Consider the following 57,671-nt stretch of genomic DNA (forward strand, 5'->3'; position numbering starts at 1 on the left):
CCAATCGTAAACAAGGCACTTGGACCAGATGAAGGAGTGTCGTTGTGAATACCAAATTGCATCCCCTTTGTATGGGTCAAATTGAGCGGCACCATATTACTAGCCCTCTCATCGCCTAGAATTTTTCTATACACATCGCCATACATCCAGATATGGTTAGGCATAAATTGAGGGAGAATTTTCTTAGTTTTGTATTCATCCAATTGATCATCGCGGATAAAAAATGAGTGTGAAATTACTGTTCTGCGATCTTCAGTAATCCCCGTCTCTTGAATTGCTTTAGAAATCCCGGCAAGAGCCATATCAATCCCAGCATCGCCATTGGAATAGCCGTAATACTGGATATTCTTTTCGAAGGCTAGCTTTGCATAACGATCAACTAAAGCTTGGGTGGCAACAGCCATACCACGCCAATCTTTTGGGAATCCCGTAGTGTCGTTATAAGGCTTAGTAAAGTACGCCAAACGCAATTGAGGTGCTCCATCAGTAGACACCAAGATTCCAGCAACTTTGAAGCCACCATCACCCCTCGTGTAAACGCCGAATGGGTATTTTTGGTTTGTTGCTAGTAACTGATCAACCACATCGTAAGTTGGTAGCGCAATCAGATCCAGGCTAATCACATTACGATCAACTGCTTGACGCATATTGCGAATATCCTCAAGCGTAGTTTCATAGCTCTGTGCAGTGGTAAATCCATTTGAAGCGTAAATCTTTTCAGCCTTGCGATAGGTTTCCATCATCAAGTCTTGGGAATACTTACCAAATACCTTCGCAGTTGCACTTATATTAGGACTACCAATCAATTCACCAGTCAGTTTTCCTGTTTTTGGATCAACAGGAATCATCCCTTGCACAACTTTCGTGGATTTAGTAATACCTAATTTTTTCAAGCCAGCGGAATTCACAATTCCCGTCAGAGTAGAGATGTTATTAACAAAAACAGGTTGATTCGGAAATGCTGCGTCTAATTGCGCAATAGTCAAAGGGCCATCAGTTAAAAAAGCATCCGCATACTCCGCCCCAATGATCCAACCATTAAATGGGCGAGCCTCAGCCTTCAATCGGCCTATTAACTCTTGGGTTGTATGAGGAGGCTTCTTTGAAAAATAACCCAGATTTACACCCAGAGTATTTTGGGCAATTAAAGTGAAGTGGCCCCAAGCATCGATAAAACCAGGAATTAAGGTTTGACCTTTTAAATCCTGAATATCTGGATTTGCACCAGCTTCATTTAAGGCATCTTTCATGCTACCTGTGAAGGTAATCTTCTTACCCTTCACCACTATCGCCTCAACATACTGTGGCTTATCACCCTCCATAGTCAGGATGTCACCATTGAAATACACGCTTGCACTACCAGCAAATACTTGAGCAGTCATAAGTAGCAAGAAAGCGGATAAAGATATATTGAGGATTTTCATGATTGAATCACTTATTAATGGATAGGGAGTTCAGCGAGGCAAGATTGCGAAAGGCAAAGCTAACTAAAAAATGGATAACTCATTATTACAAAAAAGATAACCCTAACCCAACAAAAAACCACCCGAAGGTGGTTTAGTGGAGAGGTTTATTTTAAGAACTCTGCTGTCAGGTCATTTTGAGGGTATGGTAATTTATCAACTAGCCAAGTCTTCGTCTTCCCAGACTTAAATACTTCATTCAGATTAATCTCAATAAAGTTCGTACGATTTGCATAGTTTGCAATTTTCATACGATTATTCTTTAAGTCTTTGATATTGACCCACTGAGTGTAATCAGAAGTAACCTGCTTGCCATCCATTGACCGAGCAACACCAATAGGAATATCGACGTTATTTAAGACATGATCTGCAGCTTGCATCGCATCAGTGCTGTTACTTGGCTGATACATAAACTGCTTTAAATACGTTGCCCTCACAAAGCGAGATGGTGGAGTGTAATCTGCTGGTAAACCTAATAAGCCGCCGCCCTGTCCTAGTTCAGTTACATTGGTGCTGCCCACAGTTGCAGATGCTGTTCCAGTTGAGGTGAGCGATAGATAGTTACGCACATTGTTCAGGTGCCAGTCATAGGTTGGTGCATTGGTAAGCACTCCAGCAACATTATTGTGGATCATCATTTGACCCTTCACAAATTCAACAACAATACTGTCACCGCCACGGTCCGTTAACACCAAGTGCAGCCATGGTGGAGTTGGCAAGCCTTTGACTTCACTTGGGTCAAACCACACTTTGTATTTAGGAAGTTCATTCCGCAGCTCTTTAACAGAACCGAACATTCCTAAAATAAAGCCTCCTAGATTCAAGATAGAAACATAATTCTTATCTTGCGGAGTAACGGTTTGATATTCAGTAAAGCCAGGTAAAAAATTTCCGCTAATGGCAAGACCTGCTTCATTTTGACCCTCAAGATATGCAGGAGGGCCTGCCAAAACTCCAGGGGCAATTGCGACAAATGCATATTTACTAGATAAGTTTGTTGCAGGCAACTTTAATGATGATGGTGCACTTAGATTGATGGTGGTGCCTTTTGGATTCGCCGTGAGCTGCCACTTCATATCAAAAGCCCACTCCATCGTCCTGCCCGCTACTACAGAGCCATCTTTTGCAACGATATTGACAGCAGTACATGCATGACTCGCGAATGGGGCAAATGCCAAAGTAGCGGAAACTGAAGCAGCTACTATTTTTTTAATCATTGTTTTTCTCACAAGAACTCCTTAGGGCGTGTCAAATTTAATACTGAAAGCATAGCATTGATGAGGGGTCAATAACTCTACCTCCAGTGAAGCTTAAATATGAGGCGCAATCAGTAAAGGGTAGATTGCCCTTACCAAAAGTACCCTCATTTAATCAATAAGGACTTCCAAGCCTTCAGACCCTAAGCAGACATCCAAAAGCGCTTCATCTCCGGAAGATCTTGCATGCCTCGCTCATACCCATACTTGATGGCAGGCTCCATAATTTCTGGGTCCACAACGCTCATGGTTTTCCTACCTGGCAACATACCAACAACCACCAACTTTGTCTTTGTGCCTCCTGCCTCCAGATCTTTTACTTCTTGCAAAATCGTATTAGGCAAGTGATTTAAACGTAGACCTTCTTTTTCTTGTTGAATCGTATCTGCTAAAGCTACAACGAGGGCTCTTCTTGACCCAGCCACAATATCGCAATGCGTTTCTGTCGGGCCAATACTTCCATCCATACAAACACGATCTTTTACCCAGGTTGGTCCAGTGACTCCAGGTGCTGAGGCGCTGGCAGCACATGCATCAATCACAGATACACCCGAATCTGGAGCAACAACTAAACGCTCAGCGGTGTAGCAGTCAATAGTAGTGATATACATTTTTTTCGGGATGGTTTTCATATCCCCTAGGAATACCTTAATGTTTGTTTGAAACTTATCAGATGAAATGGATCTTGCAGCCATCGCAGCATGACCAATTGCCTGGATGGTATCGGGATTGCCATCTTTTGCATTAAGACCCATCTTCATTACCCGCTCCTGGCTGGGTGAGAATTTTTTGGTTGGCACTAACTTAGCCATGATCTTTGGATAGTCAGCTAATAAATTAAATTCTGCAGAAAATAGATCTAGACGGCTACCTAATAAAGCACTGCCCAATACTGCACCTGCCGAGGTGCCCACAACGATATCAGCCAAGCGAAGATCAATGCCATTTGCTAGCATGGCATGAAAATAGCCAACCAGAAATGAGCTCATATATTCAGAGCCACCACCCAAAACGATTGCCCTATCCTTGCCTTTTCCTGGAGGATTTTTATACGGTATGGGATGCGCTAGACCATCATTCCAACTAGAGGTCGTTTTTTGAATTTCTTTAGCCTCCAATGCCCTCACCTCGGCTATCGTTTTCTTAGAAAGATTTGGAGATTGTGAAAACGCTTGTGTGCTTGCTACAGTAGCAACACCTGCGGCAGAGGATTTTAAGAAATTGCGTCTAGAAGGTCGATTCATAGTAGCCTAGTCAATAGTTATCCAAACGACTATCTTTATATCAAAACTTTCTGATACCTAGCAATCCTAAGCTTTGGAGAACATCCACATCTTGATTCGATACTTTGCAGCATAAATAAAAAAAACGACTTAGGAACTTCTCCCTAAGTCGTTAATTTCAATGATTGGACCGTCAGGACTTGAACCTGGAACCAAAGGATTTATAAGAGTAGAAGTCCATGATAGATCCATAAAAAAATTGGGCCTGCGGGTGGTCTGTGTCGGTGTTTAAGCAAATGTGTAGGCATTTCTGAAATCTAGCCGGTATTCCTTAGCCCAGCGGCAATGCCATTAATCGCAATATGAATTCCCCTTTGCACGCGCTCATCATGCTTGCCAGCGCGGTAGCGTCGCACTAACTCAACCTGCAAATGGTGAAGTGGGTCAATATAAGGGAATCGATTCCTAATTGATCTTGCTAGGGCTGGATTCTTAGCTAAACGCACCTTTTCACCAGTAACCAAGTTCAAAGCATTAACCGTTTTATTCCATTCAATCTCAATTGCGCCAAAGATTCTTTTGCGCAACTTTACATCTAGGACAAGCTCGCTATAGCGAGATGCTAGCGCCAGATCGCTCTTGGCCAAAGCCATATCCATATTCGATAACAAGGTTCTAAAGAAAGGCCACTCCCTGTACATCTTTTGCAGAAGACTCAAGGCAGCATTTCTATCAGCAGCTTTGGGTTGATTTAAGAACTCTTGAACAGCGGAACCAAAGCCGTACCAACCCGGCAGCGTTAAGCGACATTGACCCCAGCTAAAACCCCATGGAATAGCTCTGAGGTCTTCTATCCTTTGAGTAGCTTTACGACTGGCAGGACGGGAACCAATGTTGAGCTTAGCAATCTCTCGTATCGGCGTTGCATTAAAGAGGTACTCAGAAAAACCTGGAGTCTCATAGACCAAGCCACGATAAGCATTCATGCTAGCTTGCGATAATTGAGCTGCAGCATCTAAGAAGGCTTTACTTGCCTGTTTAGTCGGCTTCAATAAAGTAGCTTCTAAGGTGGCAGCTACCAAGGTTTCTAAATTGCGTCTACCGATCTCAGGATTGGCGTACTTCGATCCAATCACTTCACCTTGCTCTGTTAAACGAATTTGGCCGCGGACTGTCCCTGGAGGCTGTGCCAGAATGGCTTCATAACTTGGACCACCACCACGACCTACTGTGCCACCTCTACCGTGGAATAGGCGCAATTTGACTCCATGCTTTTGTTCCAGCGGCTCAAACACTTTCACCAGGGCAAGTTCAGCGCAATACAACTCCCAGTTGCTACTCACAATCCCGCCATCCTTATTGGAATCGGAATATCCCAGCATGATGTCTTGCTCGGCACCAGACAGCTTTACCAAATCCAGAATGCCTGGCAAGGCATAAAACTCTTGCATGATGGGAGCGGCATTCCGCAGGTCTTCAATTGTCTCAAATAGTGGAACTACGATCAGATCAGCCCAGGATTTTTTGCCCACAGTCTCATGCATCAAGCCCACTTCTTTTTGAAGTAATAAGACTTCTAGTAAATCACTGACAGTTTCAGTATGGCTAATGATGTAATGGCGAATGGTATCAGCACCAAAGAGCTGACGCATTTTCTTGGCCATCTCAAAAATGGCAATCTCAGAAACCGTAAAATCAGAATACCCATGACCCAGCACACGCAGTGGCCTTGGGTCTTTTAATAGGGATAGTAGAAGTTCGCGCTTTTGCACTTCAGAAAGACTGGAATAGTTATTTTCAATGGACGACACCTGTAGGAGCTCAGCCAGCACTGCTTCATGCATATCTGAGCTTTGACGTAAATCTACAGTCGCCAAATGAAAGCCGAACACCTCAACAGTGCGAATCAAGCCACGTAGGCGACGATCGGACAGGGCTTTGGCCCCTTGAGAGACTAGTGAAGCTTCAATAGTTTTAAGGTCCGAAAGAAATTCTTGTGCATTAGCGTAAGGATTTTGAGGTGCCACAGCATGACGGGCTGCATCAGTACCAGTTAATACTTTTAAGGTAGCAGCTAGCCTAGAGTACATGCCTGTAAGAGCCCTGCGATAGGGCTCATCCTGGCGATGCTCATTGGTGTCTGGAGATGCAGCAGCGAGCTCTTGCATCTTTTTAGGAAACTTCAAGAGCAATGCAGAGACTGATAGCTCCCTACCCAAATGATGCGCTTCAGTTAAGTAATGTCGCAACACCATTTCAGCCTGTCTTGAAACTGCGTACTCAAGTGTCTTGGCACTCACATTGGGGTTACCATCTCGGTCGCCACCAATCCATTGACCCATCTTCAAAAAGCTGGCGACTGCATTACCTGCTAGAGAGTCTTCTAATTGAGCATAGATCTTTGGAATCTCTCTTAAAAAGGTTGTCTCGTAATACGTGAGCGCATTTTCAATTTCATCAGCAACAGTCAGTTTAGTAAAGCGCAATAAGCGGGTATGCCAAAGCTGTAGCACCCGAGCATGGATTTGCTCCTCATTAGCCTTGAGCTCTTTATTGAGCAAAGCGTCTTTTTGTGGATTATTCGCCTTAGATGATTCTTTGATCTGATCCCGCGCAGTTAACAAATTAGCAATGTCGCGCTCCGCCTCCAAAATACTCGTTCTCTGCACTTCGGTTGGGTGAGCCGTTAACACTGGGGAGATTAAGCTTTGCTCTAATGTTTTAGAAATCATCTTACTAGTCACGCCAGCAGCATGAAGCTTTTTCATGGCTACTGGAATGCTGCCATCTTGATAACTACCCATGCGCTCATAAGCTACGCGGCGGCGAATATGGTGACGATCTTCGGCCAAATTGGCCAAATGACTGAAGTAAGTAAAGGCTCTGAGGACCTTCATTGCGCTGTCACTGCTCAATCCTTTGAGCAACTTCGTTAATTCTTGATTTGCCTTTTGATTGGCATCTCGATGAAAGGAAACGGATAGCTTTCTGATTTGTTCCACTAAGCCATAAACGGCATCGCCATCTTGCTCACGAACAACATCACCAAGAATCTTGCCTAGCAGGCGAATATCCTCGGTTAAAGGTATTTCAGAATTTCCCTTGATTGCCATTTAGTTTTTTTGGAATAATGATCTAGCGTACCACCGGGATCGGGCTTTAACTAGCCGATATCAATAATTACAGGGGGCACGATGACTTTATAAGGATGTAAGGGCAGAACGCATCGATGCAATAACCTCTTGATAGTTAGGCTTTGAATAAATTGCAGAGCCTGCCACAAAAGTATCCGCTCCAGCTAGCGCAATCTGTGCAATATTACTTACGTTTACACCACCATCTACCTCAAGCCGAATTTTTTTGCCGCCATTGGCTTCATGAGCATTCAAAATCTTTCTAACTGATCTCAACTTATCTAGGGTTGATGGAATAAATGATTGGCCCCCAAAGCCAGGATTAACAGACATTAACAAAATCAAATCAACTTTATCAAGAATGTAATCCAAGCAACTTAAAGGAGTTGCGGGATTTAAGGTGATACCAGCCTGACAACCACTATCCCTGATGAGACCTAAGGTGCGATCAATATGGGCGCTAGCCTCAGGATGAAAGCTAATTAAATTTGCACCCGCTTTAGCAAAGTCTGGAATGATGCGATCAACGGGCTGAACCATGAGATGAACATCTATACATGCTGGCTGGCCATCTTTGACAGCATAAGATCGTATCGCTTCGCATACCAAAGGTCCAATGGTCAAGTTTGGTACGTAATGATTATCCATTACATCAAAATGAATCCAGTCCGCACCAGCAGCCAACACGCTACTGACCTCTTCTTCCAGTCGCGCAAAGTCTGCCGATAAAATTGATGGGGCAATGATGTATTGATTATTCATATAATTTCCGAGATATTCACTAATCCACTAAACAGCCATCAGAGCCTGTGTGGCACGAAGCATTTGACAGCTATAACCCCATTCATTGTCATACCAAGAAAGCACTTTTACCAACTTGCCATCCTTAGAGACACGAGTTTGAGTGCTATCAAAAATACTGGGCAAAGGATTATGGTTAAAGTCTACAGAAACCAGCGGTAAAGTGTTGTAAGCCAATACCCCCTTTAGAGCTCCCTCGCTGGCTTTTTTTAGGATTTCATTTACCTCATCTACGCTAGTTTTGCGGGATGGCACAAAAGTTAAATCAACCACTGAGACATTAATAACGGGGACTCGCATTGCGAAGCCATCGAACTTGCCCTGTAACTCTGGTAGTACCAAACCTACAGCTTTGGCAGCACCCGTTTTGGTGGGAATCATACTCATCGTTGCAGATCGTGCTCGGCGCATATCCTTGTGATATACATCGGTTAATACTTGGTCATTGGTATAAGCATGGATGGTAGTCATGAGGCCAGATTCAATGCCAATGCTATCTAACAGGGGCTTAACAATTGGAGCTAGGCAATTAGTTGTGCAACTAGCATTAGAGACAACTATATCGGTAGGCTTTAATGATTGATGGTTGACGCCGTAAACAATTGTGGCATCTACATCATTTTCTCCCGGGGCGGAAATCAATACTTTTTTTGCGCCTTGCTGGATATGCACCATAGCCTTTTCTTTTGAAGTGAAGACGCCAGAACACTCAAGAACCACATCCACATCGTAATCCCCCCATGCTGTTTCTTGGGGGTTACGGGTTGAAAACATTTTTATTCGATCACCATTGATGACCATATTGTCGCCATCAACTGTAACTGTTCCAGGAAAACGACTATGTGCAGAATCGTACTGCGTAAGATGGGCATTCATCTCAATTCCACCTAATCCATTAATAGCCACAACCTTAATATCATCGAATTTTTCTTCGTAGATGGCACGCAACATCATGCGTCCAATACGGCCATAACCATTAATTGCGACTTTGATAGTCATAAAACTCCTTGAATGATAAAAAGGTTTTTAATTGAATTGGGAATTTCTAAAAAATTGGATGTAATTCAGAAAATTCATTTGCGATAAGTTTTGCACCAGAAAACTGAGCATCGAAAAAAAATTGGCTCCTCATGGCTAAAACCTCCAATCCAGCCTGTCTCGCAGACAAAAGTCCATTGTCAGAATCTTCAATAGCCAAGCAAATATTGGGTTCTACGCCCATCTTTTCTATTGCAAGGAGGTAGGCTTCTGGATCTGGCTTTTTCTTGACGACATCCTCACCACAGATCACCACTAAGGGGATTTGTTGAATTTCATTTTTTAATACAGAACGCCATAAGCTATTCCAATTTGAATAACTTGTAGTGGTAACAACACCCCATGACTTACCGTGTTCTGAAATCTGATTGATAAAGTTGATTAAGCCCGGTCGGGCCACGACTTTACCAGCCTGCATCAGTTCACCATAGATTTGATTTTTGGTCAAATGCACACTTTTAAGGAGTTCATCACTAGGAAATTGATCATTGCCAGGATTGATCCCTTGAACTGATCGATAGCTTTTCAAACGCTCAAAACCGCCTGTAATTTTCAATAGCTCTCGATAAACCTGGGCATCCCATCGCCACGGAATTGCATGCTTCTCAAATGCAGCATTAAAAGCTGGCAAATGTCCTAAACCCTCAGTTTCAGCGATAGTTCCATCCACATCAAACAAGAACAGATCATAAGGTCTTAAGTCAAATTTCATCTATCGACACCAGCATTTAAATGGCTAACTTATTTCACAACCGCAGCAAGCTCGCCTTTGGCGTATTGAATAGCCATATTGTCCAATGAGATCGTTTTGATTTTGGAAGCCTGGCCTGCACTACCAAATGCAATAAATCGATCACGGCAAATTCCTTTAGCTGCCGCAGTAGCTACTTTAAAGAAGGCTCTTGGATCAAATTCTTCTGGTTTTTCTGCCATTAATTTACGCATTGCGCCTGTCATTGCTAGGCGAATATCAGTATCAATATTGACTTTGCGAACACCATTTTTGATGCCTTGAACAATTTCTTCCACGGGCACACCATAGGTCTCTTTAATAGCGCCGCCATATTGACGAATAGTTGCTAACCATTCTTGTGGAACACTTGATGAGCCATGCATCACAAGATGCGTATTCGGAATCCGTTGATGAATGGCCTTGATGCGATCAATTGCCAATATATCGCCTGTAGGTGGGCGACTAAATTTATAGGCGCCGTGACTAGTGCCAATAGCAATTGCCAAAGCGTCCACTTGGGTTTCTTTAACAAATTGAGCAGCCTCATCGGGATCTGTCAGTAATTGAGAATGATCTAAAACACCCTCTGCACCAACCCCATCCTCTTCGCCAGCGGTACCAGTCTCTAAGGATCCCAAACATCCAAGCTCTCCTTCAACTGACACGCCAACTGCATGGGCCATTTCAACAACACGACGTGTTACCCCTACGTTGTAATCATAAGTCGCTGGAGTTTTAGCATCAGCCACTAAAGAGCCATCCATCATTACACTAGAAAAACCACTACGAATAGACATTTGGCATACATCAGGGGAGGAGCCGTGATCCTGGTGCAGACATACTGGAATATGAGGATATTGCTCAGCAGCAGCCTGAACCATTAAACGCAAGAATGCTTCACCAGCATACTTCCTAGCGCCTGCTGAAGCCTGCAAAATCACAGGGCTGTCGAGCTCATCAGCAGCCTGCATGATTGCATGAATCTGCTCCATATTATTAACATTAAATGCAGCGATTCCATATTGATGCTCCGCTGCATGATCTAGCAATTGTCTTAAAGAAATTAACGCCATAATTACACCTCTATTAATTTATTGTGTTGCTCTTTTAACCAAGATATCTACCGCCGGCAAAGTCTTTCCCTCTAGAAACTCTAGAAAAGCACCTCCACCTGTTGATATGTAATCGATTTGATTAGCAATTTGATACTTACTAATCGCTGCTAAGGTATCGCCACCACCACCAACTGTAAAAGCTGGTGAATGAGCAATTGCAGCAGCTAGCATTTTGGTTCCTCCTCCAAACTGCTCAATCTCAAATACACCTACAGGACCATTCCAAACAATCGTTCCTGCGTTTGAAATAATCATCGCTAACTTTGCTGCAGTTCGAGGTCCAATATCTAAAATCATGTCGTCAGATTGAACCTCCTCTGCCATCACCTTATTAGCTCGTGCATGTGAAGAGAATTCATTAGCAACAATCACATCCGTAGGAATAGGTACTTCGGCACCACGCCTAGCCATGATCTCCATAATCTCGCGAGCTTCATCTAGTAAATCAGGCTCTGCTAGTGATTTGCCAATCGGCAAGCCCTTGGCCAACATAAAGGTGTTAGCAATTCCACCGCCGACAATAAGTTGATCAACTTTTTCTGCAAGGGACTTGAGAATGGTGAGTTTAGTAGAGACTTTTGATCCCGCCACAATTGCCACTAAAGGGCGTTTTGGACTTTGAAAGGCATGAGTTAAGGCATCGAGTTCAGCCGCCATTAAGGGGCCAGCACAAGCAATTGGTGCATATTGCGCAAGCCCATAGGTAGTTGCCTCAGCGCGATGTGCAGTACCAAATGCATCATTCACATAAACATCACACAAGGCTGCCATCTTTTTAGCTAAGCCATCATCATTCTTTTTTTCGCCGATATTGATTCGACAGTTTTCTAGTAACACCACTTCACCTGGGTTCACTTTGACACTATTTTCGACCCAGTTACTAATTAGCGAAACTTTACGCCCCAACAAATCAGCGATTCTTAATGCAATTGGGCCCAAGGTTTCTTCTGCATTCAACTCACCCTCGACAGGCCTACCTAAATGAGATGTGACCATCACAGCAGCGCCTTGGGATAGCGCGTATTCAATCGCAGGAATGGATGCCTTGATACGAGTGTCATCCATGATGACGCCGACATCATTTTGGGGCACATTGAGATCAGCCCGGATAAATACACGCTTACCCTTTAAATCAACATCCGACATCCTAAGAAATTTCATTGGATTCCTCGGAAGTAATTAGGAACATCAGATATATCAGGGACCAACCGATCTGGGTCAGCCATTGAAATCGGACGGCCATGGTTATAACCGTATGGGACTGCCCAGCAAACTACGCCTGCAGCTTTAGCTGTAGCGACGTCAATCTCTGAATCACCGACAAAAAGACTATTACCCGGGGAAGATCGAAGAGTATGAATACAATGTTCGATGACGCCGGGGTGGGGTTTTTTAAAGGGTAGCGTATCGCCACTGATCACCATATCGAAATATTGATTGAGTTCGTATTTTTGCAAAATACGCTCTGTAAATTTCGTTTCTTTATTGGTTATGATTGCCTGCTTGATCCCTATAGATTTGACCTTCTGAAGAGTCTCTATTACTTTGGGGAAAAACTGACTAGAAGTTCCAGCGGTATCTCCGTAATGAATCATAAATCGATGCATTACCTCAGACCAAGGAACTGATTTATTGGCAATATGAATCGCATTAGCAGCCCAAGCTTGCTCCATAAGCCAGCCTGTTCCATGCCCAATCCAGCGTCGCACATCTGCCTCATCAACATGTCTGCAAGAAAAATCTTCTAGAGTTAGATTGACCGCTTGAGTAATTTCAGTGGCGGTATCTAACAGCGTACCATCAAGGTCATACATCACTAAAGACATGTGGACTCCTATTTCTTATACGCTAGCGACTAATCGATCAACAGTAATGCCTAGTAGCTCATATACCGCTGGTGCAGGAGCCGACTCGCCAAAACGATTAATCCCAATGACTTCACCCTCTAGGCCTACATACTTACGCCAAAAATCAGGATGACCAGCTTCTATTGCAATTCGCTTAATTCCTTTTGGCAAAACATGCTCCTTCCAGGCAGCGTCTTGCTCGTCAAACAAAGCGGTGCATGGCATAGATACCACTCGCACATGACGGCCCATTGCCTGTAAGCTTTCTTGGGCCTGCATTGCCAGACTTACTTCGGAACCAGTAGCAATAAAAACGGCTTCTGGCGCACCCGCACAATCAGAGAGTACATACCCCCCCTTCAAGATATCTTGGGCTTGAGCACGAGTGCTCGAGTACTGAGGAAGGTTTTGGCGCGATAAAAATAATGCTGCAGGACCGTTCTTGCGCTCCACCGCTTCAATCCAAGCAACTGCAGTCTCAAAACCGTCACATGGACGCCATAAATGGAGGCCCGGAATTAAACGCAGGCTGGAAGCATGTTCAATAGGTTGATGCGTTGGTCCATCTTCCCCCAATCCAATCGAATCATGGGTTAATACATAAATGACCCGTTGCTTCATGAGCGCACTCATGCGCATGCCATTTCTGGCATAGTCAGAAAAAACAGCAAAGGTACCACCATAAGGAATTAAACCGCGGTGTAATGCGATGCCATTCATAATGGCGCTCATGCCAAACTCTCGGACGCCATAAGAGAGGTAATTAATATCTTCGTCTTGATGGTTATGCCAAGCCTTACTGGTTTTTCCAGCAGTTAAATTTGACCCAGTCAAATCCGCTGACCCACCCAAAAGTTCTGGAACGCCAGCAACTAGAATATCCAATGCCTGCTGTGATGATTTTCGACTAGCAGTTGGAGCGGTAATTGATTTAGCCAATTCCAAAAGAGCAGCTTTAGTCTGAGGCCAATCAAGTGGTAGCTCCTCTTGCATTGTCCTAGTAAATTCAGCGGCCAGCTCTGGAAATGCACTTGCATAGGCACTCAATTTCTGACTCCAAGCTGCTTGCGATTCTTGTCCATCCTTAACTGCACTCCATGCAGAACGAATATCTTCCGGAATCTCAAAAGCAGCGTGAGGCCAAGCAAGCTTCTCCCTAGTTGCTGCAGTCTCTTTTTCACCCAAAGGCGCACCGTGCACATCATGTGTGCCGGCCATATTAGGTGAACCCCAACCAATTGTTGTCTTGCAAATAATCAGAGTCGGCTGCTTTGATTGTTGCTGCGCTTGAATGATAGCCTTCTGAATTTGTTCAGAATCATGTCCATCGATTGGGCCAATCACATTCCAGCCATAAGACTTAAAGCGCATAACTGTATCGTCTTTGAACCAGCCCTCTACATGCCCGTCGATTGAAATACCATTGTCGTCATAGAAGCAGATGAGCTTATTAAGGCCCCATACACCTGCCAGGGAACATGCCTCATGGCTAATTCCCTCCATTAAGCAACCATCACCCATAAAAGCATATGTTCGGTGATCGATAATTTCATGCTGAGGTTTATTAAACCGTTTGGCTAGGATCTTTTCCGCTAATGCCATACCAATTGCGTTAGCTATACCTTGCCCTAAAGGACCAGTAGTAGTCTCTACGCCAGGTGTCATATCAACTTCTGGATGGCCTGCAGTAATGCTATGCAATTGGCGAAAATTCTTAATATCCTCAATGCTGACTGCATAGCCAGTTAAATGGAGCAAGGAATACAACAGCATTGATCCGTGACCATTAGAGAGAATGAAGCGATCACGGTTAGGCCAACGAGGATCTGCGGGATTGTGTTTTAAATGCTTTCGCCACAACACTTCAGCAATATCAGCCATACCCATCGGCGCACCAGGATGGCCTGATTTAGACTTTTCTACCGCGTCAATTGATAAAAAGCGGATCGCATTAGCTAAGGTTTTATCTTGGATGGTGGAGGCCATATTTGCTTTCTATATTGTGAAGTTATGCTCTACGCTTTAAATCCATTAAACGCAAAATCATTGGCGTAAATATCAATTGCATTGCTAAACCCATCTTTCCACCAGGAATAACTAAAGTATTAGGCCGCGTCATCATTGAGCCGCCAAGCATAGAAATTAAATATGGGAAATCAATACCCTTGGGATTAGCAAAACGAATGACCACCATGCTTTCATCGGCACTCGGAATATCTTTAGCAATAAAAGGGTTGGATGTATCAACAGTAGGAACGCGTTGAAAATTGACATGCGTTTTAGAAAATTGCGGGCAGATATGCTTCATGTAATCTGGCATACGGCGCAAGATGGTATCTACAACTGCATCTTGTGAATATCCTCGCATATTCTGATCGCGATGGAGTTTTTGAATCCATTCCAAATTGATAATTGGCACAACGCCCACCAATAGGTCTACATGTTTTGCAACATTGACACCATCTCCTACATAGGCGCCATGCAGGCCTTCATAAAAAAGTAGATCTGAGCCAGCATCCATCTCTCTCCAGGGTGTAAAAGTGCCTGGCTCTTGCTTGAACTCAGCTCCTTCAGCAGCATCGTGAATATATTTGCGATATTTACCTAGTCCAGTTTCACCAAAAGTCTTAAAGATTTCTTCAAGCTCTGCTAATAAATTAGCCTCAGGGCCAAAATGACTAAAGTGATTATTGCCGCTAGCAATTTCATGCTTCATTTGCTCACGCATTGACATGCGATCGTAGCGGTGCATTGAATCACCCTCCAAGACCTGCGCTTTAATGCCATCACGCCTGAAAATATGTTGAAAGCTTTTCATCACAGTCGTAGTTCCAGCACCCGATGACCCTGTTACAGCAACAATTGGAAATTTAATGGACATATAAAACCCCTGGCGAATAAATTAACGGTATAAAGAGCGATCACTAAATAGTGGCGACGAGTATTTGTCATCAGAACCGCTATCGTATTCACGGTGATACTTCTCAATACGCTCAACTTCATTACGAGATCCCACAACAACAGGGATACGCTGGTGAATGTTTTCGGGTTGCACATCCATAATTCGCACCCTTCCCGTAGAACCCAGTCCACCAGCCTGCTCAATGACAAAACTCATGGGGTTAGCTTCATACATCAAGCGCAAGCGGCCAGGACGAGATAAATCTTTAGTATCTTTGGGGTACATAAAAACACCACCTCGCATTAATATGCGATGCACGTCGGCGACCATGCTCGCAATCCAGCGCATATTAAAGTCTCGACCGCGAATATCTGTTTTCCCAGCCTTACATTCAGCTACGTAGCGATGAATAGGCGGCTCCCAGAAACGCTCGTTACTGGTATTGATTGCAAACTCGCTAGTCTCTTCTGGAATTTGAATATTGGCGTGCGTCAACACAAAATTTCCGACTTCACGATCTAGCGTAAATCCATGAGTACCTTTACCAACGGTAATCACCAGCATAGTTGATGGACCATAAATTGCATAACCTGCTGCCAATTGCTTTGTGCCTGGCTGAAGGTAATCAGCCATCTCGGGCTCTCTTCCCTTTGGTGCCTCAAGAATTGAAAAGATGGATCCCACTGATACATTCACATCAATATTGGATGAACCATCCAATGGATCGAAGACAGCTAAAAATGGACCGCGTTTTTCTGGATCGCTGACCGTAATTGGCTCATCATTCTCTTCGGATGCCAATCCAGCAATCAAACCTCCATATTGGAATGTATTAATAAAAGCCTGATCAGACAAAACGTCCAATTTTTTCTGGGTCTCACCTTGAATATTTTCAGTTTCCAGGCTGCCCAAAATATCAGCCAACCCACCTTTGGCCGTCATTGAGGAAATCGCTTTGACAGCTGCCGCGACGTCTACCAATAAAGCTGCTAAATCGCTTTTTCCTTCAGCCTGTAACTGTTGGATTAAGAATTTTGATAATGTAGTCCGGCCTAAATGCATGCCAATTCCCCTTGCAATAACGTGGTCATGAATTCAATGTAGTGATAGAAAACCATAAAATCCAATCACTAATATTTACTTATTCATCAGGTTTGGCTGATAATTGGCAAATGCGACCATACACCCTAAAACAAATCAATACATTCATTGAAGTTGCCAAGGAAAAGTCTATTTCCAAGGCGGCTGATAACCTTTATGTCACCCAGCCAGCTATTTCCATGCAAATTAAGCAGTTGGAAGATGTTTTTGGCCTCCCATTACTAGAGCCAGTAGGCAGAAATATTCAGCTAACCAGCGCTGGCAAGGCCTTTTTAGAGCAAGCCTTGACGGTTGCATCTGAACTAAAAGATCTGGAAGCACTCATGGCTGGGCATCGAAACCTAGGAGGTGGCGTCATTTACCTTGGAATTGTGAGCACTACAAAATACTTCGTACCCATGCTTTTGGTCGAATTTCGTAAACTTTTTCCAGGCATCGAAGTCATCTTGAAGATCGATAACCGGGAAAATATCCTCGGCATGCTGGCCAGAAATGAAGTGGACCTAGTCATTATGGGCAGAGTCCCCCAAGAAATGGATTGCGAGGCAGTTCCATTTGTAACCAATCCAATGGCCATCGTCTCCAGCCCTAGCCATCCTTTTTCACGGCGCAAGCAATTGGCGTTTAAAGATCTTGAGGGACAAGAGTTCGTGGTTAGAGAGCTAGGTTCAGGCACTCGCCAGGCCATGGAAAGACTGTTTCGGGAAAATCAGACTGAATTGACAATTGCCATGGAAATGCCCAGTAATGAAACTATTAAACAGGCAGTCATGGCAGGTATGGGGATGAGTTTTCTATCCCTGCGAACAGTAAGACATGAAATGAGCACTGGTCATATAGCCCTTTTAGATATCGTCGGTCTTCCTCATGTGGGTCATTGGTACATCACGCACAGGGTACAAAAAAAGCTTTCCCCTGCTGCCAAAGCTTTTAAAGAATTTGTTATTGAGCAAGGAGGTCCAAGAATTAATGTCTGGGCTTAATATAAGTTTTTTCTTATGCTTTATTAAAAATAAATGAATATTTCTTATATTATTTCCTTCGTATAGTTTGATCAAGGGGCTTACCTGCCCATATCAAACCAAATGAATGGAGATAAGAAATGGATCAATCGAATCGCTATGCTGACCTAAGCCTCAAAGAAGAGGACTTAATCAAAAACGGGAAGCATATCCTCGTTGCCTACAAAATGAAGCCGAAATCTGGCCATGGCTACCTAGAAGCTGCAGCGCACTTCGCGGCAGAATCCTCCACCGGAACCAACGTTGAAGTCAGCACAACTGACGACTTCACTAGAGGCGTAGATGCTTTGGTGTATCACATCGATGAAGCCACTGAAGATATGCGCATTGCATACCCAATTGATCTCTTCGATCGCAATATTACCGATGGCCGCATGATGCTAGTGTCATTTCTGACTCTAGCCATTGGTAACAACCAAGGCATGGGTGATATTGAGCACGCAAAGATCCATGACTTTTATGTACCTGAGCGCGTAATTCAATTATTTGACGGTCCCGCAAAAGATATCTCTGACTTATGGCGCATCTTAGGTCGACCAATTAAAGATGGCGGCTATATTGCCGGCACAATTATTAAACCTAAGCTTGGCTTGCGCCCCGAACCATTTGCTCAAGCTGCCTATCAATTTTGGCTTGGTGGCGATTTCATTAAGAATGATGAGCCACAAGGTAATCAAGTTTTCTGCCCTTTGAAAAAGGTAATGCCGCTAGTTGCAGATGCAATGAAGCGCGCTCAAGATGAGACTGGCGAAGCCAAATTATTTTCTGCAAACATCACCGCCGATGATCATTACGAAATGTGCGCTCGCGCAGATTACATTCTTGAGACTTTTGGGCCTGATGCCGATAAGGTTGCTTTCTTAGTAGATGGCTATGTTGGCGGTCCAGGCATGATTACTACAGCACGACGTCAATACCCAAACCAATATCTTCACTACCATCGTGCAGGTCACGGAGCCGTTACTTCGCCTTCTGCAAAAAGGGGTTATACCGCTTTTGTATTGGCGAAGATGTCACGCCTACAAGGTGCATCAGGTATCCACGTAGGTACGATGGGCTTTGGCAAGATGGAAGGTGAGAATGATGACAAGATCATTGCTTACATGATTGAACGTGATGAGGCTCAAGGGCCTGTTTATTTCCAAAAATGGTATGGCATGAAGCCGACCACCCCTATTATTTCTGGGGGCATGAATGCATTACGCCTCCCCGCTTTCTTCAAGAACTTAGGTCACGGTAACGTCATTAATACAGCCGGTGGTGGTGCTTATGGGCATATTGATTCGCCAGCTGCAGGCGCTATTTCATTGCGTCAATCTTACGAGTGCTGGAAGTCTGGCGCAGATCCGATTCAATTTGCAAAAGAGCATAAAGAGTTTGCAAGAGCTTTTGAATCATTCCCTGGTGATGCCGATAAGATTTATCCAGGATGGCGTGAGAAATTGAGTACACATAAGTAATCTGTTTTAATTAGTCCACGCTATCAGTTCTTTTCTATAACCAATCACAAAGCCTCCTTAGGCTTTGTGAACTAGAAAGATCACCATGTCAGAAGCGCAACAGTACCGCATCAAAACCCAGCCTTTTTACCAGCCTCAGGCAAATGAAATTGCGCTCTATGAGGCTGCATATCAGGCACGCTTACCTGTGATGTTGAAAGGTCCTACAGGTTGCGGCAAATCTCGATTTGTGGAATACATGGCTTGGAAATTGAATAAGCCATTAATCACTGTAGCCTGCAACGAGGATATGACGGCCTCTGATTTGCTAGGGCGCTATTTACTTGAATCCAATGGCACTCGCTGGCTTGATGGACCACTCACAAGTGCAGTCAGAATGGGTGCTATTTGCTATCTCGATGAGGTGGTTGAGGCTAGACAAGACACTACGGTTGTTATTCACCCCTTAACAGATCACCGTAGACAATTACCCCTTGATAAACGCGGGGAGTTAATCGAGGCGCACCCCGATTTTCAATTAGTGATTTCCTACAATCCGGGCTATCAAAGCTTAATGAAGGATCTAAAGCAATCTACCAAACAACGCTTTGTTGGCTTTAATTTTGATTACCCCGCGCAAGATGTGGAGGCAAATATCATCTCCTCCGAAACCGGCATCGATTTGGAAACCGCACAAAAACTTAGTCAAATTGCGTTGGTTGCTCGCAAATTGAAAGGTCATGGTTTAGATGAAGGGATTTCTACGCGGCTATTGGTCTACGCTGCTAGCCTCATTAAGTTGGGCATCAATCCTCGTGATGCCAGCCTCATGGCAATGGTACGTCCAGTCACGGACGATGAAGACATTAGCGCAACTCTAGAGCATGCCATTGATGCAATCTTTGCATAGTTAAATCATGGAAGCGCTTCCCTCAAATTCATCTCTTGAGTTGCATCAACTCAGGGTGAAATTGGACAGCCGCTTTCCACAAGTAGACGATGTCTTTGAGGAGTGTATTAAAGAAGCTAAAGCAGTACTAAGCCCCTTGGGAATAGAGCAGTATATTGAGCAAGCCCGTTTTCTTGGCAAGATGGGTAGAGGCGTTGAGCCGATGATAATTTTCTTACAAGAGTGGCCTCAAACAGCGAATATCCTAGGCGAAAAGTCTCTTGAGTGCATCAAAGAAACTATCCACGCAATTTGGAAGTCTCCAAATGGCAGTGCAATTACGGCATTTTTAGAGTCTTTACCTGCAATATCGAGGCGACTACCTTCAGAAGATCTTCTAAAGGAATATCTTGCAGTAACGGTTGATCTTATGAACCGCACCAGCACATCGATACATGGGATACATAAAACCTATGCAAGCCCCAGCTTGGTAGACTTTATTCAACACTCACCTCAGTTGTTAGGTGTGATGAGTATTTCTGGAATAAAAAAATGGGTTGATTATGGTGTCCGTAACTACCACCACCATCCAGAAAACCAAAGAGCATTTTTTCAACTCAAATCTTCTGATAGCAAGGCAGTGATGCAGCGTGAGCGAAGCGGAACCTTGCTTGTTGATAACACCCGCAAACTTGATCTCTATCTATTGGGCCTTTGGAATGAAACAGAATTGTTGGTGCCCTACCCAACGGGGATAAACGAATCCCTAATACATGCGCCCTATTATGACCATGCAGGAATTCGACTACCTGATGTATACGAAGATTTAAACGAAATCCCAGGAATTGATCGCTATCGGGCAACGCTGGCACATATGGCAGGGCATCGCACCTGGAGCATCCCCATTTTTGCGGATAACTTTAGCCCTCTTCAAAGACTAGCAGTTGAGTTTATTGAGGACGCACGAATTGATTTTCTGATCATTAAGCAATATCCAGGATTAGAAAAATTATTACTATCCCTACACCCCAAACCAATTGAAGGTGAATGCGACCCACAATCGCACTCCTGCATTCGTCATCGCTTAGCAATGCTTTCGCGAGCAATTATTGATATAAACCATGGCTACCAAGATGCTGAGATACGGCACTATTCAGAAAAAATTCGAAAGTTATTGGCAAAAGAGGATTTGAGCACTCAAGAAGTTCTTAATATCGCCCTTTCTTATGTAGCAAAAACCAGATTGCAAAGTGATCAGCTGCCTCAGACTTACTTTAAAGATACTGAAATTAGCTATCGAGACGATAACCGACATCTGTGGAAATTTTATGAACTCAGTGACGACGAGGAACAATTTGACTTAAAGACTACTGCGGACTCGGCAGAAGAAATTCAAGCACTACCGCCACGACACTACTCTGAATGGGATTACACCAGTCAAACCTACAGGCCTGATTGGGTCAGTCTATATGAGGGATTGCATCCTGCAGGTGATCCACGTGAGATTGACCAAATTCTGGAGAAACATTCAGCCTTAGCGAAACGACTTAAGCGTCTTTTTGATTTATTGAAACCACAGAATCAAGTTCGCATTCGTTATCAAGAAGAAGGTGATGAATTGGATTTAGATGTTGCTCTACGATCATTAATTGATCTAAAGAGCGGCAATCAACCTGACTTACGCATCAATATGAGCCATAAGACAAATGGACGAAGTATTGCCGTTATGCTCTTGCTGGACTTATCAGAATCTTTGAATGCGAAAATTGAGTCCTCCAATCAATCCATATTAGAGCTGAGTCAGGAAGCAGTCGCCCTCTTTGCTAGCTCCATCGATACATTGGGCGATCCATTTGCTATCGCTGGATTTCACTCTAACTCACGACATGATGTCAACTACCTCCACATCAAAGGCTATAGTGAATCCTGGAATGACGATGTAAAAGGAAGGCTTGCTAACTTAAACGCCAAGCACTCCACTCGCATGGGTGCGGCTATGAGACATGCGGCGCACTATCTCAATGGTCAATCCGCAGATAAAAAATTGATGATTGTTCTAACTGATGGAGAGCCTTCAGATATAGATGTAATTGATGAGAATGTACTAATTCAAGATGCACGGCAAGCCGTAATTGAGCTAGATCACATGGGTATATTCACTTACTGCATAAACTTAGACCAAAATGCCGATCAATATGTAGGAAATATTTTCGGCAAGCAATTTACAGTGATTGATCATATTGAAAAACTACCTGAGCAGCTGCCACGATTGTTTATGGCGCTTACTCGTTAAATAATGCGGAGAATGTATTTATGGCGCATATAGCGATTATTGGAGCTGGCGTGGGCGGCATGCCTGCAGCATATGAACTAAGGGCACTTCTTTCCAAAGAACATCGCATCACAGTAGTCAGTGCTGTTGATTATTTTCAATTCACCCCCTCTAATCCTTGGGTTGCCGTAGGATGGCGAGATCGAAACAGTATTACGTTAAAAATTAAACCTCTCCTTGAATGCAAAGGTATTGAATTTATTTCTAAGCCCGTCTCAAAAATTGAAGCTGAGAACAATATCCTGATATTGTCTGACGGAACGCCAGAGGAGCAAGCCCTACCCTATGACTATCTCATCATCACAACAGGTCCCAAACTGAGCTTTGATGAAGTTCCGGGAGCTGGGCCACATGGTGGCCATACCCACTCGATTTGCACGGTTGATCATGCCGAGAGTTTTTGGAAAGACTACCAAGAGTTTCTCAAAAATCCAGGGCCGATAGTAATTGGTGCCATGCCAGGAGCCAGCTGCTTTGGGCCTGCTTATGAATTTGCATTTATTGTTGATGCAGATTTACGTAAGCGTAAGTTACGTCATAAGGTACCTATGACCTATGTCACTAGCGAGCCCTATATTGGCCACCTCGGTCTTGGCGGTGTTGGTGATAGCAAGTCTATGCTCGAATCCGAAATGCGCAATCATGACATCAAGTGGATCACCAATGCTAAAACGCATAAGATTGAAGAAGGCAAGCTGTTTACAACGCAATTAGATGATTTGGGCACCCCTTATAAAGAGCATGAGGTTCCATTCAAATTATCAATGATGCTGCCAGCATTTAAAGGGATAGATGCGGTGGCTGCAGTACCCAATTTATGTAACCCTCGCGGGTTTGTTTTTATTGACGATCATCAAAGAAGTAAGGCCTATCAAAATATCTATGCAGCTGGAGTATGCGTTGCCATTCCGCCTGTGGAGGTGACGCCAGTAGCTACAGGCGCCCCAAAAACTGGCTACATGATTGAAACAATGGTTACTGCTATTACCCATAATATTGCCTCCGATCTCGCTGGAGAACCAGCAACTGCAAAAGGCACTTGGCATGCAATTTGTTTAGCGGACATGGGTGATACAGGCGCAGCATTTGTAGCATTACCTCAAATTCCACCGCGTAATGTGAACTGGTTCAAAAAGGGGAAATGGGTTCATTTAGCCAAGATTGCCTTTGAGAAATACTTTATTCGGAAAATGAAAACTGGTAACTCAGAGCCCATTTATGAGAAGTATGTATTGAAATTATTGGGCATTGAGCGCCTAAGCAAATAATGGTGATGCCATGCTAGCAACAGAAACATTGAAAAATAAATCGGTCGTTTATGTAATCGATAATGATCAGACTATTCGCGAATCATTCTCCCTTTTATTGGGTGAAAATGGTTATGCTGTAAGTTGCCATGAAAATGCAGAATCTTTCTTAAGTTCTCTAGATGCAACCAAGCAACTCTCTATCAGCTGCGCCCTTTTAGATGTCAATCTAAGCAATTTATCGGGTATTGATTTGCAAAGGACGCTAATTAATAAAGGCATCAATCTTCCGCTTGCCTTTGTTACAGGCAGCAGTGAAGTTGCAACAGCAGTAGCAGCCCTAAAACAAGGTGCATTTGACTATATTCAAAAGCCTATTCAAAAAGATGTCTTATGCAACCTGGTTGCTGAGATGCTTTTCAAAGCCCATTTGGATAGGCAGAAATTCGCAGAGGCCAATGCCATAAAGGCATTATTTAAAACTCTCACATCACGAGAAATACAAATTTTAGAGCTTGTTGTTGCGGGAAGAAGCAATAAACAAATTGGCCTAGAACTAAATATATCAATTAAAACAGTTGAGCAGCATAGGTCTAATATTATGGAAAAGTTGCAAGTAAAAAGACCTTCCGGACTATTGCATTTAGTATTTAAATACCAAAAATCACTACCCCACAACCAAACTAATTACACCCCCTAAAATTCACATTAATAAAAGGGCAAGTCAGTAAATACTGATGGCAAATCACCACAATCGATGAAGCAAAATAAACCCGCTGAAAAACTTAGTCCCGAAGCTCTAGCTGAATGTCTTAAGCAATGACCGCATGATTCCATTGAAGGTGTGGCCGCTCATAGCAAGAGACAGCTAGATCAATGGGGATCAAACAATCTGAATCAAAGAAAGTAGTTCACATACATACGTATATACGCATATATGTGTAATGTCGTTTTAAACGACATTCCTATACTGAAGTAGGCCCACAGAATAAAGGCTTCCATGGCTTGGATCATCACCAAATATCTCCTAACTGCAGGAATGGTTGTATTCATTTCTGAAGTTGCCAAGAGAAGCGATAGGCTGGGCGGCTTTATTGCGGCATTGCCACTAATGGCCGTTTTAACTTTGGTATGGCTGTACGTAGAAAACCAGCCTGAGGAAAAGATAGCCAATCATGCCTATTACACATTTTGGTATGTGCTTCCAACCTGCCTATGTTTCTATTGTTTCCATACCTACTTCCAAGGCTGGGGTTTTGGATGACTATGGGAGCTTGCGTAGTGGCAACTTTTATCTGCTTTAGCTTATTTGCTTTACTGATGAAAGGTTTTGGAATTAATCTGCTTTAGGCAATGACAGTTATTGGCCGATAGCAGACCCACAACCGTTACTTAAAGTAACACTCAAATGACAAAACCCCCACCATTGCTGATGAGGGTTTTTTCTGGTGGGCCCACCAGGACTTGAACCTGGGACCAAAGGATTCCGGTTTGTGTAGCTTTCACTACTCCCTGGACTATGCCTTCATCATATCGATTGCTCGACTTAGATGGGTGCCGTCTAGTCTCTACACCTTCAACAGCACTTTCACGCTGAAGCTTGGCTCGGCGTTAGCTTGTGCAGCTTTTGGCTACATTTAGCTTTCTCCGAATTTGACACCATCCCTTATGCAGTTTCCACGCATAAGGCACAACTTTCGCTATGAGTCCTCTGCTCTAACCAACTGAGCTATGGGCCCTAAAACTGTTTTTACTACACACCTTGCTGCTGGTGTTTACCGCTTCAAAACCACACTAAAACCGCATTTACTACACACCATGAAAAAAGCTCTGGTGTGTAAGCGGTGTGTAGTGAATTTATACCGCCTAATTCACCACTAACCTCTTGAATCTATTGAGGTCTTTGTTACAAGACCCCTTGGGCTTCTTTCTTATGAGAGCAGACATCCAAAGAAAACCACTAGGATTTCAAGAGCTTACGTCTCCTGTTTATCGGTGTGTGAGTATTTGTGTGACTAGATTAAAAAGATCACAAGAAATATTAATTCAGTCATTGGCATTCAAAACCAAAGGATTTTTGGAGCAACCATCTAACACCTCGTTTCTCTAAAGTTCTTTTTTTGAAGATTGATAAGCGTTTCTTTAAGCAACACTTAAGAGGCATGACTCTTGGAGAGAAATCAAAATCCGTTAGCCAATTTCTAAAAAAATTACTGTCACATTGTGTTGAAGAGGTAGCCATGATGACTCTTCGAATTATTCACCCTAACAACTTCGGCACATCGCATGTTTATTAACTAGGCTTTGAAAGTCGATTCAGAAAAATGAGTCCCAACACAGGACCTGGCAGCAATAGCCAGGTGATGTATTGATTCATAAATGGCAAGACTACGGTACTGATTTGAATTGAGATCATCGTTATCGTAAAGCCAACTGCATTTTGAATAGTAAGTGCAGTACCGACAATCTCGGGCGGGCATGCTTGTGCTGATAGCGCTGAAAATTGTGGCGAATCAGCGACGACACTCATTCCCCAAATAGCCCAAAAGAGAATTTGTGCCCATAACGGTAATCCAGAAATCCACGGATACAGTAGACAACAAATGCCCGATAGCGCCAAAGCTGTTGAGGCAACTTTCACCCCCCCAATAGATTTGCTAAGTTGCCCTCCAAGAAAGCAGCCAATTGCACCAATCCCGATTATAGAGAATGCTAGCCCCGATAAATGAATGGGATTTTGAATTGAATAGGTGCTAGCAATCAGAAATGGCACAAGTGCCCAGAATGCATAGAGCTCCCACATGTGACCGAAATATCCCAAAGCAGATCGACGATATTCTGAAATTGCAAAGAGTTCACGAAAGCCGCTTAGCTTGACTCGTGAAGCACCACCTAATTTAAGGTGGGGGCCATCTCCGAGCCAGAAAATCATCACCATTGCAACCAGAGCAAAGAAGGAAGATAAAAGAATAACCTCTTGCCAAGGCCAATCGACACCGAAGTAACGGGTAGCATGCGGAATTGCTGTTCCCAGCGTTAGCATTCCGACCAATTGGGCAATGCGCGAGCTCGCTTTTTGGGGGTCCCAAGTCATGATGAGCTTCATACCAATTGGATAGATTCCGGCCAAACAAATTCCAACTAAAAAGCGTAAGCAAGAACCTACCAAAATACCGTCAGCCCAGACAGCAAATGCAGCGTTAAACAATGCCCCAAGTAGAGCACATGCAGCAAAAAGATGGCTGGGCTTGTACCGATCTGCTATCCCACTTAAGGCAAAGACCAAAGTACCTGACACAAAACCGAGTTGCACAGCATTGGTAAGGATGCCTATGCCTGCAAGATTGGTGTTCCACGAATCTATTAAATTGTCAGCCACTCCATTGATGGAAAACCACAAAGAGGTACCCATCAACTCCGCAATCACTATCAATAGTGAGGCTAAATTAGGACTTATGGGTCGAGAAGTTGTCGTATTAGTCAAATGAGGATAAAAAAATTAGGGGTAGTCGAAGCACCTTCATTATGTTACGACCTAATTCCCAATACTAAAAATCATTTGAGGCCTAAATACTCTCCTCGACCCGACGAATATTGAGAACATGAGCATCAAGCATCGCTTGTAGCTGTGAGCGAATATGCAGCTCTTGAATTCTTGGAATTAATTTTTCTAGACGTCGTGCTACCCATCCCTGCCCTCGATTCAAAAAAAGCAAGCGTTCCTTGAGATCTTCAATGGAGATCGCTTTTTCATAAAATTCACCCGTGGCAGTTGATGGCGAAAAACCGAGTGATCCAATAATTCCGAGCAACATCTTGCACCAGCGCACTTCATCGTGTTGAATATCGGTGACTAACGGAGCTAATTCGTGACTCTTTATTTGATTGGCTGTTTCCAAGGTTACTCGAGCGCCAGCCCTTTCCGCCTCAAGCAATTCATTTAGGGCAGCAATCAGTTCATCGCCGCTAATTGGATTTAATGCTGATAAATCATGCATATGTTGACCTCTTGTGAATGGGGTGCTTATTTCCTGGCGATATCTCATGTATATGTGACCATTCTAGGGCGATTTGCTCATACTGCATATGAAAATAGCCAAACTTACCAAAATTGGGAGAGTGTCATTGCCCGGGGCGGAATCGAACCAGGGCCAAGGATTCTTGACTCTAGCTCTGGACTGTCGTTTAAAACGACACGAATTGATAATGATTTAATTCTCTTTTCTATCTGATTGCTTTTTCAATTAATCGATTAAGGCGAATTAATTGCTTAAAGTCCTCAACCACCGATGGCACCAAGTTTGAAGATGTGAATTTTGTGTCACTGAGTGTCTTTACAACTAAGAAGTTTTTGAGCATAAGCCAATCCATATCCGGATGGTTTGGATCAAAACCGCGTGGAGGGCGAGAGGCTACGTTCTCACGAGAAAAATTTGTATTAAAGCGTGACTTGAAAGCTGGATCGGCAAATAAGGCATGGAAAGGCCGAGCGTCTTTTGCTATCGCCTCCCTCATCTTTTTTAATTGCGGTCCAGATGGCATGAAGAGCCCACCGGCGACAACTACCCCCATGTATGGCGGGATATTGTGAAGAATGCCAAAGAATAAGTGTGGGTTTCTTTCAAAGCGAGACTCAGAAGGTTTCGCAATCGAAATAGATAACCAGCTTTTATAGCAGGTACTGCCACGCACAATCTTATTGGCATTCTTTTTAATCCTACCAATTCCTTTTGTAGGAAAGTGATAGTCTGGCACGCTACTTTGCAGCGCAGTCTTAAGTCGCTCGGCTAAATCAATAAAAGGCTGCCTTACGAGTGTTTCGTAGCTTTCTTGATTTTTATCGAGCCAAGTTGGATCTGTTTGTTTACCAGCCTCAGTCATGAAAGGAAGAGTCTGCTTTGAAAATTTAATGCTCATAGCTTTTCCAATCTTGTATTGAATTAATCCATATAAAACATGTTCCTCTAATTAGCTTCATTCATCTTAAAGGGGGCAGGTAATACGTGGAAGACACTAAGCAAACCCAGATGAAAATACCCCGCATGGGCAGGGCATTATTTGAATCTTGGTGGCCCGGGACTGAATCGAACCACCGACACAAGGATTTTTAATCCCCCACTCTAACGGCAGCTATTAGCCGATAGCAGCCCCTAAGAGCACAATCATTCAATATCACCATTAAAAATGTGCAGTAATCTCTTGCACACTTTCGAGCATGCCCAGCGTTACTTAAAGTAACGCTCAAATGACCAAACCAGACCTTTAGTCTCTAAAGCTGGCTTTTTGTAACTTTTAGGCCCTGTTTAGGTTCTCTGGTTATGAGAGCAGACACTCAAAGAAAACCATTAGGATTTCAAGAGGTTATAGCGTCTCATTATCGGTGTGCGAGTATTTGTGTGACTAGATTAACAAGATCACAACAAGTAATACCTCGTTCATTGGTTTTCAAAACCAAAGGTTTTTGGAGCAACCGTTTAGCACTTCGTTGCTCCAAAGTAATTTTTTAGAGGAGCAAGCGTTACTTAAAGTAACGCTTATATAGCGAGGGGCAGCTATCGACCCAAAGCAGACCTTGGCGGAGCTAGCTCATATGTGCACAGCAAATATCGAGCCAGCCATTTAATCTAGCTTTTTCATAAGGGTAATGAAATCTTTCTTTAAACTCGGAGCGCTTCTGGCATTGCTTGGCAATTTCTGCGCACCGCTCCAGCGTCCAAGTTACCGGCACAGTGGGCTTTCGTTTAAACCCGACAATGTGAGTGGTACATTTAGTTAACCAGCCCCTATTAATTGCTTTTTGATAGCTAACTGGGCTCCCCCTCTCCCACTCATCTCTTGTCTGGTATTTCTCTGCTTCTTCTTTACATAGGGCTAGAGTCTAATAACTATCATCAGATAACATTTGGTTGGCACACCAGGTTCTGACTGGGAAATTACTTCTAAGGGACTTAATAAAACTGCTTTGGATATTTTCAGAACGCATGAATTTTTCCTAACAATCAAACCTTTTTAAGTAATGACGTGGACCACAAAGTAAGCTCACGTCATTTCATTAAAAGCTATTACTTAATAAAACGAATTTTCTCGTTAATCTTGCTCAGAATTGGGCCTTTCTTGGCATTGAAAACTTTCTTATTTTCTTCAATCAAGTTTTTACCCTTAGTATCAATTGAGATAATTAGTGGACCAAATTCTTTGACCCGGTTAACCCACAGTGTTTCTGGCATACCCAAGTCTTTCCATTGAGCATCTTCAATTTTCTCAACCTTAGTTGCCGCTAATACAGCACAGCCGCCTGGGAAAATAGCATGAACCGCCTTGTTCTCCACGCAACCTTCTTGCGTTTCAATACCCATGCCACCCTTACCAACAATTAGCTTAACGCCTGTTTGTTTAATAAATTCTTTTTCAAACTTTTCCATACGCATGGATGTTGTTGGTCCAATAGAAACCATTTCGTATTCACCATCTTCTTTTTGGCGAACAATCGGTCCCGCATGAAAAATTGCTCCTCCCTTAAGGTCAACTGGCAACTCACGTCCCAACTCGATTAAGCGGCGGTGGGCAACGTCACGACAGGTCACTAAAGTTCCAGTGAGATAAACCACATCACCGATGTTTAATGCTTCTAAATCTTCGTTTTTTATTGGTGTTTGTAGAATTTTCTTCACAGCTTGAATCCTTCGTGGGAAATAACTTCGTAAGACATATCGGCATTGATCTTGATCTTGCCGCGGCGATGCGCCCAGCATCCAGTTGATACAGCCACACCGATTGTGGAAGGGTGACGTGCGGATGACTCAATGTTTACACCCATCACGCTATTTGCTCCTGTCAAACCCTGAGGACCCAATCCCAATTCATTTAGGCCCTCAGTAAGCAGCTCTTCCATCATCGCCGCATTTTCATTTGGATGACTTGAAGTCACTGGGCGCAAGATTGCCTTCTTAGATAAGCGGGCGGCTGTCTCTGCTGAAGTAGATACACCAACACCAACCAATAACGGTGGGCAGGCATTTACACCGCGTGATGTGATGACATCAAATACAAACTCAGCAACACCTTCATAGCCTTGTCCTGGCATTAGCACCTTTGCGGCACCAGGCAATGTACAGCCACCACCAGCCATATAAACGTCAACGATACAGTGATCCGCACCAGGAATAATCTCCCAATCAAGCCATGGAATCTTTGAACCAGTATTGGTGCCAGTATTTTTTTCTTCAAAGGTTTCAACAGCGTTATGACGCAATGGGCCTTCTTTAGTTGCGCCTTTAGTAGCATTAAGCAAAATATCTTCCAGCTCACCCAATAAAGGAAAGTTTGAACCCGCTGATAAGAAGTACTGAATGACTCCGGTATCTTGGCAACTTGGACGATCTAACTTATCTGCCAACTCTTGATTCTCGCGCATGGATTCAAAAACTTCTTTTGCCAAAAAGTTCACTTCCTTGCTTCGTAACTCACCTAATTTGGTAGTTACATCTGTTGGCAAACGCTTACCGATATATGAAGTAAATTTAGAAAGGACATTAGTTAAGTCCGCTACCGCTACTTCTTTATCCACTACGGATGATTGCTTATCCACGAGTAATTTCCTTTTTAAGTCGTCGGGTGATTACTGAATTGAAATGTTTGCTGCCTTAGCAACCTCAGAGAACTTGGCAGTCTCATCTGCGATTTGCTTTGCCATTTGCGCCTGAGTATTACCAACAGGCTCAGCACCAATATCAAACATTTGCTTTTGAAACTCTGCTGACTTAATAATCTTTACAACCTCAGCATTTAACTTGGCTGTAACGTCTTTTGGTGTTGCTGCGGGAGCCAACAATCCAAACCAAGTGCCTATGTTTATTCCCGGCACACCAGCCTCAGCTAACGTTGGTACGCCTGGCAAAGTTGATGATCGCTTGGCCGTTGTTACTGCTAAAGGGCGAAGCTTGTTTTCGCGGATGAATGGGAGAACTGGTGTGATCGTGTCAAATGACATGGTCACTTGACCACCCAACAAGTCAGTCGTCAGAGGGGCACTACCCTTGTAGGGAACATGCAATAGCTTTGTACCGGTGATCATTTGAAACTGGGTGCCAATCATGTGTTGTGCTGTGCCGTTACCGTTTGAGCCATAAGAGAGATCATCTGGCTTGGCTTTTGCCGCAGCGATAACGTCTTTCACAGTCTTATAAGGTGAATTGGCGCTAACCACCATGATGTTTGGGACCAATGCTACCGTTGTAATTGGTGAGAAATCTTTTTCAAAACTATATGGCAATGTTTTATATACGCTAGGAGCTATCGTGTGGTGAACAGCGCCCATAAACAGGGTATAGCCATCAGGATTTGCCTTAGCAACGGCGTTCGCACCCAATGTTGCCCCAGCTCCTGGCTTGTTTTCAACAATGACCGACTGACCGAGAACTGGCCCTAACTTCTGCGCAACTGTTCTCGCCAACACATCTGTGGTTCCACCTGGCGGAAATGGCACAACAATGGTGATTGTTTTAGTTGGGTAACTTTGCGCGAATGCCGCTCCAACCAACCCACACAACAGGATGCTAGCTAGACTATTTTTTGTTACGTTCTTTAACATTTTGTCCCCTCCAATAATTGACTCCATCAGCCCATTAGAGGCTTGGAATATTGGCACTATAAATTTGAAGGGTATTAAAAAATCATGTATAAAGTTAAACTATAGTTAACTTTTAATTAACAATCAAAAATGGCTAAAAGTATTAATCCGGCTGATTTAGGATTCTTTTCAACGCTTATCAGCTCTGGGAGTCTTGGGGCCGCCGCCCGTGAGCTTGGGGTGACAACTGCCGCAGTAAGTAAACATTTAGCGCAAATGGAATCTCGCTTGGGATTGGTACTCGTAAATAGAACCACGCGAAGAATGAGCCTTACCCATGAGGGCGAAATCTATCTAGACCATGCCAGAAGAATTTTGGGTGAAATTGATGATCTTGAGCATATGCTGTGGGGCTCAACAAAAGCTCCACAAGGCTTACTTAGAGTCAATGCGACACTCGGATTTGGACGCAGTCATATCGCGCCTTTAATAGCTGAATATGTAAAACAATTTCCACAAGTAGATATTCAATTACAGCTATCCGTAAACCCTCCCCCGATTACCGATGATGCCTATGATGTTTGCTTTAGGTTTGGCCACCCACCAGACTCTAGATCAATTGCTAGGCTGATAGCCCCCAACAAAAGAATACTTGTAGCATCTCCCTCCTACATTAAGGAGTTCGGCGAACCAAAGTCACCCAGTGAACTAATTAAACACAACTGTATTGGCATACGCCAAGGTGATGAGGGTTATGGGCTGTGGCGCTTCTCCAGCGGTAAAGGTAAGTCAAAAAATGAATTTACCGATAGCGCAAAAGTTCGCGGTAACTTAACAACAAATGACGGTGGTATTGCTGTGAACTGGGCATTAGATAGCCGAGGCATTGTTTTGAGGGCTGAATGGGACGTCACGCAACACCTTAAGTCTGGCAGATTAATACAGGTAATGAAAAACTTTGAAACACCAGATGCTGATATCTATGCTGTCTATGCTGAACGCCATAAAACATCTGTGAGAGTGAAAACATTAATTGACTTCGCTATTGCGTCATTTGAAGCCAGGTAGCTTTTATTGATAGTCCATTATTGGCCGTTCTCTGCCACCCAATCACCCCCAATTTCCAAGTTTTGATTGTCTGCAAGTAACCCGATAAGATCCACCTGACCGTCACGTAACCGGACACCTCCGAGTCGGGTCAAACCGAAGCCAAGCCAAATTTATTTGTTTGGGCTCGATTCCAATACAACCCATACTCTTGTGGGAGGTCGCTCTGCATTAAGGCACCAACCCCTTGCAATAAAGCGCCAAGCCTTACAGTTGGTAACTGAGTGGATAAAGTCATAGCCTTACCTGAGCCATCTCTGCACATCAGGTAATCCGCGGTAACTTCTTTAGGGTGCATCATTCCTGCAGAGCCGATCAAATGCGCTAAAGATTCAATGGTGTTTTTATGAAAAGCATGTACACGCTCCGCCTTATCAGGGACAACCAATGCTCTCTGGCGAATCAAGTCCTGAGTTGCAACACCTGTAGGACATTTATCCGTATGACATGTTCGTGACTGAATACAGCCTAAGGCAAACATAAACCCTCTTGCAGAATTACACCAATCAGCCCCTAATGCAATGGCACGAATAATGTCATAGCCAGAAATAATTTTTCCAGACGCTCCAATTGAAATCTCACTGCGCTTATTGATTCCAACTAAAGTATTGTGAACTAGCCTTAGGCCATCACGAAGTGGCATCCCCACATGATCTGTAAATTCAACAGGGGCGGCACCAGTACCACCCTCACTTCCGTCAACCACAATAAAGTCAGGACAAATACCAGTCTCTAGCATTGCCTTGGCAATCCCAAAAAACTCCCAGGGCTGACCGACGCATAACTTAAAGCCAATTGGTTTGCCGCCACTCAGCTTACGCAAACGCGCAATAAATTGCATCAACTCCACAGGAGAGGAAAATTCAGCATGATGGGCTGGAGAGACACAGTCCTCACCAATCGGCACGCCTCTAGTGGCAGCAATTTCAGCAGTAACTTTAGCGCCGGGTAAGACCCCTCCATGACCTGGCTTAGCACCCTGCGAAAGCTTAATTTCCACCATCTTGATTTGTGGATCGACTGCCTGGGCAGAAAACTTTTCTTCCGAAAATCTCCCTTGATCATTTCGGCAACCAAAATAACCAGATCCTATTTCCCAAATAATATCGCCACCAAACTCGCGATGGTATGAAGAAATTGAACCTTCGCCGGTGTCGTGAGCAAAACCACCGAGCTTTGCTCCCCTATTAAGAGCCCTAATGGCATTTGGTGAAAGCGAACCAAAGCTCATCGCAGAAATATTAAATACAGATAAAGAATAAGGCTGAAGGCAGCTTGGGCCACCCACCTTAATACGAAATGTATTTGCATCAGGATGGCATGGTGAATTTGAGTGCCCTAACCACTCACCCTCAGGACCATACATTGACTTAATTGAACCAAATCCCCGCTTATCGTTGTCCTTTTTAGAGCGGCTATAAACCATCGCTCGCTGATTTCTTGAAAAAGGAATCTTCTCCTCATCATCCTCTAAGAAATATTGACGTATCTCAGGGCGGATATATTCAAGCAAAAACCGAAAATGTCCTATCAAAGGGTAATTGCGCAATATTGAATGTCGCTTCTGAATTGAATCTATTAGACCAATCAAAAACAATACTGCAAAAAATAGGGCTAGATATAGACTGTAAGAAAAAGATAGGGGGGCAAGTATGCCAGTTGAGAGCCAAAAAAAGTATCTGGAATAGTGCATTTGAAGCCTTATATTTAAACTCACAATGAATCCAAACAAAACAACAAAAAAACTGATACTAAATTTTTAGACTCTGATTGATTAGAAAAAACAATAATTCAAACTATTACCACTCAGGTTTATATACATTTGTACAGTCGCCGCATATTCTCAATCTTCCAATGTTGACGCTCTGCTTCTGCAAACTCTTCTGAATAGTTATCTCGGTAAGCATGCTCGAATATCAGTAAGGCACGCTTAGCTTGATCATGCTTAGCAAATGCAGCAAGTGTCAGATAATAGTAGCCTTGTTTTACATTTCTCTCAACCAATTCACCATTAGTGTAGATCGACCCTAGAGTAAATGCTGCTTGCCTACTACCCTCTTCTGCACCTTTAATTAACAAATCCATTCCCTTGTCAACATTCCTGGCAATACCATGATCAGCGCCTAATCCAGAGACATACAGATTGCCAAGATTACAGTAGGCGTCAATCACTTCTTCTTTAATAGCTTTTTCGTAATACTCCACAGCAGTTTTATAGTCTTGCTGTATCTCACCAATACCGCGCTCATACATCAACCCCACATTAAAGTGAGCATAGCCATTACCTAAGCTGCTATTCGAGTTTTGTAGTATGAATAGCGTATTTGCTTGCTCAGGATTAAGTACGCCATCAAAACACATCTTGGTTAGTGCGTAATTGGCTTCCTCGTTGCCTTGATCTTTGGCCAGTCCATAAAAAATATTGAAAGCCGCATCAAAGCGCCCCCTTTGCAGGTTAAGTTGACCTAATTCCAGTTGAGAGAACTCATCACTCATGCATTAACCTTTTAAAGTTGGATAGTTTTTATTCTTGCTCGGTAGACAGTTGATTAGATTGTGGAGTTAAGTAGTCACCTGCTAAGGCACCAGAAGGCGACTGAGCCACATACAAAGTGCCTGATAATTTTCCGCCCTTCTCCATGGTTAATTCACCGTAGGTAATATTGCCACTAACAATACCTGTAGAGCGGATGGTAAGTTCTTGTATGGCATGAATATTTTGATTGGCTTTTCCAGCAATATCTATTTGCTCTCCTTCTACTACCCCGCCAATACTGCCATCCTGAGCAACATAAATATTTTTAGATTGAATGACACCTTCTAATTGTCCTGAAGTAAAAATAAGTTCAGGGGCATACATATCACCCTTCATCACCACGCCAGTGCCAACTACCAAAACACCAGGTGCATTTTCATTAAACATGACTATAAAACCCTGTACATTGTTCGCAAGTTTTCAATCTTGCGCCACTGCTGCTCAGCAGCATCAAATTCTTTGGTAAAGTCCTTTTTGATTGCATGCTGCATGATAATTAAGCAGCGATGGGCATGCTGATGCCTAAGTAACGTTGCGAGCGTTAGAAAATAAAATGCTTTGTGATGATCTTGCTGAACATGCTCACCTTTTTCGTATAAGACTCCGAGGTTGTAGGCCGATTGGCGACTGCCTTCATTGGCCCCCACAGTCAAAAGCTCTACCCCTCTTCGGATATTTTTCTTGATCCCTTGATCTTCACCGGTACCTACAACGTAAATATTGCCAAGGTTGCAATAGGCATCTAGGATTTCTTCTCTGATTGCCTTTTCGTAGTATTCAACAGCAACCTTCATATCGCGCTTAATACTCCCCATGCCACGCTCATGCATGAGGGCTACATTAAAGAGTGCATAACCATTACCAAGACTGCTATTGGAATTGACCCAGTCAAAGAGTTTTTCTATTTGCTGAGCATCCAAATGCCCATCAAAACACATCTTGGTAAGCGCAAACTGGGCTTCAGCATCTAATTCGTTATAGGCTAAGTCCCAAAAGATATCGAACGCCGCTTCGTAGCGACCACGATTAAGGTTGGATACAGCAATCTCCAGCATCGGATGCGTAAAGTTGTTATACGAGTCACTACTGGAGGTGGTTTCTAAATTCATTCGCTATTTGAGTTAGTTTTTTGGTGGAGAGTTTTTAGCACCAAGATTGGGCATAATTTTACCCCCCCCCCCGAGCCAGTTGAGCTCAACGGCACTAAGGGATAACGCTTATGCAGACCTTTATCACTTTGGATGCACGCTTGAAGATTAAATTACTTAGGCAATGAATTAATTTTCAGAATAGTTAGATAAACTTTATCCCCATGAAACATTACGAAATTATTTCCATTGAAAATGCTGGTGGAAAATACTGGGCAGTAAGCTACAAACTGTCGGATGGTCATACAGATGTGGAGACTATTGTCGCCCTTGATCACCAAGAGGCGTTTGTGAAATTTCGCAATTGGATGATTGAGCAACTTAAGAGTAAACAACTATAGAGCATTGCCTTGTCGTTTGAAACGGCAAAAGATTGCACTAGCTCAATACCCGATCCCTCGAAATACCTAGCTTTTTGCGGCGGTGCACTATGAAAAAATACAGTTAGTTCACTTACCTAGGGGTATAGTTATTTTTCATAGGGGGATCGATGAAGCGAATCGTGGATATCTATCGAAAAAATCAAAGAGATCAGGTCCTGTGGACTTATGTCATCTCATTGGGCGAAGATGGCTCCCACCCTAGTATTCAAGACTTTAAAAATAAAGCTCTAGCCCTAGCAGTTATCGAGGGGCGAGGCAGTCTAAATAAGTTAGAAGCTTTCGTTCATCTAGAACCACTAAATTAGCGATCATGGTGACTAGCGCGCTTCATGCCAGAATCATTGAGGAGTTGCGACACTCTAACCCGCTTTTTTATCAAGAATATTGCAAGCTGGTTGAAGGTATTAGTAATCAAATTCGCCAAACTACCAAAGAGTATCCTGATAATTTTGATTACACCAGTTTTACCGAAAGCTATAACAGAGCTACTCATGAGCCCGTACTCCACATTGTGATTGGTACCCACAAGAGCGATCTTTATATTGACATCTATATTCATAAAGATAACTACTTTGTTATAGGCGAATGCAGCGGTGGCACGATAGCCAGAAATTCTCAAGAAACCCTTGAAATAGTTGCTCAAAAGATCAATACGATCCTCTTATGAATGTCGAGCAGGCAATATCTAACTCACTTGACAGCAATCCTCTGGCGAGGACTGGTGTCGTCTATGTAATCGATGATGATGAGGCTGTGCGAGATTCGTTAGCACTACTTCTCAAAGCAAATGGATTAAAGGTCAGTCCACACGAAAGTGCCGAGAGATTTTTAACATCCTTAGAATCTACCGACTTACAAGCTCCAAGTTGCGCCCTGATCGATATTCATCTTGGTGGCATATCCGGGATCGAGCTGCAAGAAAAGCTATTAGATTTAAACATCAATATTCCAATCGCCTTTATTACAGGTCACGGAGATGTTACTACGGCAGTCCATACTTTAAAGAAAGGGGCTTGTGACTTTATTCAAAAACCTGTCAAAGAAAATGCGCTTTGTGATCTCATTAGTCAAATGCTCTCTAAGGCACACTCAATACAAGAGCAAACTACTACCCTTGAGCAGATGAACGAACGATTTAAACTTCTCACCCCTAGGGAGCTTGATGTTCTCGATCGCATCGTTGCCGGCAGAATTAATAAGCAAGTTGGAGCCGACCTTGGAATTTCAATTAAAACTGTAGAAGCGCATCGAGCAAACATCATGGAAAAGCTCAAGGTTAATCGAGCAGCTAATTTGGTTCAGGTAGCACTAAAATATCAAGCAGCTAAAGCTCAGAGATTGATCTGAAAAAAATGTTTCTTGGTGGCCCAGGGCTGGGCTGACCAGTCCTAGGATGCTAAATCTGAATGAATTATTGTGACTTAAGCCAAAACTTCCACCAAGGCTTCCTGTTTTGTAAGGTAATTTCTTGCTCGTCTTCCTGTAACTTAAAGAATGGCAGCAAGAGATCTTCCATGGAATAAAAACCTTTTGATTTACCCGACAGCTGCTCTATAGCAAATAAAATACCATTTCCAAATGCCTCTCGTGAAATAGATTCATGCTTAAGTCGCACAGTTTGGTACGGGAAGCCAAATAAAATTTCGTGCGTGCCAATAATTCCACCAGCCCTTACAGTTTTAATGGCATCTTCTGATAGATCAAGCTCACTTGCTATAACCTTGGCCGTACCAGAAACTTCTGGCTTTTTCTTAAAGTGCTCTTCAATAATTTCAATATCGGTATATGGGGCAATATTTTTTAAAATTTTGGCGGCAATCAATAGGAAATTAATGCCCAATGTAATGTTAGGTGAATGCATCACCACCGTTCTATCTTGAAAACTCTTTAATTTTGCAAGGGCTGCTGGTTCATATTGAGAAACTGCGCTTACGATAATTACTCCACGTTTTGCCGCAGCTTCAGCGTAATACTCAAAACCCGACTCATTTGAAAAGTCGATAATGGCATCTACTGGCATATGATCCAACAACTGATCTGCGGTAAATTCATCTTTGGAATGAATGAGTCCAGGATCTTCTGTCTTAATTCCTAAAAATTCAGGTGCCGAGCGATGCTCAAGCGTGGTGGATTGCCTAACAACCCACTGCAAGTGTGCAGATTCTGACTCAAGCAAAACTGTGGCAACTGAACGTCCGGTTTTTCCAAAACCAATAAGACCTACTTTCATATTTTCTCCTACGGGATTCATGGAAAGAAAGGTGAATGCTGTAGATTTGCATGACCGTTGGCCAACGCATTCACACGCGGCGATTAACTGAAGAGTTAAAAGACTGCTTTTTTATACCTTACCACATTAAGAAAAATTAATTAGCGTTTTCTTTCTAAGTTATTGATAGATATGGAAAATATTCAGAATTGACTTACATATTCTCTTTAAGAATCCCCATCAATGGCTAATTTAGGATATTTCTTGCAAAGTCTAATAATCCCATATAAAGTATTATTAATCGTATTATTTAGGAGGTTGTTATGGGTGCTGTTGTAGCCAATGATTTAAAGACCAAGGGCATTAAAGCCATTGAAGACGCTTTACTAGGCCAACTAGAGGCGCCTGTTTCTGTGCGCGGGCAAATTAAATATGTTGTCATGAGTCAACAGCAATATCAATATCTACGCGAATGTGAGCTTGAGGCTGCTCTAGCCGAATCCAAAGCTGATTTGGCTAATGGTAAGTTTGTGAAAGAAACTGTAGCCGAGCATATCAAGCGTCTTAAGCAAATCACTAAAGCCGCGTAATGGCCTGGCAATTAATCTTTACTGATCAGTACAACAGGCGCGCCGCCAAGTTTTTAAAGCGCCATCCTGATGCAGAGGCTCAATACACCAAAGCACTTGAACTACTAGAACTTAATCCGCACCATCCCTCGCTTCGCCTCCATGGCTTATCAGGAAAACTTGATGGATTGCAAAGTATTTCGATCAACTTGAAATATCGCATCGTTATTGAAATGATCATTACTGAAACTGAAATTGTGTTGATCAATGTTGGCGACCATGATGCAGTCTATTAATTTCAGCGTCCCATAACTAGACGCCGAATAAACTTGTTTCATTTAGAACAGACAATTAACTATCCTCTATCTATCGAGGATTGATATGAGCGGCCGCTAACGACCCAATGCAGACTTTGGCGGACGCATTTGTTTCCACTAATAATGCAATTTAGCCCGCCCTGCACTAACAGGACAATAATCAGCGTGGCCTAAGTGTCACTGTGCAATAAAGTGTGTAACAAATATTAGAGTCTTAGTGAGGCCCTAACCACTCAGGGTTAGGTAAGTCGACACTATAGCGTCATGACTGCGATGGACAGTTGCAGATCAGAATTTGTTAAAAAAATTACGGCCTTGGTGGCTGAGGTGGCCGACTGATGTTATTCATGCATTGATTCAATTCCATGGAACACGAAGGGTTAGGCTGAGGCCAAGAAAGAGGATTTGCATAGAAATTTTGCATGCAACTATTATAAATCTGGGTACGAGATGGAAAACATGCCGATGCAGCCCGATTTTGTTGATCGTACAAAGTCCAATTTACTTGATTATTACGGACATAACAGCTTTCCCAATTGGGGATGTTAGAGATAATTTTTTCCGCAAGACAGCTACCACCACCAGACTCCATTACGCATTTTCCAACCGCTTCGTCTGATTTACTTTCACAAATGTATTGTATGTTTGTTTGGTTGGTACACGTTTTAAAGTTTGACATGCATACCTCCATTTGTGCAAACGTATCTTTTGCTAAAAAAATTAAAAAGGCTGCCAAGCAGCTTTTTAGTAAAAGATCGAAGTTTCGCGTAAAACTTGCTAAATTGAGTTTCATCATTGAGGTTGTATGTATAGGAGTAAAGGTTATGTTCGCAAATATAGATGGGTTGAAAAAAATTGCACCTAACCCACTGACCATTACCTTAGCAATATCCCAGGAGAAGTTGGAATACTGCCAGGGATCTTATTAAGACTGAGTAATGACGAGATGATCTTAATCACCATTGGCGAATAGCCATTGCCCTCGGATGGAATGCTGTAAATATTACCATCTAGATTTTTTACGCTTGCAAAGCTTTTACTGCTTGAATCATTCTTGCGAACTACAAGCAATGCATATTGGTTCCCTTGACCAACTTTTCGAGCATAGGTTGATTCAGAGGGTGGCAAACTAACCATATATGGCTTAGGTTGATTTTGAGCAGCTACTACCTGACCAAGAAATTCAAAAACGCTATTAGTAGATCTAACAGTCAAAATCAATTCAGCCTTAGGGGATTTCTTCTTGCCAGTAACCGCATTTGATTTGCAGAAAATTTCAGGGCTAAATTCCTCTTTAACAAAGTTTGCGAACTTGTTCTCGTCAACGCAAACCTTATATTGCGTTTGGGGCTGTGTTTGTCCATACATCCCACTCCCACCATACCCGCCCATACCACCATACCCACCCATTCCTGGATAAGCAGAAAAAGGATTGGGTTGCTGATAGTTCGGCATCCCACCTAGTGGGACTGCACTATGTTTTTTTGGCTCTTCTTGCACCTGGTCTACTGTTAAGCCATAACTCAGCAAGCGATACAGTTCCGCCTGAAATGCGGGATATTCTGGAAGTAGCGGGTTATTCATGTACTTCACTGAAGTACCATCTGCCTTCTTAATTTGAATAGAGCTAACAATTAGGCTGAACATCACTTCTCTAGGCAAGTTATCAGAAATAAAGAACTTTGCCGTTTCAATGGGGATCTGGGATAAAAAACCACGCAAAAAGGTTGCGTTATCTAGCGATGATTGTGAAAAGTTAAAACTGTTGCCAAAAGATAAATTCAGGCTTGGGCTAAGCGAGGTAATTCCAGCAGCACCACCAGCCAAGCCACCTATAAAGCCATTCATTGATCCACTGATAGAAGGAGATGTTGTAACGTTCCCAGAACCATTGATGCTTGGAATATCTAAAAAGCTTAACGGCCTCTCATTTGAGGCTCGAACAATATTGATCAAAATACTGTTAAGTTGATATTGCTCCAAGATGCTGGCATAACTTGCCGACATCTCAGTAAAGTCAGGAGTGAGTGGAGTCGTACAGCCCCCAACTGTCAGAGCAGCAAGTGTGGCAGTAAAAATTCTTTTGAGAGGTAAGGTCATAAAATCTTAAAGTTTAAGTAGGTAAAAGTAGCAACACAGCTAGAGATATTGACACCCCAAAGTCCCAGATAAGAATGAGAGTGTTATTAGGGGCAAAGTTTTTATTGATTACGACTTCCTTTAGATGATTTATGCCAGAAAAAAATAGAAACGCAACTACTGAAATGGAAATGGTGACCTGGGCAGACCTGCCCCAATAAAGTGCGTAAAAGCAAGAGACGCCAAGCCCTAATGAGACAGCTGCTATTTCATACTGAAAGCCGTTTGTTACCCACCCAATAGTCTTAGCCATCTTTTTGGCAAAAAGAGAATGCATCACCGATGCAGAAATAAAAGCAAACCCGCAAAAAAATAAGAGCCAATTGATGGCTCGCTCTTCAAAAAGACTTGTATGCACCATTCCAGGTGGAATAGAGCCTGAGATAGTCAACCACCATGCCATAAAAAATAAACCTGGAAAAATAAATCCCGACGCAATATATTTCATGCGGTAACTTACCTATCGCCTGGAATCAAAGAGCGCACAGGGAAAACGTATGGGGTATGTATATCAGCCAACCAAATGATCATTTTGTATACGCCGAAATAATTCAGAATTACGCCCAAGATAATTCCAATAACCCAATCAGATCGACTAGCTAGATTTTCTGAAATCACTAAATCAAAGAAAAAATAAACAATGGGTGCAAATAGCAACCAAGAGGTAATCAGCCCAGGGTTATATAAGGTCTTGCCTTTAATATTAAAAACAATTGTGTGAGCAAATATATTCCCAACTGAAACTAATATAGTGGCGATAGCTAACCAAAGCGCCTGCTTCCAAAATAGGACTGCCAATAAATATCCCCCCCAGCCCAGAACGACATTAACCAGCATTCCGCTATTTGCATTTAAGGGGTAACGATCCGGAGTCTCACTCTTGAACATAGCTCGATTGACCATTCCAGGGAAGTAACCAGGGAATCGCCACTCCTCAACTTGATGAAGAAAGAGTGCCCCAAGACTAAGCAATAAAAGAAAAGTCATGCTATCAAATTTATATGCTTGAAGCACGAAAAATAAAAAAACTGCAAAAAAAAGTGCGAGATCGAACCAATGGTAGCGAAAAGAATTTATAACCGGATAGTCCATCATTTTCACATCAAATAGTCCAACTTAAAAATAACTAAAAAGTTTTCTCCAAATATATGAGAGAGTGAATTCCACCCTTCTCACTAAATCTCACCTTATGCTAGAAGGTAAAAATTTAGGCGGGTTTCCAGCTGCAGCATTTGCATTCACCCTTGCTTGCCACTTAAATACCGCTGGGCAATCAAGCGTTTGATAATAATTCTGAGTAATCTCAACGCACATCGGTTTTCCATGATTGACCCACCCTGGCTGACAGTCCATATAATTATTAAATGCTGCCTGGCATGCATGATAGTTTGGAACGCTTGGCGGCGGTAGCCATGGATTTTCGTTTTGCTGAACAAACTGAGACTGTGATGCACTGCTAAAGCTCAGAACTGCAATTAATGTGATGATTTTTTTCATAGCTTTCTCTCCAATGGTAGATGACTTGATGGGCCGAAATTAAGCCTTCCAAATTAACCAGCTATAAGCCTTGTACTTCAACACTGACAGTCTTGGCATCTCTTAGATTTAGCATTATCAATTTTGGGCTATTTGGAGGAGACGAGACTCTCGCGCCTTCCACAAAAACCTCATAGCCACGACTAAATCTTTCTACGGGCAAAGCGATCTCGGTTTGCAATTCATTATCTAGTGATACACCCACTGGATTGGTTGCTTGATAAGTTAATTTAAATAATTTACGTACGGGATCAAAAGACCAGTCGATAGGCGTACCAGCAATAGCTTGTGGATACGGCCATGTCAGAGCATTTACCCGATCAACCATCAGATTTGGCATCATTCGCGGTTTTTTTAAATCCCAAATCAATCCTTGTTTATAAGCATCTGGTAAAAAAGTAGTTGGGGCAGGATTTGAATAGGCCCAGTAAATAGCAGACATTTTTGCTTTATCTAAATTTGAGGATCCGGCAACAATCTCAATGGCTACAGCCTCTTCTGATAGAGGCTTCGTGCCAGTAAATGCGCCCCATTCAGTTGCAAACATCGCTAATGATGGATTCTTTGCAGAGTAATCCAAGGCATTTATCAGTACATGCTTCATAGTTAAATAAGGATGAAAAGAAAATCCAATATTTGACTGAGATGGTGGCGTAATCTGAGTTGCTGTGCCAAAGTCAAAAAATACGCTTGGCTCAAAATAAATTAATTTCTTTGAATCGACGCTTCTAATGCCGCTACTGACTTTTTGAATAAATTTAGCGTAGCTGTTTTTATCAAAAGAGGTGCACTCTTCACCTAATTCCCCAGCTTTACACAGAGTTCCAGGGTATGGTTCATTCATAATTTCATAACCGATGATTCCAGGAACACCTTGAAGTCTTTTTGTCACATAGGCCCACATAGATGTATAGCGATCCTGCAATCCAATTAAGCCGGTTGAGGTGCTACTTTTGTTTGACCAGAAACTATCCCAGACATTTGAAACGCTGGGGTCAGTTAATTCACCTTTCGGGAAAGGTAATTTATTAGGATTGCACCCATTTGGAAACTGCTTACCGTCTATAACCGTTGCCCATACGGGAGCACCCACACCATTGCACGCTTTACCATATTGATCTTGATGCATATCTAGCAAAGTATTAATTCCTTGGGCATGAAGCATTGCGATAGTTTTGGCCATATCAGCCAAATATGCATCATCGTATTTTCCAGGATAAGGCTCTATCGCTTCCCAGATTAATCCCACCCTCACAACATTCATGCCTGCTGCTTGGATTAACTTGGCATCTTCTTCGCGAAATCCAGCGCTTGATAATGTGTATGGAGAATTTTTGTTAATCATATTGACGCCACGCAAGATAACAACCCTACCATTCGCATCCACCATCCATCGACCTGCAGCGCTCAAATTTGAATCGACAACCAGGCTAGATGAATTAGATTTTGGAGTTTGCGCCATTGCCACGCAGCAAAAAATCTGACCCAATAAAATCAATAACAGAATTCTGAATTTATTAACCATGACAAGCCTTTGTTAAATAAAAGATTTATAAATCTTTTAAACACTTACTTTTTGCTGAAGAAATGAACCGACCGACTTGCTTTGTTTTTAAGAATGAACGACATTACGTTATCTGTATAGCTAATAATTATTAACAAGCGGTCGGTTTATAAGGGCTCTATTGCCATGAATATTAAGTCTGCACCCAGAAAAAGTACCGCGAAGTCAAACTCACCCGTTATCAAGACCGGTCAGAAAAGCGGTCCTAAAAAGCGTTTACTCAAGTACGCAGAAGGAAGCGCGATCAAAGGCAGGGAATCCATACTGATGGCAGCAAGAAGTTGTTTTTCAAGACAAGGCTTTGCTGGTACTTCCATAGCTGATATTCAGAAAGAATCGGGGTTTTCCAGAGGAAATCTGTATCACCACTTCAAAACTAAAGAAGAGATTGTTCAAACCATCATTACCCAAAATTTAGGTCGCTATAGCGAGCGCATTGAGACCATTCTTAAAGAATCTAATGAGCGTGATTTAAGCCTGTCGGATGTTATTCAAGAACTGGCTAGCTTTGCTGAAGAAATAACTAAAGGGCCAGGTAAAGGGATGGCTTTTCATGCATGGTCATTAGCAATGGTAGATGCCGACGTACGAAAAACAATGCTTGTGTACTTTGAAAGAATTCGTAATGCATTAGAGCAAAAGATTCTTATCCTGCAGAAAAAGGGGCAAATCACCAAAACCCAAAATGTACAAAACTTATCTGTGACACTCTTTGGATTATTGATACCGGGGTTTACTTTGCAAAGTGTATTCATGGATGAAAAATCTTTGAGTGCCTCCGAATATAGCGAATCACTGAATTTGCTATTTAAGGCCAGCTCTTAAGATATTGACGGGCCGTTATTGGCCGAAAGCAGCCCCTCAAGTGTTACTTAAAGTAACGCTCAAAAAAAAATACCAACCCGAAGGTTGGTATTTTCATTTCTGGTGGGCCCACCAGGACTTGAACCTGGGACCAAAGGATTATGAGTCCTCTGCTCTAACCAACTGAGCTATGGGCCCGTTAGTCTTTGGATCAATCTTCTTCGAGGAAGGTCTTGAGTTTGTCGCTACGGCTTGGATGACGCATTTTTCTCAAGGCCTTGGCTTCAATCTGACGAATACGCTCACGCGTCACGTCAAACTGTTTACCAACCTCTTCAAGAGTATGGTCTGTGCTCATCTCAACACCAAAGCGCATACGCAATACTTTTGCTTCACGTGGTGTTAATGAATCCAATACATCCTTAACCACATCACGCATAGAGTCGTGCAGTGCCGCTTCAGCCGGAGCTAATGTATTGCCATCCTCAATAAAGTCACCCAAATGAGAATCTTCATCGTCACCAATTGGTGTTTCCATGGAGATTGGCTCTTTAGCAATCTTCATAATCTTGCGAATCTTGTCCTCAGGAATTTCCATCTTGAGTGCCATGGTCGCCGCATCTGGCTCATGGCCAGTTTCTTGCAAGATCTGACGGCTAATACGGTTCATCTTATTGATTGTCTCAATCATATGAACTGGGATACGGATCGTACGAGCTTGGTCAGCGATCGAACGAGTAATCGCCTGACGGATCCACCAAGTTGCATAAGTAGAGAACTTATAACCACGACGGTATTCAAACTTATCTACCGCCTTCATCAAACCGATATTGCCTTCCTGAATCAAATCCAAGAACTGCAAACCACGGTTGGTGTATTTCTTAGCAATCGAGATAACCAATCGTAAGTTGGCTACAGTCATTTCACGCTTCGCTTCACGTGCACGCTTTTCGCCGGCGATCATTTGCTTGTTCACTTCTTTTAATTCTGGAAGTGGCAATACAACGCGAGTTTGAATATCAATTAACTTCTGTTGAAGCTCTTGAATCGCTGGAACGTTTCGTTGCAGCAATGCTGTGTATGGCTTGTTTTCTTTGAGTAGCTTATTAACCCACTCTAAGTTCATTGACATCTTCGGGAAGTCTTTTAATACATCACCACGATTGACGCCAACTTTATCTACCAACAAACTCACAATGCCGCGTTCGAGTTTCCAAACTTGGTCTACCTGTGAACGCATGGTGTCGCATAACTTCTCAACACTCTTGGCAGTTAAACGGAAACCAAGCAACTCACCACGAATAGCTTCTTGTGCCTTGATATAGGCTGGGCAGTTGTAACCCTCTTTATCAAAAGCACGGCGCATTTTGTCAGCTTGAGTGCGAACAATTGCAAACTTCTCTAATGAGATTTGCTTCAATTCTTCTAACTGCTTAGCGTTAGCTGTAGCCGCACCGCCACCACCGCCACCACCTTCATCATCGCCACCATCCTCATCACCTTCTTCGGCATCTGGGTCAACTTCTGGCTCTTCTGGTCCAAGCTTGATATCTTCAGCATTAGGATCAACCAATCCATCAACGAACTGATCAATCTCCATCTCACCACTAGCAATCTTGTCTACGTTTACCAAGATCTCGCCGATTGTGACTGGGCAAGCAGCCAAAGCCATCACCATGTCTTTAAGACCGGCCTCAATCTTTTTCGCGATGACGATCTCGCCTTCACGGGTCAAGAGGTCAACGGTACCCATTTCGCGCATATACATGCGCACTGGATCGGTTGTACGCCCGAACTCTGAATCAACAGTAGCTAAAGCGGCTTCCGCCTCTTCCTCTGCTTCTTCCTCAGAAGTGGTTGCTGAAGCGTTCTCATTTAAGAGCAGTGTCTCAGCATCTGGAGCCTGCTCATAAACAGTAATGTTGATATCGTTTAATAAGCTGATCAGAGTTTCCAATGCATCTGCATCGGACAATTCATCTGACATTACGTCATTCATTTCGCCATGAGTTAAATAACCCTTGGACTTACCCATCTTGATCAATGTCTTCAGGCGGGTACGACGAAGTTCTTGTTGCTCTTCAGAGCCCAACTGTTGTGCTGCAAATTCTTTTAAGAGAGCCTTCTCTTTTGCTTTGCGCTCACGCGCCTTTTGGCGATCGGTCAGTACTGGCTCAGCACCTTCGGCAGGGGCATCCGCTTTTGGCTTGCGCCCTTTTTTAACTTCCTCAGTTACTACTACCTCAACTTCAATGTCCTTGGCTTTTTTACCCTTAGCTTCTTTAACTTCTTTTGCTGGCTTCACTGCCTTTACCGCCTCAACTTTAGGGGCAGCAGCTTTACCTTTTTTTGGCGCCTCGACTTTTGCTGGAGCTTTTACAGGTGTCCTAGCAACAGGTTTTGCTGGCACCTTGCTTGGCTTAGCTGCGGCTTTTGCAGGAGCCTTTACTGGTTTCGCAGGTGCTTTGGCTACTGGCTTAACTGGAGCCTTTGCTTTCGGTGCTGGCTTGACAGCCTTAGCGGGAGCTTTCACGGGTTTAGCAGGTGCTTTTGCTACCGGCTTAGCTGGAGCCTTCGCTTTCGGTGCTGGTTTTGCTGGTGCTTTAACTGGCTTAGCTACCGCTTTGATTGGCTTTGCAGGTGCCTTTGCTTTGGCAACTGGTTTAGCCGGAGCCTTAGCTTTTGCTGCTGGCTTAGCTGCTACCTTCGCTGGCTTGGCGGCTGGTTTAGCTGGTTTTTTCTTAATGTTTGGCATTTATTAGCACTTACTCACGTTACTGATGATTGATCTCGACTGCTTAAAAACAGTCTCGCTGTCCACTTGCCCCAAATTTCTTCAAAATAAAGCGCAAGTGGCTGAATTAAATCGGTTTTTTTCTGGGAATAGAGGATTATAGTCGATTGTGACTTTTTTACCCCCAATAAGAGTAAAAATTGGGGGGTAATTTCGGGTTTTCTGAGCTTAAATCAGAAAATTCTTAGGAGAACTTCAATCTTTCGCCCAACTCGCGATATCGAGCCCGATCTTGCTCAGTAGCAGTGCTGCCAGCAATCTTTTGAGCGATTTCCGTCATTTCTGATTTGAGGTGGGTGAGCTCAAGCTTTTTGAACGCTCCTTCGAGATCCGCAACCGCTCCTTCAAGATCCAAATCTGAGCCCATTACCCGCTTTCTCAATACCTCGTAGAGCGGGGCTAACTCACTTCGGGATAATTGCTCCTGAAATAAAGCGAATGCGCCAGCACCTACTACGGGTGGCTTGCCATTCTCGCCAGGAATCAACTCAATCTGGTCGCATTGAGCCAATAAATCCTTCATAAGCTCCAATGCTTTTGCTGAACGCAATTCTGAGGCCTGCAAAGCAAGGGCCCTCTTGTTGGCATCTAAGGCTTTTCCCAAATGTGGGAACTGAATCAAGACCCGCAACATCTGCTCAGCTAAATCGGTTGGTGCTTGTGGTGGCGCAATATTTTGTATTGCAACTCGCTTAGCAGAACCCTTGGATGCTTGCCATGGAGCGCCTTGAGTTCTGTTGCCAGAATTGCCTTGGTTGAAATTGGGCGCGCGCTGATTGGTGCTGGGGTAAGAACCTTGCTGCACTGGTACAGGCGCCACCGTCAATCCACAGAAAGACTCCAACTCAGCGGCTGTTGAATTTGTTCGAATGGCTAACTCGCGCAAAATTTGTGTACGTAGCGCAATTGGAGGCATCGATAGCAACAAAGGCTTTGCAGCATGGTGGGTTTGCGCCCTACCCTCTGGTGTTGTCAACTCATGGTCTTGACTTGCAATTTTGAAGAAGAAGCTCGAAATCGACATGGCTTCTTTAATGATCTTCTCAAAGGCAGGTGCGCCATAGGCGCGGACATAACTGTCAGGATCATGCTCCGTTGGTAAAAATAAGAAACGAATCTCTTTGTCATCAGACATCAATGGCAGACATGCTTCCAATGCGCGCTGTGCAGCACGCTGACCAGCAGAGTCGCCATCAAATGAAAACACCACTTTATCTGTTTGACGTAACAACATGCGCACGTGATTGGCAGTACAGGCCGTGCCTAATGTCGCCACTGCATTAGGGAAGCCCAACTGCGCCAGCGCCACGACATCCATGTAGCCCTCGCATACAAGAACATATTCTTGAGAGCGGATGGCTTGCCTTGCTTCAAATAATCCATAGAGCGTATTACCTTTAGAGAACAAAGGCGTCTCTGGAGAATTTAAATACTTCGGTTCGCCTTGATCCAAGATTCGCCCACCAAAGCCAATGGTCTGACCTTTGGGATTGCGAATCGGGAACATGATGCGATCACGGAAGCGATCATAGCGTTTAGCTGTTTGCTTATTTTCCGTCTGCTCACTCTGAATAAGCAAGCCACCCTCAAGTAAAGTCTTTGCCACTTCATCATTTGCATAGGTACCAAAGACTGCCTCAAGCCCTTGCCAACCATCTGGCGCATAACCCAAGGCATAACGTTTAGCGATTTCACCAGTAAGGCCGCGCCCCTTAAGGTACTCCACTGCACGTGGCGCCACTTTGAGTTGCTGGCGATACCAATCAGCAGCTGCACTCATGACTTCACTTAATGCCATGGTCTGCTGTTGGCGTGCAACATCATTCGCTGTGCGCTCTTCACGCGGGACATCCAATCCTGCAGAACGCGCTAAGTCTTCAATGGCATCTACATAGCCAAGACCGGAATACTCCATGAGAAAACTAATGGCAGAGCCATGAGCTCCACAACCAAAGCAGTGATAGAACTGCTTGGTAGGCGATACTGAAAAAGAAGGAGATTTCTCAGAATGAAAGGGGCACAAACCTTGATAGTTTGCGCCCGCTTTTTTTAACTTCACGTGCTGCCCAACCACATCCACGATGTCGACCCGATTCAATAAATCGGCAATGAAGGATTGGGGTATCAGAGCCATCAGTAGTGGGTGAGGCTTTTAAAGTATTTAGTCTTAACTTATCTTCAACTTACTTAGCCAGCGCAGCTTTAACTAAACCAGAAACTTTACCCATATCGGCTTTACCTGCCAATTGGCCTTTGAGAGCGCCAATCACTTTGCCCATATCTTGTGGGCCAGCAGCGCCTGTCGAAGCAACCGCAGCAGCTACCGCTGCCTCTACTTCCGCATCAGATAATTGTGCTGGCAAGTAGTCTTGGAGAATAGTCATCTCTGCCGCCTCAATAGCGACTAAATCATCACGATTGGCTTTTTCAAATTGAGAGATCGAGTCCTTGCGCTGCTTAATCATTTTCTCAACAGTAGCAATCACGCTCGCGTCATCCATCACAATGCGATCATCTACTTCACGCTGTTTGATGGCCGCCAATAAAAGACGAATAGTTCCAAGGCGCGCCACTTCTTTTGCACGCATAGCGTTTTTCATATCTTCGGTGATTTGATCTTTCAGACTCATGGCATTTTTCCCGGTATTGAATATCTAATAAATTGCTGCTGATTCAAAAGCAAAAACCCGCTGCGTTTCACCGTCAGCGGGTTTCAAAGCCTCTCGGTGAGGAGAGCTTTTAAATTCGATTAGTAAAGCTTCTTTGGCAACATCTGGCTGCGAATACGCTTGTAATGGCGTTTAGCAGCAGCGGCCTTTTTACGCTTACGTTCAGCCGTTGGCTTCTCGTAGAACTCGCGGGCACGCAAGTCTGTCAAAAGACCATTTTTTTCAATGGTGCGCTTGAAACGGCGCAATGCCACTTCAAAAGGTTCGTTCTCACGGAGGCGGACTGTAGTCATACTTGTTTAACTCGTATATGCTCGAAAAATATCGAAAAAATTAACTGAAACGCGATTCTAGCACGACCAAGCAAAAAAATGATTGTTTTAGGCATAGAAACTTCTTGCGATGAGACCGGGGTAGCCATATACGACACCGCCCCCTGGGAAAATCATGCTCCAGCCCATCAGGGCATCCTAGGGCAGGCTTTGCACTCCCAAATTGCCATGCACCGTGACTATGGGGGCGTTGTCCCAGAATTGGCCTCCAGGGACCATATCAGGCGGGTTTTACCCCTTTTAGACGATGCTTTGCATGAATCTGGCCTCAAATTAAAGGATATCGATGCAGTAGCCTATACCCAAGGTCCAGGCTTGGCTGGAGCTCTACTCGTAGGCAGCGCTTTTGCCAAATCCTTAGCCCAAGGCCTTAATTTGCCATCGATTGGGGTGCATCACTTAGAAGGGCACCTACTTTCCCCACTTTTAGGGGTTTCTGTACCGGAATTTCCTTTTATTGCCCTCCTAGTCTCTGGCGGACATACCCAGCTAATGCTGGTGAGTGGGGTTGGTAAGTACAAACTTCTGGGTGAAACCTTGGATGATGCAGCCGGCGAAGCCTTTGATAAAACTGCCAAATTACTCGACTTAGATTACCCAGGCGGAGCAGCCATCTCGAAGTTAGCAGAAAAAGGGCAATCCGGAAGATTTGAGCTACCCAAACCTATGCTGCACTCGGGAGATCTGGATTTTTCCTTCTCGGGACTCAAAACAGCGGTTTTGAACCAGGTGAAAAAATTTGAAGCATTGGGCATCACCGATCCAGACGAGATTGGGCTATTTCATGCGGATCTTGCACGAAGCTTTGTCGATTCTTTGGTGGCGGTGCTGGTCAGTAAATCCGAGAAAGCACTCAAGCAAACTGGCTGCAAGCATTTGGTGCTGGCCGGTGGAGTGGGTGCCAATTTGCAGTTGCGCGCAGCGCTCAATGCTAGCGCCAATAAGAATCGATTTGAAGTGCACTACCCACCAGTTGATCTCTGTACTGATAACGGCGTGATGATTGCATTTGCTGGAGCACTCCGCATGTTGGCAGAAAATAATGGTTCAACTACTTCGGGCGCATTTGATATCAAACCCCGCTGGGATTTGGCGAGCAATAATCTCGCTTAAGTAAATCTCGTTTTAGCGCTGCTTACTTAGTCAGGCTAATTTTGGCGTAAGCGCTGTGATTGTGAATCGACTCAAAATTCTCAGCCTCAACCACTAAAGACAAAATACGCTCGTCATCCTTAAGTTGGCCAGCCACATCACGCACCAAGTCTTCTACAAACTTCGGATTGTCATAAGCGCGCTCAGTAACCCACTTCTCGTCAGGGCGCTTGAGCAAGCCCCACAACTCGCTAGAGGCTTGACTCTCAGCGGCTGCAACCAAATCTTCTACCGTCATCTTGGTCTGCGGATCAAGCTCTACAGACATGGTTACGTGTGAGCGCTGATTGTGTGCGCCATATTCAGAAATCTCTTTTGAGCAAGGGCACAAACTCATCACTGGAACTAAGGCGCGAAGGTTTAACTCAACGTCAATTGCACCAGGCGCATGCTGCTTTGCCTTAGCAGTCCAAGTCACTTCGTAATCCATCAAGCTTTCTACACCAGATACGGGCGCAGCTTTTTTAACGAAGTGTGTATAAGTAAACTGAATACGACCTTCTGTTGCATTCAGCAGGGGCAACATCTCACGCACCATAGCTACGACAGATGCGCTATCAATTGGTTCATTGTGTTTTTGTAAGAGCGCAATGAAGCGGGACATGTGGGTGCCCTTCACATGCGCAGGCAAAGCCACATCCATCTCAAAATTACCGACAGCTGGCATCACACCTGTCTGAGTACGAATGCTTAATGGATGACGTAATCCCCGAATACCCACCTGCTCAATTGGTAAAGCACGCTCATCATGCGAGGACTGAATATCCGGCATGGTTTGCTGTTTGAGAAAGGCGGTGTTGATGTCGTTCATGGCTCTATTTTCAGGCAAAAATGACTTATTTGCCTGCAGCAACTGGATTTGCAATGGTTTTAACTGGAAAACGCAAGGATATAGCCTTTGCAATCCCCTCGGAGTCCAGGCCACATTTACTCATCAGGAGTTTGTAATCGCCATGTTCCACGAATTCATCTGGAAGACCTAGTTGCAATAGGGGCTTGTTAATACCCATTGCAGAAAGAGCCTCTAAACATGCACTGCCAGCACCACCCTGAATCACGCCATCCTCAATCGTCACAAAGTAATCATGGTCTTGAGCCAAAGATTTGAGAAGCTCAAGGTCTAATGGTTTTACAAAACGCATATTGGCAACCGAGGCGTCGATTTTCTCAGCCACTTCGAGCGCTGGATAAAGCAAAGTACCAAAAGCCAAAATCGCAATGCGCTGACCAGCAGGTGCACTAGACTTACGGCGTAACTCACCTTTGCCTAATGGCACGGTACGTAATTCTTTTGAAGGAATCCTTCCTACACCAGCACCACGTGGGTAGCGCACTGCGCTTGGGTGCGGCTGATGAAATGCGGTAGTCAATAAATCACGACACTCCGCTTCATCTGCTGGCGTCAATACCAACATATTCGGAATACAGCGCAAGAATGGAATGTCATACGCACCAGCATGCGTTGCGCCATCTGCACCAACTAAACCTGCACGATCTAATGCAAACAATACTGGCAGATCCTGAATAGCCACATCATGAATGAGTTGGTCGTATGCACGCTGTAAGAATGTTGAATAGATTGCAACAACTGGCTTCATACCTTCGCATGCCATACCAGCAGCAAAAGTCACTGCATGTTGTTCAGCTATACCAACATCGTAATAACGCTTCGGAAAATTCTGTTCAAACTCAACGAGACCGGAGCCTTCACGCATTGCTGGTGTGATGCCAATCAACAGTGGATCAGCATGCGCCATATCGCAGAGCCATTCACCAAAGACTTGAGTAAAGGTTTTTTGCGACGGGGAAGTGGCCTTCTTAACACCCTCTTCTGGATTGAATTTACTAGGCCCGTGGTACAGAACTGGGTCTGCTTCAGCTAACTCATAGCCCTGACCCTTGCGCGTCACGACATGCAAGAACTGCGGGCCACGACCCTCGAGCGCCAAACGGCGTACGTTTTGCAGCATCGGAATAAGCGCATCTAAGTCGTGACCATCAATTGGCCCAAAGTAGTTAAAGCCAAATTCTTGAAAAATGGTTGATGGCGAGACCATGCCCTTGGCATGATCTTCTAAGCGTTTAGCAAACTCACGCAAAGGAGGGGCAATCGATAAAACACTATCAATACCCTTCTTAGTAGCTGAGTAAATATTGCCACTCAGCAATCTGGCGAGGTGTCGATTGAGCGCGCCCACTGCTGGCGAGATCGACATATCGTTGTCATTCAGAATCACCACCAATGGCAAGTCGTCATACACACCCGCATTGTTCATAGCCTCAAATGCCATACCGCCTGTCATGGCACTGTCGCCAATCACCGCAACAGCGACTTGTTTCTCACCCTTTGTTTGGAAGGCACGCGCCATACCCATCGCTGCAGAAATGCTCGTTGAAGAGTGACCGGTACCAAAGGCATCGTATTCACTTTCAGCGCGACGTGGAAAACCAGATAAGCCATCAAACTGACGCAAGGTATTCATGCGCTCGCGACGACCAGTCAAGATTTTGTGTGGATAACTTTGATGACCTACATCCCACACCACGCGATCGGCGGGCGTATCAAACACATAGTGCAGCGCGATTGATAACTCGACTGTTCCCAAATTAGAGGAAAGGTGTCCCCCTGTTTTTGAAACAGAGTCCAAAACAAACTGACGCAACTCATCTGCGAGTGCAGGAAGCTGCTCACGGGGAAGTTTTTTTAAATCTGCAGGGGAGTGAATGGAATTTAAAGTCATCAAATCTTCAGTAATCTTATTTGCCTCTATTAACCACTAATAGAGCCAAATCTTTTAGGGCTTGGGCTTTAGGGCCAAAACTCTCTAAGCTAGCAATTGCAGTTTCTTGCAAATCTTTAGCTGCTTTCTTGGCATAGTCTAAACCCATCAAGGTCACATAGGTTGGCTTGTCATTAGCGGCGTCTTTCCCAGCGGTTTTACCCAAGGTTTGACTATCTGCAGTGGCATCGAGCACATCATCCACGATTTGAAAGGCTAAACCTAAAGCTTGGGCGTAATTTTGCAGATGCTGCATTTGGGCTGAATTAAGTTTGGCAGCAATACCACCCATCTGCACCGAACAACAAAGTAGAGCTCCTGTTTTCATCGCATGCATTTGCTTTAAGCCGGCAAGGTCTAATTTCTTTCCCACACTGTCCAGGTCGATTGCTTGCCCGCCTGCCATACCGCGCGAACCAGATGCGCTTGCTAATGCGCCAATCATGGCTAAGCGAATGTCGGCATCGCACGGTGCGTTTGCTAACACTTCAAATGCGCGAGTCTGCAATGCATCGCCAACTAACAAAGCAGTCGCCTCATCATAGGCCTTATGTACTGTAGGTCGACCGCGACGCAAATCATCATCGTCCATACAAGGCAAGTCGTCGTGCACCAAGGAATAAGCATGAATGCATTCAATTGCTACTGCGGCAGCATCTAAGGCAACTTGCTTTACTTCGTTGGGTTCATCACCCAACTCACCAGCGGCATAAACTAATAAAGGACGAATACGTTTGCCGCCACCTTGAGCAGCATATCGCATAGCTTCATGCAAACGTGCAGGGTTTGTATTGGCGGCATCAAGCAAGTTCTCTAAAGCCGATTCAGTTCGTTGCCCGTGAGCACGAATCCAATCCTCGAATGAAAGCGTATTGTTCATGAAGGCTTAATTTGCGCGTGACTTAGGCTTCAAATACTCGAACTTGCTGCTCAACTTGAGCGAGCATGGCCTGGCAGTGTTTTAGGAGTGCCGCACCACGTTGATAGGCCACAAGCGTCTCCTCCAGAGAGAATTTGCCAGATTCCATGTCAGAAATGAGCTTTTCCAGCTCCTTGACAGCCTGCTCGTAACGCAAGTTTGGGTCGATTTGAACCTCAAGACCGGGTTTCTGACCCTCAGATTTCTTTGCTGGCATTGGCTTATTTCCTTCAAATTTCTTGCAGATATAGTCCTACATATTAAAGCGAGACAGGGGTCAGATGGGTATAATCCCCTCCTTCCTTTCCAATATCGATCCGTCGATGGTTGGATTGGTTATTCCGCTTAGCTTCGGCTGACGTTTTCGGGGGTGGGGAGAATGACTAATCTGGCTACCGCGCAGCAGCTTGCGCCGTCCAATTTACAACTGCCGGTTTCGGCTTATTTTGACGTTGAGCTCTATCAACGTGAAATTGAACTGCTTTTTAAGCAGGGGCCAGGCTATGTTGGTCACGAACTCATGGTTCCTGAAGTTGGTTCCTACCAAACCTTGACCTCAGAAAATGAAGGTCGACTCTTGGTTCGCAATCAAGATGGCATTG

General features: G+C 43.8%; 53 protein-coding genes, 1 tRNA gene and 1 pseudogene (2 of these 55 cut by a window edge). 17 read left to right on the forward strand and 38 right to left on the reverse strand.

All coding sequences use genetic code 11. The features are described 5' to 3' along the window. From FD975_RS08145 to FD975_RS08205, 13 genes are all read right to left on the reverse strand, one after another. Positions 1-1,424, reverse strand: partial view of an amidohydrolase gene (locus FD975_RS08145; protein ID WP_215301758.1) — the 5' portion only. Its footprint begins 265 nt before the window's first position; 1,424 of the gene's 1,689 nt are visible here — the first part of the coding sequence; it begins with the start codon at positions 1,422-1,424; the stop codon falls past the left edge of the window. A gap of 146 nt (positions 1,425-1,570) precedes the next feature. Then, positions 1,571-2,692, reverse strand: a complete 1,122-nt coding sequence (locus tag FD975_RS08150) for a linear amide C-N hydrolase (protein WP_215301760.1) — start codon at positions 2,690-2,692, stop codon at positions 1,571-1,573. A 170-nt stretch (positions 2,693-2,862) separates the two neighbouring features. Next, a complete protein-coding gene (locus FD975_RS08155; RefSeq protein ID WP_215301762.1) occupies positions 2,863-3,963 on the reverse strand; it encodes a patatin-like phospholipase family protein in 1,101 nt (366 codons plus the stop codon). Positions 3,964-4,259: 296 nt separating this feature from the next. Further along, the gene (ppc, locus tag FD975_RS08160; protein ID WP_215301764.1) at positions 4,260-7,055 is read right to left on the reverse strand and encodes a phosphoenolpyruvate carboxylase; all 2,796 of its coding nucleotides are present in this window, start codon (positions 7,053-7,055) and stop codon (positions 4,260-4,262) included. A gap of 87 nt (positions 7,056-7,142) precedes the next feature. Beyond that, complete coding sequence (rpe, locus tag FD975_RS08165; RefSeq protein ID WP_215301765.1) at positions 7,143-7,838, reverse strand: ribulose-phosphate 3-epimerase; 696 nt, start codon at positions 7,836-7,838, stop codon at positions 7,143-7,145. A gap of 27 nt (positions 7,839-7,865) precedes the next feature. After that, positions 7,866-8,876: a type I glyceraldehyde-3-phosphate dehydrogenase gene (gap, locus tag FD975_RS08170; protein ID WP_215301767.1), complete on the reverse strand. Its 1,011-nt coding sequence runs from the start codon at positions 8,874-8,876 to the stop codon at positions 7,866-7,868. A gap of 46 nt (positions 8,877-8,922) precedes the next feature. Then, positions 8,923-9,627: an HAD-IA family hydrolase gene (locus FD975_RS08175; protein ID WP_215301769.1), complete on the reverse strand. Its 705-nt coding sequence runs from the start codon at positions 9,625-9,627 to the stop codon at positions 8,923-8,925. Positions 9,628-9,656: 29 nt separating this feature from the next. After that, on the reverse strand, positions 9,657-10,721 hold the full coding sequence (fba, locus tag FD975_RS08180; RefSeq protein WP_215301771.1) for a class II fructose-bisphosphate aldolase: 1,065 nt from the start codon (positions 10,719-10,721) through the stop codon (positions 9,657-9,659). Positions 10,722-10,739: 18 nt separating this feature from the next. Continuing rightward, positions 10,740-11,924 carry a phosphoglycerate kinase gene (locus FD975_RS08185; protein WP_215301773.1) on the reverse strand — a complete coding sequence of 395 codons (1,185 nt, stop codon included), beginning with the start codon at positions 11,922-11,924 and terminating at the stop codon, positions 10,740-10,742. Further along, positions 11,921-12,589, reverse strand: coding sequence for an HAD-IA family hydrolase (locus FD975_RS08190; protein WP_215301774.1), 669 nt, complete (start codon positions 12,587-12,589; stop codon positions 11,921-11,923). Before FD975_RS08190 ends, FD975_RS08185 begins: the two co-directional genes overlap by 4 nt. A 15-nt stretch (positions 12,590-12,604) precedes the next feature. Then, positions 12,605-14,596 (reverse strand): transketolase, encoded by a 1,992-nt coding sequence (tkt, locus tag FD975_RS08195; protein ID WP_215301775.1) that lies wholly within the window; start codon positions 14,594-14,596, stop codon positions 12,605-12,607. Between the two features lie 22 nt (positions 14,597-14,618). Beyond that, positions 14,619-15,491 carry a phosphoribulokinase gene (locus FD975_RS08200; RefSeq protein WP_215301776.1) on the reverse strand — a complete coding sequence of 291 codons (873 nt, stop codon included), beginning with the start codon at positions 15,489-15,491 and terminating at the stop codon, positions 14,619-14,621. Positions 15,492-15,512: 21 nt separating this feature from the next. Further along, positions 15,513-16,574 carry a class 1 fructose-bisphosphatase gene (locus tag FD975_RS08205; protein ID WP_215301778.1) on the reverse strand — a complete coding sequence of 354 codons (1,062 nt, stop codon included), beginning with the start codon at positions 16,572-16,574 and terminating at the stop codon, positions 15,513-15,515. Between the two features lie 110 nt (positions 16,575-16,684). On the opposite strand from FD975_RS08205, the gene FD975_RS08210 reads away from it, so the two are divergent. The 7 genes and pseudogenes from FD975_RS08210 (at position 16,685) to FD975_RS08240 (ending at position 24,892) form a co-directional block, all read left to right on the forward strand. After that, positions 16,685-17,596, forward strand: coding sequence for a LysR family transcriptional regulator (locus FD975_RS08210; RefSeq protein WP_215301780.1), 912 nt, complete (start codon positions 16,685-16,687; stop codon positions 17,594-17,596). 119 nt (positions 17,597-17,715) lie between these two features. After that, complete coding sequence (locus tag FD975_RS08215; RefSeq protein WP_215301781.1) at positions 17,716-19,095, forward strand: ribulose-bisphosphate carboxylase; 1,380 nt, start codon at positions 17,716-17,718, stop codon at positions 19,093-19,095. Positions 19,096-19,180: 85 nt separating this feature from the next. Next, complete coding sequence (locus FD975_RS08220; protein ID WP_215301783.1) at positions 19,181-19,984, forward strand: CbbQ/NirQ/NorQ/GpvN family protein; 804 nt, start codon at positions 19,181-19,183, stop codon at positions 19,982-19,984. Between the two features lie 7 nt (positions 19,985-19,991). Next, a complete protein-coding gene (locus FD975_RS08225; protein WP_215301785.1) occupies positions 19,992-22,256 on the forward strand; it encodes a nitric oxide reductase activation protein NorD in 2,265 nt (754 codons plus the stop codon). Positions 22,257-22,276: 20 nt separating this feature from the next. Then, positions 22,277-23,563, forward strand: a complete 1,287-nt coding sequence (locus tag FD975_RS08230; protein WP_215301786.1) for an NAD(P)/FAD-dependent oxidoreductase — start codon at positions 22,277-22,279, stop codon at positions 23,561-23,563. Positions 23,564-23,573: 10 nt separating this feature from the next. Next, a complete protein-coding gene (locus FD975_RS08235; protein ID WP_215301788.1) occupies positions 23,574-24,242 on the forward strand; it encodes a response regulator transcription factor in 669 nt (222 codons plus the stop codon). A 300-nt stretch (positions 24,243-24,542) separates the two neighbouring features. Then, positions 24,543-24,892 (forward strand): annotated as a pseudogene (locus tag FD975_RS08240) (DUF3147 family protein). Between the two features lie 943 nt (positions 24,893-25,835). Here the strand turns inward: FD975_RS08240 and FD975_RS08245 are convergent. The 6 genes from FD975_RS08245 to FD975_RS08270 form a co-directional block, all read right to left on the reverse strand. Continuing rightward, positions 25,836-26,954 (reverse strand): MFS transporter, encoded by a 1,119-nt coding sequence (locus FD975_RS08245; protein WP_215301790.1) that lies wholly within the window; start codon positions 26,952-26,954, stop codon positions 25,836-25,838. A 154-nt stretch (positions 26,955-27,108) separates the two neighbouring features. Then, positions 27,109-27,540 carry a DUF6306 domain-containing protein gene (locus FD975_RS08250; protein ID WP_251371180.1) on the reverse strand — a complete coding sequence of 144 codons (432 nt, stop codon included), beginning with the start codon at positions 27,538-27,540 and terminating at the stop codon, positions 27,109-27,111. A 226-nt stretch (positions 27,541-27,766) separates the two neighbouring features. Then, positions 27,767-28,459: a DUF2461 family protein gene (locus FD975_RS08255; RefSeq protein ID WP_215301791.1), complete on the reverse strand. Its 693-nt coding sequence runs from the start codon at positions 28,457-28,459 to the stop codon at positions 27,767-27,769. 1,145 nt (positions 28,460-29,604) lie between these two features. Next, positions 29,605-30,213: a L(+)-tartrate dehydratase subunit beta gene (gene ttdB, locus FD975_RS08260; protein ID WP_215301793.1), complete on the reverse strand. Its 609-nt coding sequence runs from the start codon at positions 30,211-30,213 to the stop codon at positions 29,605-29,607. Further along, positions 30,210-31,109, reverse strand: a complete 900-nt coding sequence (ttdA, locus tag FD975_RS08265; protein ID WP_215303948.1) for a L(+)-tartrate dehydratase subunit alpha — start codon at positions 31,107-31,109, stop codon at positions 30,210-30,212. Before ttdA ends, ttdB begins: the two co-directional genes overlap by 4 nt. A gap of 51 nt (positions 31,110-31,160) precedes the next feature. After that, on the reverse strand, positions 31,161-32,132 hold the full coding sequence (locus tag FD975_RS08270; protein WP_215301795.1) for a tripartite tricarboxylate transporter substrate binding protein: 972 nt from the start codon (positions 32,130-32,132) through the stop codon (positions 31,161-31,163). A 129-nt stretch (positions 32,133-32,261) separates the two neighbouring features. Here FD975_RS08270 and FD975_RS08275 point away from each other — a divergent pair, with 129 nt between their 5' ends. Next, entirely contained in the window at positions 32,262-33,179 is a 918-nt protein-coding gene (locus tag FD975_RS08275) for a LysR family transcriptional regulator (protein ID WP_215301796.1), read from the forward strand. Between the two features lie 130 nt (positions 33,180-33,309). Here the strand turns inward: FD975_RS08275 and FD975_RS08280 are convergent, their stop codons facing one another. The 4 genes from FD975_RS08280 to FD975_RS08295 form a co-directional block, all read right to left on the reverse strand. Further along, positions 33,310-34,911 (reverse strand): FMN-binding glutamate synthase family protein, encoded by a 1,602-nt coding sequence (locus FD975_RS08280; RefSeq protein WP_215301803.1) that lies wholly within the window; start codon positions 34,909-34,911, stop codon positions 33,310-33,312. Positions 34,912-35,030: 119 nt separating this feature from the next. Further along, positions 35,031-35,714 (reverse strand): tetratricopeptide repeat protein, encoded by a 684-nt coding sequence (locus FD975_RS08285; RefSeq protein ID WP_215301805.1) that lies wholly within the window; start codon positions 35,712-35,714, stop codon positions 35,031-35,033. A 28-nt stretch (positions 35,715-35,742) separates the two neighbouring features. Beyond that, positions 35,743-36,141 carry a polymer-forming cytoskeletal protein gene (locus FD975_RS08290; RefSeq protein WP_215301807.1) on the reverse strand — a complete coding sequence of 133 codons (399 nt, stop codon included), beginning with the start codon at positions 36,139-36,141 and terminating at the stop codon, positions 35,743-35,745. A 2-nt stretch (positions 36,142-36,143) separates the two neighbouring features. Continuing rightward, entirely contained in the window at positions 36,144-36,863 is a 720-nt protein-coding gene (locus FD975_RS08295) for a tetratricopeptide repeat protein (RefSeq protein WP_215301809.1), read from the reverse strand. 203 nt (positions 36,864-37,066) lie between these two features. Here FD975_RS08295 and FD975_RS08300 point away from each other — a divergent pair, with 203 nt between their 5' ends. From FD975_RS08300 to FD975_RS08315, 4 genes are all read left to right on the forward strand, one after another. After that, positions 37,067-37,243 carry a hypothetical protein gene (locus FD975_RS08300; protein WP_215301811.1) on the forward strand — a complete coding sequence of 59 codons (177 nt, stop codon included), beginning with the start codon at positions 37,067-37,069 and terminating at the stop codon, positions 37,241-37,243. 149 nt (positions 37,244-37,392) lie between these two features. Then, positions 37,393-37,590, forward strand: coding sequence for a hypothetical protein (locus FD975_RS08305; protein WP_215301812.1), 198 nt, complete (start codon positions 37,393-37,395; stop codon positions 37,588-37,590). 5 nt (positions 37,591-37,595) lie between these two features. Continuing rightward, positions 37,596-37,952, forward strand: coding sequence for a hypothetical protein (locus tag FD975_RS08310; protein WP_215301814.1), 357 nt, complete (start codon positions 37,596-37,598; stop codon positions 37,950-37,952). After that, a complete protein-coding gene (locus tag FD975_RS08315) occupies positions 37,949-38,632 on the forward strand; it encodes a response regulator transcription factor (RefSeq protein WP_215301816.1) in 684 nt (227 codons plus the stop codon). Before FD975_RS08310 ends, FD975_RS08315 begins: the two co-directional genes overlap by 4 nt. Positions 38,633-38,696: 64 nt before the next feature. Here FD975_RS08315 and FD975_RS08320 read toward each other — a convergent pair whose 3' ends face one another. Continuing rightward, positions 38,697-39,515, reverse strand: a complete 819-nt coding sequence (locus tag FD975_RS08320) for a 4-hydroxy-tetrahydrodipicolinate reductase (RefSeq protein ID WP_215301818.1) — start codon at positions 39,513-39,515, stop codon at positions 38,697-38,699. Positions 39,516-39,817: 302 nt separating this feature from the next. Here FD975_RS08320 and FD975_RS08325 point away from each other — a divergent pair, with 302 nt between their 5' ends. Then, complete coding sequence (locus tag FD975_RS08325; protein WP_215301820.1) at positions 39,818-40,084, forward strand: hypothetical protein; 267 nt, start codon at positions 39,818-39,820, stop codon at positions 40,082-40,084. Continuing rightward, entirely contained in the window at positions 40,084-40,359 is a 276-nt protein-coding gene (locus FD975_RS08330; protein WP_215301824.1) for a hypothetical protein, read from the forward strand. The genes FD975_RS08325 and FD975_RS08330 overlap by 1 nt, the downstream gene beginning before the upstream one ends. An 897-nt stretch (positions 40,360-41,256) precedes the next feature. Here the strand turns inward: FD975_RS08330 and FD975_RS08335 are convergent. The 5 genes from FD975_RS08335 to FD975_RS08355 all read right to left on the reverse strand — a co-directional run bounded on the left by FD975_RS08335 (position 41,257) and on the right by FD975_RS08355 (position 45,580). Then, the gene (locus FD975_RS08335; protein ID WP_215301825.1) at positions 41,257-42,480 is read right to left on the reverse strand and encodes a hypothetical protein; all 1,224 of its coding nucleotides are present in this window, start codon (positions 42,478-42,480) and stop codon (positions 41,257-41,259) included. 13 nt (positions 42,481-42,493) lie between these two features. After that, positions 42,494-42,967 carry a DUF6790 family protein gene (locus FD975_RS08340; RefSeq protein WP_215301827.1) on the reverse strand — a complete coding sequence of 158 codons (474 nt, stop codon included), beginning with the start codon at positions 42,965-42,967 and terminating at the stop codon, positions 42,494-42,496. Between the two features lie 8 nt (positions 42,968-42,975). After that, positions 42,976-43,506, reverse strand: coding sequence for an HXXEE domain-containing protein (locus tag FD975_RS08345; protein ID WP_215301829.1), 531 nt, complete (start codon positions 43,504-43,506; stop codon positions 42,976-42,978). A 195-nt stretch (positions 43,507-43,701) separates the two neighbouring features. Continuing rightward, entirely contained in the window at positions 43,702-44,016 is a 315-nt protein-coding gene (locus FD975_RS08350; RefSeq protein ID WP_215301830.1) for a hypothetical protein, read from the reverse strand. Positions 44,017-44,077: 61 nt separating this feature from the next. Next, entirely contained in the window at positions 44,078-45,580 is a 1,503-nt protein-coding gene (locus FD975_RS08355; RefSeq protein ID WP_215301832.1) for a cellulase family glycosylhydrolase, read from the reverse strand. A gap of 165 nt (positions 45,581-45,745) precedes the next feature. On the opposite strand from FD975_RS08355, the gene FD975_RS08360 reads away from it, so the two are divergent. Beyond that, positions 45,746-46,444 (forward strand): TetR/AcrR family transcriptional regulator, encoded by a 699-nt coding sequence (locus tag FD975_RS08360; RefSeq protein ID WP_215301834.1) that lies wholly within the window; start codon positions 45,746-45,748, stop codon positions 46,442-46,444. A gap of 100 nt (positions 46,445-46,544) precedes the next feature. Here the strand turns inward: FD975_RS08360 and FD975_RS08365 are convergent. From FD975_RS08365 to rpsU, 5 genes are all read right to left on the reverse strand, one after another. Beyond that, positions 46,545-46,621: transfer RNA gene (locus FD975_RS08365), tRNA-Ile, on the reverse strand. Positions 46,622-46,634: 13 nt separating this feature from the next. Further along, positions 46,635-49,178, reverse strand: coding sequence for an RNA polymerase sigma factor RpoD (gene rpoD / locus FD975_RS08370; RefSeq protein ID WP_215301836.1), 2,544 nt, complete (start codon positions 49,176-49,178; stop codon positions 46,635-46,637). Between the two features lie 223 nt (positions 49,179-49,401). Beyond that, positions 49,402-51,345: a DNA primase gene (gene dnaG, locus FD975_RS08375; RefSeq protein ID WP_215303950.1), complete on the reverse strand. Its 1,944-nt coding sequence runs from the start codon at positions 51,343-51,345 to the stop codon at positions 49,402-49,404. A 55-nt stretch (positions 51,346-51,400) separates the two neighbouring features. Further along, positions 51,401-51,847, reverse strand: coding sequence for a GatB/YqeY domain-containing protein (locus tag FD975_RS08380; RefSeq protein WP_215301838.1), 447 nt, complete (start codon positions 51,845-51,847; stop codon positions 51,401-51,403). A 119-nt stretch (positions 51,848-51,966) separates the two neighbouring features. After that, positions 51,967-52,179 carry a 30S ribosomal protein S21 gene (gene rpsU, locus FD975_RS08385; RefSeq protein WP_011903537.1) on the reverse strand — a complete coding sequence of 71 codons (213 nt, stop codon included), beginning with the start codon at positions 52,177-52,179 and terminating at the stop codon, positions 51,967-51,969. Between the two features lie 78 nt (positions 52,180-52,257). On the opposite strand from rpsU, the gene tsaD reads away from it, so the two are divergent. After that, on the forward strand, positions 52,258-53,331 hold the full coding sequence (gene tsaD, locus FD975_RS08390) for a tRNA (adenosine(37)-N6)-threonylcarbamoyltransferase complex transferase subunit TsaD (RefSeq protein ID WP_215301840.1): 1,074 nt from the start codon (positions 52,258-52,260) through the stop codon (positions 53,329-53,331). A gap of 22 nt (positions 53,332-53,353) precedes the next feature. On the opposite strand, the gene folE2 is transcribed toward tsaD, so the two are convergent. From folE2 to xseB, 4 genes are read right to left on the reverse strand one after another with little or no spacing between them, the layout of a single operon-like run. Further along, a complete protein-coding gene (folE2, locus tag FD975_RS08395; protein ID WP_215301841.1) occupies positions 53,354-54,181 on the reverse strand; it encodes a GTP cyclohydrolase FolE2 in 828 nt (275 codons plus the stop codon). Positions 54,182-54,206: 25 nt separating this feature from the next. Next, positions 54,207-56,111, reverse strand: a complete 1,905-nt coding sequence (gene dxs, locus FD975_RS08400) for a 1-deoxy-D-xylulose-5-phosphate synthase (RefSeq protein WP_215301843.1) — start codon at positions 56,109-56,111, stop codon at positions 54,207-54,209. Positions 56,112-56,127: 16 nt separating this feature from the next. Then, positions 56,128-57,030 (reverse strand): polyprenyl synthetase family protein, encoded by a 903-nt coding sequence (locus tag FD975_RS08405; protein ID WP_215301845.1) that lies wholly within the window; start codon positions 57,028-57,030, stop codon positions 56,128-56,130. Between the two features lie 22 nt (positions 57,031-57,052). After that, complete coding sequence (xseB, locus tag FD975_RS08410) at positions 57,053-57,286, reverse strand: exodeoxyribonuclease VII small subunit (protein WP_215301847.1); 234 nt, start codon at positions 57,284-57,286, stop codon at positions 57,053-57,055. 162 nt (positions 57,287-57,448) lie between these two features. Here xseB and FD975_RS08415 point away from each other — a divergent pair, with 162 nt between their 5' ends. Further along, positions 57,449-57,671 carry the 5' end (the start) of an aromatic ring-hydroxylating dioxygenase subunit alpha gene (locus FD975_RS08415; RefSeq protein ID WP_215301848.1) on the forward strand. The gene runs 884 nt beyond the window's last position, so the window shows 223 of its 1,107 coding nt (coding positions 1-223); the start codon lies at positions 57,449-57,451; its stop codon lies off the right edge, out of view.

Source organism: Polynucleobacter sp. AP-Jannik-300A-C4 (assembly GCF_018688335.1).
GTDB lineage: Bacteria > Pseudomonadota > Gammaproteobacteria > Burkholderiales > Burkholderiaceae > Polynucleobacter.

Coding starts and splice junctions, on each gene's coding strand:
- FD975_RS08155 (WP_215301762.1), bottom strand. CDS start 3,963: ATGAATCGACCTTCTAGACGCAATTTCTTAAAATCCTCTGCCGCAGGT.
- ppc (WP_215301764.1), bottom strand. CDS start 7,055: ATGGCAATCAAGGGAAATTCTGAAATACCTTTAACCGAGGATATTCGC.
- rpe (WP_215301765.1), bottom strand. CDS start 7,838: ATGAATAATCAATACATCATTGCCCCATCAATTTTATCGGCAGACTTT.
- gap (WP_215301767.1), bottom strand. CDS start 8,876: ATGACTATCAAAGTCGCAATTAATGGTTATGGCCGTATTGGACGCATG.
- FD975_RS08175 (WP_215301769.1), bottom strand. CDS start 9,627: ATGAAATTTGACTTAAGACCTTATGATCTGTTCTTGTTTGATGTGGAT.
- fba (WP_215301771.1), bottom strand. CDS start 10,721: ATGGCGTTAATTTCTTTAAGACAATTGCTAGATCATGCAGCGGAGCAT.
- FD975_RS08185 (WP_215301773.1), bottom strand. CDS start 11,924: ATGAAATTTCTTAGGATGTCGGATGTTGATTTAAAGGGTAAGCGTGTA.
- FD975_RS08190 (WP_215301774.1), bottom strand. CDS start 12,589: ATGTCTTTAGTGATGTATGACCTTGATGGTACGCTGTTAGATACCGCC.
- tkt (WP_215301775.1), bottom strand. CDS start 14,596: ATGGCCTCCACCATCCAAGATAAAACCTTAGCTAATGCGATCCGCTTT.
- FD975_RS08200 (WP_215301776.1), bottom strand. CDS start 15,491: ATGTCCATTAAATTTCCAATTGTTGCTGTAACAGGGTCATCGGGTGCT.
- FD975_RS08205 (WP_215301778.1), bottom strand. CDS start 16,574: ATGCATTTAGGCCGGACTACATTATCAAAATTCTTAATCCAACAGTTA.
- FD975_RS08210 (WP_215301780.1), top strand. CDS start 16,685: ATGCGACCATACACCCTAAAACAAATCAATACATTCATTGAAGTTGCC.
- FD975_RS08215 (WP_215301781.1), top strand. CDS start 17,716: ATGGATCAATCGAATCGCTATGCTGACCTAAGCCTCAAAGAAGAGGAC.
- FD975_RS08220 (WP_215301783.1), top strand. CDS start 19,181: ATGTCAGAAGCGCAACAGTACCGCATCAAAACCCAGCCTTTTTACCAG.
- FD975_RS08225 (WP_215301785.1), top strand. CDS start 19,992: ATGGAAGCGCTTCCCTCAAATTCATCTCTTGAGTTGCATCAACTCAGG.
- FD975_RS08230 (WP_215301786.1), top strand. CDS start 22,277: ATGGCGCATATAGCGATTATTGGAGCTGGCGTGGGCGGCATGCCTGCA.
- FD975_RS08235 (WP_215301788.1), top strand. CDS start 23,574: ATGCTAGCAACAGAAACATTGAAAAATAAATCGGTCGTTTATGTAATC.
- FD975_RS08245 (WP_215301790.1), bottom strand. CDS start 26,954: ATGGGTACCTCTTTGTGGTTTTCCATCAATGGAGTGGCTGACAATTTA.
- FD975_RS08250 (WP_251371180.1), bottom strand. CDS start 27,540: ATGCATGATTTATCAGCATTAAATCCAATTAGCGGCGATGAACTGATT.
- FD975_RS08255 (WP_215301791.1), bottom strand. CDS start 28,459: ATGAGCATTAAATTTTCAAAGCAGACTCTTCCTTTCATGACTGAGGCT.
- FD975_RS08270 (WP_215301795.1), bottom strand. CDS start 32,132: ATGTTAAAGAACGTAACAAAAAATAGTCTAGCTAGCATCCTGTTGTGT.
- FD975_RS08275 (WP_215301796.1), top strand. CDS start 32,262: ATGGCTAAAAGTATTAATCCGGCTGATTTAGGATTCTTTTCAACGCTT.
- FD975_RS08280 (WP_215301803.1), bottom strand. CDS start 34,911: ATGCACTATTCCAGATACTTTTTTTGGCTCTCAACTGGCATACTTGCC.
- FD975_RS08285 (WP_215301805.1), bottom strand. CDS start 35,714: ATGAGTGATGAGTTCTCTCAACTGGAATTAGGTCAACTTAACCTGCAA.
- FD975_RS08290 (WP_215301807.1), bottom strand. CDS start 36,141: ATGTTTAATGAAAATGCACCTGGTGTTTTGGTAGTTGGCACTGGCGTG.
- FD975_RS08295 (WP_215301809.1), bottom strand. CDS start 36,863: ATGAATTTAGAAACCACCTCCAGTAGTGACTCGTATAACAACTTTACG.
- FD975_RS08300 (WP_215301811.1), top strand. CDS start 37,067: ATGAAACATTACGAAATTATTTCCATTGAAAATGCTGGTGGAAAATAC.
- FD975_RS08305 (WP_215301812.1), top strand. CDS start 37,393: ATGAAGCGAATCGTGGATATCTATCGAAAAAATCAAAGAGATCAGGTC.
- FD975_RS08310 (WP_215301814.1), top strand. CDS start 37,596: ATGGTGACTAGCGCGCTTCATGCCAGAATCATTGAGGAGTTGCGACAC.
- FD975_RS08315 (WP_215301816.1), top strand. CDS start 37,949: ATGAATGTCGAGCAGGCAATATCTAACTCACTTGACAGCAATCCTCTG.
- FD975_RS08320 (WP_215301818.1), bottom strand. CDS start 39,515: ATGAAAGTAGGTCTTATTGGTTTTGGAAAAACCGGACGTTCAGTTGCC.
- FD975_RS08325 (WP_215301820.1), top strand. CDS start 39,818: ATGGGTGCTGTTGTAGCCAATGATTTAAAGACCAAGGGCATTAAAGCC.
- FD975_RS08330 (WP_215301824.1), top strand. CDS start 40,084: ATGGCCTGGCAATTAATCTTTACTGATCAGTACAACAGGCGCGCCGCC.
- FD975_RS08335 (WP_215301825.1), bottom strand. CDS start 42,480: ATGACCTTACCTCTCAAAAGAATTTTTACTGCCACACTTGCTGCTCTG.
- FD975_RS08340 (WP_215301827.1), bottom strand. CDS start 42,967: ATGAAATATATTGCGTCGGGATTTATTTTTCCAGGTTTATTTTTTATG.
- FD975_RS08345 (WP_215301829.1), bottom strand. CDS start 43,506: ATGACTTTTCTTTTATTGCTTAGTCTTGGGGCACTCTTTCTTCATCAA.
- FD975_RS08350 (WP_215301830.1), bottom strand. CDS start 44,016: ATGAAAAAAATCATCACATTAATTGCAGTTCTGAGCTTTAGCAGTGCA.
- FD975_RS08355 (WP_215301832.1), bottom strand. CDS start 45,580: ATGGTTAATAAATTCAGAATTCTGTTATTGATTTTATTGGGTCAGATT.
- FD975_RS08360 (WP_215301834.1), top strand. CDS start 45,746: ATGAATATTAAGTCTGCACCCAGAAAAAGTACCGCGAAGTCAAACTCA.
- rpoD (WP_215301836.1), bottom strand. CDS start 49,178: ATGCCAAACATTAAGAAAAAACCAGCTAAACCAGCCGCCAAGCCAGCG.
- FD975_RS08380 (WP_215301838.1), bottom strand. CDS start 51,847: ATGAGTCTGAAAGATCAAATCACCGAAGATATGAAAAACGCTATGCGT.
- rpsU (WP_011903537.1), bottom strand. CDS start 52,179: ATGACTACAGTCCGCCTCCGTGAGAACGAACCTTTTGAAGTGGCATTG.
- tsaD (WP_215301840.1), top strand. CDS start 52,258: ATGATTGTTTTAGGCATAGAAACTTCTTGCGATGAGACCGGGGTAGCC.
- folE2 (WP_215301841.1), bottom strand. CDS start 54,181: ATGAACGACATCAACACCGCCTTTCTCAAACAGCAAACCATGCCGGAT.
- dxs (WP_215301843.1), bottom strand. CDS start 56,111: ATGACTTTAAATTCCATTCACTCCCCTGCAGATTTAAAAAAACTTCCC.
- FD975_RS08405 (WP_215301845.1), bottom strand. CDS start 57,030: ATGAACAATACGCTTTCATTCGAGGATTGGATTCGTGCTCACGGGCAA.
- xseB (WP_215301847.1), bottom strand. CDS start 57,286: ATGCCAGCAAAGAAATCTGAGGGTCAGAAACCCGGTCTTGAGGTTCAA.